The 50,759-nt window shown below is 65.9% G+C and carries 49 protein-coding genes and 1 pseudogene; 35 read left to right on the top strand and 15 right to left on the bottom strand.

The window, feature by feature from the left end; translation table 11 throughout:
- Positions 1-195 precede the first annotated feature (195 nt).
- The 9 genes from KGM94_RS02390 to KGM94_RS02350 all read left to right on the top strand — a co-directional run bounded on the left by KGM94_RS02390 (position 196) and on the right by KGM94_RS02350 (position 10,964).
- Positions 196-1,353, top strand: coding sequence for an ABC transporter substrate-binding protein (locus KGM94_RS02390; protein WP_300254556.1), 1,158 nt, complete (start codon positions 196-198; stop codon positions 1,351-1,353).
- An 86-nt stretch (positions 1,354-1,439) separates the two neighbouring features.
- Positions 1,440-2,312, top strand: coding sequence for a branched-chain amino acid ABC transporter permease (locus tag KGM94_RS02385; protein ID WP_300254553.1), 873 nt, complete (start codon positions 1,440-1,442; stop codon positions 2,310-2,312).
- 28 nt (positions 2,313-2,340) lie between these two features.
- Positions 2,341-3,258 (top strand): branched-chain amino acid ABC transporter permease, encoded by a 918-nt coding sequence (locus KGM94_RS02380; RefSeq protein WP_300254550.1) that lies wholly within the window; start codon positions 2,341-2,343, stop codon positions 3,256-3,258.
- Positions 3,255-4,043: an ABC transporter ATP-binding protein gene (locus tag KGM94_RS02375; RefSeq protein WP_300254548.1), complete on the top strand. Its 789-nt coding sequence runs from the start codon at positions 3,255-3,257 to the stop codon at positions 4,041-4,043. Before KGM94_RS02380 ends, KGM94_RS02375 begins: the two co-directional genes overlap by 4 nt.
- Entirely contained in the window at positions 4,030-4,731 is a 702-nt protein-coding gene (locus KGM94_RS02370) for an ABC transporter ATP-binding protein (protein ID WP_300254546.1), read from the top strand. The genes KGM94_RS02375 and KGM94_RS02370 overlap by 14 nt, the downstream gene beginning before the upstream one ends.
- A 96-nt stretch (positions 4,732-4,827) precedes the next feature.
- On the top strand, positions 4,828-5,241 hold the full coding sequence (locus KGM94_RS02365) for a LysR family transcriptional regulator (protein WP_300254543.1): 414 nt from the start codon (positions 4,828-4,830) through the stop codon (positions 5,239-5,241).
- 5 nt (positions 5,242-5,246) lie between these two features.
- Positions 5,247-8,000 carry a molybdopterin-dependent oxidoreductase gene (locus KGM94_RS02360; RefSeq protein WP_300254540.1) on the top strand — a complete coding sequence of 918 codons (2,754 nt, stop codon included), beginning with the start codon at positions 5,247-5,249 and terminating at the stop codon, positions 7,998-8,000.
- A complete protein-coding gene (locus KGM94_RS02355) occupies positions 7,997-9,595 on the top strand; it encodes a 4Fe-4S dicluster domain-containing protein (protein WP_300254536.1) in 1,599 nt (532 codons plus the stop codon). Before KGM94_RS02360 ends, KGM94_RS02355 begins: the two co-directional genes overlap by 4 nt.
- A 28-nt stretch (positions 9,596-9,623) precedes the next feature.
- Positions 9,624-10,964 carry a phenylacetate--CoA ligase gene (locus tag KGM94_RS02350; protein WP_300254533.1) on the top strand — a complete coding sequence of 447 codons (1,341 nt, stop codon included), beginning with the start codon at positions 9,624-9,626 and terminating at the stop codon, positions 10,962-10,964.
- A gap of 78 nt (positions 10,965-11,042) precedes the next feature.
- Here KGM94_RS02350 and KGM94_RS02345 read toward each other — a convergent pair whose 3' ends face one another.
- From KGM94_RS02345 to KGM94_RS02335, 3 genes are read right to left on the bottom strand one after another with little or no spacing between them, the layout of a single operon-like run.
- Positions 11,043-11,573, bottom strand: coding sequence for a ferritin family protein (locus tag KGM94_RS02345; RefSeq protein ID WP_300254530.1), 531 nt, complete (start codon positions 11,571-11,573; stop codon positions 11,043-11,045).
- Positions 11,570-12,406, bottom strand: coding sequence for a 2-oxoacid:ferredoxin oxidoreductase subunit beta (locus KGM94_RS02340; protein WP_300254527.1), 837 nt, complete (start codon positions 12,404-12,406; stop codon positions 11,570-11,572). The genes KGM94_RS02345 and KGM94_RS02340 overlap by 4 nt, the downstream gene beginning before the upstream one ends.
- Before the next feature lie 2 nt (positions 12,407-12,408).
- Positions 12,409-14,127 (bottom strand): 2-oxoacid:acceptor oxidoreductase subunit alpha, encoded by a 1,719-nt coding sequence (locus KGM94_RS02335; protein WP_300254526.1) that lies wholly within the window; start codon positions 14,125-14,127, stop codon positions 12,409-12,411.
- Positions 14,128-14,305: 178 nt separating this feature from the next.
- On the opposite strand from KGM94_RS02335, the gene had reads away from it, so the two are divergent.
- Genes had through KGM94_RS02290 form a run of 9 tightly spaced genes read left to right on the top strand, consistent with a single transcriptional unit; the run spans position 14,306 to position 21,997 of the window.
- Positions 14,306-15,379 carry a 6-hydroxycyclohex-1-ene-1-carbonyl-CoA dehydrogenase gene (gene had, locus KGM94_RS02330; RefSeq protein ID WP_300254523.1) on the top strand — a complete coding sequence of 358 codons (1,074 nt, stop codon included), beginning with the start codon at positions 14,306-14,308 and terminating at the stop codon, positions 15,377-15,379.
- 57 nt (positions 15,380-15,436) lie between these two features.
- A complete protein-coding gene (gene bcrC / locus KGM94_RS02325; protein ID WP_300254520.1) occupies positions 15,437-16,624 on the top strand; it encodes a benzoyl-CoA reductase subunit C in 1,188 nt (395 codons plus the stop codon).
- Positions 16,621-17,943, top strand: coding sequence for a benzoyl-CoA reductase subunit B (bcrB, locus tag KGM94_RS02320; RefSeq protein ID WP_300254518.1), 1,323 nt, complete (start codon positions 16,621-16,623; stop codon positions 17,941-17,943). Before bcrC ends, bcrB begins: the two co-directional genes overlap by 4 nt.
- A 10-nt stretch (positions 17,944-17,953) precedes the next feature.
- Entirely contained in the window at positions 17,954-19,285 is a 1,332-nt protein-coding gene (gene bcrA / locus KGM94_RS02315; protein WP_300254516.1) for a benzoyl-CoA reductase subunit A, read from the top strand.
- Positions 19,282-20,127, top strand: a complete 846-nt coding sequence (gene bcrD, locus KGM94_RS02310) for a benzoyl-CoA reductase subunit D (protein WP_300254513.1) — start codon at positions 19,282-19,284, stop codon at positions 20,125-20,127. Before bcrA ends, bcrD begins: the two co-directional genes overlap by 4 nt.
- Positions 20,128-20,147: 20 nt before the next feature.
- Entirely contained in the window at positions 20,148-20,393 is a 246-nt protein-coding gene (locus KGM94_RS02305) for a YfhL family 4Fe-4S dicluster ferredoxin (RefSeq protein ID WP_300254510.1), read from the top strand.
- A gap of 37 nt (positions 20,394-20,430) precedes the next feature.
- On the top strand, positions 20,431-20,934 hold the full coding sequence (locus KGM94_RS02300; RefSeq protein WP_300254508.1) for a hemerythrin domain-containing protein: 504 nt from the start codon (positions 20,431-20,433) through the stop codon (positions 20,932-20,934).
- A gap of 9 nt (positions 20,935-20,943) precedes the next feature.
- Entirely contained in the window at positions 20,944-21,435 is a 492-nt protein-coding gene (locus tag KGM94_RS02295) for a GNAT family N-acetyltransferase (RefSeq protein WP_300254505.1), read from the top strand.
- Positions 21,436-21,457: 22 nt separating this feature from the next.
- Positions 21,458-21,997, top strand: coding sequence for a GNAT family N-acetyltransferase (locus tag KGM94_RS02290; protein WP_300254502.1), 540 nt, complete (start codon positions 21,458-21,460; stop codon positions 21,995-21,997).
- Positions 21,998-22,004: 7 nt separating this feature from the next.
- Here the strand turns inward: KGM94_RS02290 and KGM94_RS02285 are convergent, their stop codons facing one another.
- Both KGM94_RS02285 and KGM94_RS02280 read right to left on the bottom strand, forming a co-directional pair.
- Positions 22,005-23,276 (bottom strand): hypothetical protein, encoded by a 1,272-nt coding sequence (locus tag KGM94_RS02285; RefSeq protein WP_300254499.1) that lies wholly within the window; start codon positions 23,274-23,276, stop codon positions 22,005-22,007.
- Entirely contained in the window at positions 23,273-23,560 is a 288-nt protein-coding gene (locus tag KGM94_RS02280) for a DUF2249 domain-containing protein (RefSeq protein ID WP_300254496.1), read from the bottom strand. The genes KGM94_RS02285 and KGM94_RS02280 overlap by 4 nt, the downstream gene beginning before the upstream one ends.
- A 99-nt stretch (positions 23,561-23,659) precedes the next feature.
- On the opposite strand from KGM94_RS02280, the gene KGM94_RS02275 reads away from it, so the two are divergent.
- From KGM94_RS02275 to KGM94_RS02260, 4 genes are all read left to right on the top strand, one after another.
- Complete coding sequence (locus tag KGM94_RS02275; RefSeq protein ID WP_300254494.1) at positions 23,660-24,142, top strand: GNAT family N-acetyltransferase; 483 nt, start codon at positions 23,660-23,662, stop codon at positions 24,140-24,142.
- A gap of 21 nt (positions 24,143-24,163) precedes the next feature.
- A complete protein-coding gene (locus tag KGM94_RS02270) occupies positions 24,164-24,625 on the top strand; it encodes an Rrf2 family transcriptional regulator (RefSeq protein ID WP_300254491.1) in 462 nt (153 codons plus the stop codon).
- A gap of 113 nt (positions 24,626-24,738) precedes the next feature.
- Positions 24,739-25,464: a cyclic nucleotide-binding domain-containing protein gene (locus tag KGM94_RS02265; protein WP_300254489.1), complete on the top strand. Its 726-nt coding sequence runs from the start codon at positions 24,739-24,741 to the stop codon at positions 25,462-25,464.
- Between the two features lie 167 nt (positions 25,465-25,631).
- Positions 25,632-26,357 (top strand): Crp/Fnr family transcriptional regulator, encoded by a 726-nt coding sequence (locus KGM94_RS02260; RefSeq protein WP_300254488.1) that lies wholly within the window; start codon positions 25,632-25,634, stop codon positions 26,355-26,357.
- A 133-nt stretch (positions 26,358-26,490) separates the two neighbouring features.
- Here the strand turns inward: KGM94_RS02260 and hcrB are convergent, their stop codons facing one another.
- From hcrB to hcrC, 3 genes are read right to left on the bottom strand one after another with little or no spacing between them, the layout of a single operon-like run.
- Positions 26,491-27,465: a 4-hydroxybenzoyl-CoA reductase subunit beta gene (gene hcrB / locus KGM94_RS02255; protein WP_300254486.1), complete on the bottom strand. Its 975-nt coding sequence runs from the start codon at positions 27,463-27,465 to the stop codon at positions 26,491-26,493.
- On the bottom strand, positions 27,462-29,792 hold the full coding sequence (gene hcrA, locus KGM94_RS02250) for a 4-hydroxybenzoyl-CoA reductase subunit alpha (protein WP_300254484.1): 2,331 nt from the start codon (positions 29,790-29,792) through the stop codon (positions 27,462-27,464). Before hcrA ends, hcrB begins: the two co-directional genes overlap by 4 nt.
- Positions 29,789-30,280, bottom strand: coding sequence for a 4-hydroxybenzoyl-CoA reductase subunit gamma (gene hcrC, locus KGM94_RS02245; protein WP_300254482.1), 492 nt, complete (start codon positions 30,278-30,280; stop codon positions 29,789-29,791). Before hcrC ends, hcrA begins: the two co-directional genes overlap by 4 nt.
- A 176-nt stretch (positions 30,281-30,456) precedes the next feature.
- Between hcrC and KGM94_RS02240 the strand changes: the two genes are divergently transcribed.
- The 11 genes and pseudogenes from KGM94_RS02240 to KGM94_RS02190 all read left to right on the top strand — a co-directional run bounded on the left by KGM94_RS02240 (position 30,457) and on the right by KGM94_RS02190 (position 41,704).
- Positions 30,457-32,028, top strand: a complete 1,572-nt coding sequence (locus KGM94_RS02240) for a benzoate-CoA ligase family protein (protein WP_300254480.1) — start codon at positions 30,457-30,459, stop codon at positions 32,026-32,028.
- A gap of 122 nt (positions 32,029-32,150) precedes the next feature.
- Positions 32,151-33,764 (top strand): benzoate-CoA ligase family protein, encoded by a 1,614-nt coding sequence (locus tag KGM94_RS02235; RefSeq protein ID WP_300254477.1) that lies wholly within the window; start codon positions 32,151-32,153, stop codon positions 33,762-33,764.
- Between the two features lie 32 nt (positions 33,765-33,796).
- Entirely contained in the window at positions 33,797-35,002 is a 1,206-nt protein-coding gene (locus KGM94_RS02230) for an ABC transporter substrate-binding protein (RefSeq protein WP_300254474.1), read from the top strand.
- 19 nt (positions 35,003-35,021) lie between these two features.
- Complete coding sequence (locus KGM94_RS02225; protein ID WP_300254471.1) at positions 35,022-35,891, top strand: branched-chain amino acid ABC transporter permease; 870 nt, start codon at positions 35,022-35,024, stop codon at positions 35,889-35,891.
- Between the two features lie 4 nt (positions 35,892-35,895).
- A complete protein-coding gene (locus KGM94_RS02220) occupies positions 35,896-37,674 on the top strand; it encodes a branched-chain amino acid ABC transporter ATP-binding protein/permease (protein WP_300254468.1) in 1,779 nt (592 codons plus the stop codon).
- Entirely contained in the window at positions 37,671-38,387 is a 717-nt protein-coding gene (locus KGM94_RS02215) for an ABC transporter ATP-binding protein (RefSeq protein ID WP_300254465.1), read from the top strand. Before KGM94_RS02220 ends, KGM94_RS02215 begins: the two co-directional genes overlap by 4 nt.
- 152 nt (positions 38,388-38,539) lie before the next feature.
- A complete protein-coding gene (locus KGM94_RS02210) occupies positions 38,540-38,944 on the top strand; it encodes a bacteriohemerythrin (protein ID WP_300254463.1) in 405 nt (134 codons plus the stop codon).
- A gap of 23 nt (positions 38,945-38,967) precedes the next feature.
- Positions 38,968-39,249: pseudogene (locus KGM94_RS02205) on the top strand (acyl-CoA dehydrogenase family protein); the annotation flags it as partial.
- Positions 39,250-39,260: 11 nt separating this feature from the next.
- Positions 39,261-40,022, top strand: a complete 762-nt coding sequence (locus tag KGM94_RS02200; RefSeq protein WP_300254460.1) for an enoyl-CoA hydratase/isomerase family protein — start codon at positions 39,261-39,263, stop codon at positions 40,020-40,022.
- Positions 40,023-40,041: 19 nt separating this feature from the next.
- Positions 40,042-40,788 carry an SDR family NAD(P)-dependent oxidoreductase gene (locus KGM94_RS02195; protein WP_300254457.1) on the top strand — a complete coding sequence of 249 codons (747 nt, stop codon included), beginning with the start codon at positions 40,042-40,044 and terminating at the stop codon, positions 40,786-40,788.
- Between the two features lie 58 nt (positions 40,789-40,846).
- Positions 40,847-41,704, top strand: a complete 858-nt coding sequence (locus KGM94_RS02190) for an enoyl-CoA hydratase family protein (RefSeq protein WP_300254455.1) — start codon at positions 40,847-40,849, stop codon at positions 41,702-41,704.
- A gap of 21 nt (positions 41,705-41,725) precedes the next feature.
- Here the strand turns inward: KGM94_RS02190 and KGM94_RS02185 are convergent, their stop codons facing one another.
- The 6 genes from KGM94_RS02185 to KGM94_RS02160 all read right to left on the bottom strand — a co-directional run bounded on the left by KGM94_RS02185 (position 41,726) and on the right by KGM94_RS02160 (position 46,946).
- Entirely contained in the window at positions 41,726-42,373 is a 648-nt protein-coding gene (locus KGM94_RS02185) for a TetR/AcrR family transcriptional regulator (protein ID WP_300254452.1), read from the bottom strand.
- Positions 42,374-42,440: 67 nt separating this feature from the next.
- On the bottom strand, positions 42,441-43,643 hold the full coding sequence (locus KGM94_RS02180) for an ABC transporter substrate-binding protein (RefSeq protein ID WP_300254450.1): 1,203 nt from the start codon (positions 43,641-43,643) through the stop codon (positions 42,441-42,443).
- A 49-nt stretch (positions 43,644-43,692) separates the two neighbouring features.
- Positions 43,693-44,391, bottom strand: coding sequence for an ABC transporter ATP-binding protein (locus KGM94_RS02175; protein WP_300254449.1), 699 nt, complete (start codon positions 44,389-44,391; stop codon positions 43,693-43,695).
- On the bottom strand, positions 44,388-45,098 hold the full coding sequence (locus KGM94_RS02170; protein WP_300254446.1) for an ABC transporter ATP-binding protein: 711 nt from the start codon (positions 45,096-45,098) through the stop codon (positions 44,388-44,390). The genes KGM94_RS02175 and KGM94_RS02170 overlap by 4 nt, the downstream gene beginning before the upstream one ends.
- Complete coding sequence (locus tag KGM94_RS02165; RefSeq protein WP_300254444.1) at positions 45,091-46,095, bottom strand: branched-chain amino acid ABC transporter permease; 1,005 nt, start codon at positions 46,093-46,095, stop codon at positions 45,091-45,093. Before KGM94_RS02165 ends, KGM94_RS02170 begins: the two co-directional genes overlap by 8 nt.
- Before the next feature lie 2 nt (positions 46,096-46,097).
- Positions 46,098-46,946: a branched-chain amino acid ABC transporter permease gene (locus KGM94_RS02160; RefSeq protein WP_300254441.1), complete on the bottom strand. Its 849-nt coding sequence runs from the start codon at positions 46,944-46,946 to the stop codon at positions 46,098-46,100.
- Between the two features lie 261 nt (positions 46,947-47,207).
- Here KGM94_RS02160 and KGM94_RS02155 point away from each other — a divergent pair, with 261 nt between their 5' ends.
- A complete protein-coding gene (locus KGM94_RS02155) occupies positions 47,208-49,178 on the top strand; it encodes an AMP-binding protein (protein WP_300254438.1) in 1,971 nt (656 codons plus the stop codon).
- A gap of 23 nt (positions 49,179-49,201) precedes the next feature.
- On the opposite strand, the gene KGM94_RS02150 is transcribed toward KGM94_RS02155, so the two are convergent.
- The gene (locus KGM94_RS02150; RefSeq protein WP_300254435.1) at positions 49,202-49,684 is read right to left on the bottom strand and encodes a carboxymuconolactone decarboxylase family protein; all 483 of its coding nucleotides are present in this window, start codon (positions 49,682-49,684) and stop codon (positions 49,202-49,204) included.
- Between the two features lie 202 nt (positions 49,685-49,886).
- Between KGM94_RS02150 and KGM94_RS02145 the strand changes: the two genes are divergently transcribed.
- Positions 49,887-50,759 (top strand): MFS transporter (locus KGM94_RS02145; RefSeq protein ID WP_300254432.1); only part of this gene is annotated, 873 nt, incomplete at its 3' end.

The raw sequence follows: 50,759 nt of genomic DNA, 5'->3' as shown, positions 1-50,759 counted from the left end.
CCGCGGAGCCACGCCGATAGAGGCAAGCAGAACGCCCGCACGGATGCCGGCGGCGAACGCGCCGGCGATCGCGGCTGCAGCAGCCGATCATCCAATTTGCCTCGCGCCCAAAACCGCCGCCTTGAATTCGGTCAAGCGTCGGCGTGCGCCGGTCTGATATGCATTCATCCAACAACGAAATCATGAGGAAATCCCATGAGTGCATTGCAACGCCTTGCCGTGGCCACCGCGGCTGTCTGCATCGGACTGCTCGGCATTGGCGACCGGGCCTCCGCCCAGATCAAGATCGGCTCGGTCCTGTCCGTCACCGGGCCGGCCTCCTTTCTCGGCGATCCCGAGAAGCGGACACTGGAAATCTATGTCGACGAGATCAACGCGAAAGGCGGCGTGAACGGCCAGAAGCTGCAGCTCGTCGTCTATGACGACGCCGGCAGCGCCGACAATGCGCGCACCTTTGCGACACGCCTGGTCGAGGAGGACAAGGTGGTCGCGATGGTCGGCGGCAGCACGACCGGCACGACGCTCGCCATGATGCAGATCTTCGAAGATGCCAAGATTCCGTTCATCTCGCTCGCCGGCGCGATCCAGATCGTGGAGCCCGTGCGCAAATGGACCTTCAAGACGCCGCACACCGACAAGATGGCCTGCGAGAAGATCTTTGCGGACCTCAAGAGCCGCAACCTGACCACGATTGCGATGATCTCGGGCACCGACGCGTTCGGCAAGTCGATGCGCGATCAATGTGTCGCGGTGGCGCCGAAGGCGGGAATCAGCATCGCTCTCGAGGAGAACTACGGTCCGCGCGACAGCGACATGACGCCGCAGCTCACCAACATCCGCAACAAGGCGGGCGTGCAGGCGGTGGTCAATCCGGGCTTCGGCCAGGGTCCGGCGATCGTGACGCGCAACTATCGCCAGCTCGGAATCGCGCTGCCGCTGTACCAGAGCCATGGCGTCGCCTCCAAGCAGTTCATCGAACTCGCAGGTGCTGCGGCCGAGGGCGTGCGGCTGCCGGCGGCGGCCCTTCTGGTCGCGGACAAGCTCGCGGGCAGCGATCCCCAGAAATCCGTCGTCGTGAACTATTCGCGCACCTACCAGACCAAGACCGGCCAGCCGGTGTCGACCTTCGGCGGTCATGCCTATGACGGCTTCATGATCCTGGTCGAAGCGATGCAGCGCGCGAAGAGCGCGGACCCTGCAAAAGTTCGCGACGAGATCGAGCGCACCAAGGGCTACGTCGGAACCGGCGGCATCGTGAACATGTCGGCGACCGACCACATGGGGCTCGACCTGTCGGCATTCCGCGTCCTGGAGATCAAGGACGGCGACTGGATGCTGGTCTCGGGGTCGTGACCCGGACGGCGGGCAGGCGGGCGGGGCTGCGCCTGCCCGCCGCTCTTTGTCGGGATTGAACCCAAGTCGCGAGAGGCCCGGACGCGATGGCCGAACTGCTGCAATTCATGTCGTCGGGGTTGACCGTTGGCGCGATCTACGCGCTGGTCGCCCTCGGCTTCACGCTGATCTACAAGGCGTCGGACATCATCAACTTTGCCCAGGGTGAATTCGTCATGCTGGGCGGGATGACGACCGTGTTCGCAGCTCTTGCCGGCGTTCCACTGCCGCTGGCTGCGCTGATCGCCGTGGTCGCGACCACGGCGATCGGGATGGCGCTGCATCGCTTCGCCATCGAGCCCGCGCGCGGCGCGAGCCCGGTTGCCCTGATCATGATCACGATCGGCGCCTCGATCTTCCTGCGCGGCGTGGCGCAGATCGTGTTCGACCGGCGTTTCCACAGCCTGCCGCCGCTGTTGGGCGCGGACCCCATCCAGTTCGCCGGCGCGGCGATCCTGCCGCAAAGCCTCGTCGTGCTGGCGGGCGCGACGGTCATCGTGCTGTTGCTGTGGCTGCTGATCGAGCGGACCCTGCTCGGCAAGGCGGTGGTCGCAACCGCCGCCAATCGCCTCGCCGCGCGGCTCATCGGCATCGATACGCGGCGGATCGTCGATTTCTCGTTCGCGGTATCGGCGGCGATCGGCGCAATTGCCGGCATTCTCATCACCCCCATCGCATTGACGAGCTATGACGCCGGGACGCTGCTCGCGCTGAAGGGATTTGCCGCCGCCATGCTCGGCGGGATCGGCAGCGCGGCGGGAGCCGTGGTCGGCGGTCTCCTGATCGGGATGATGGAGGCCTTTGCGGCGGGCTACGTCTCCTCGAACTACAAGGATGCGGTCGCCTTCCTGATCATCCTCGTGGTGCTGGTTGCGATCCCGCAGGGCCTGTTTGGCCGGGCCAAAGTCGAGCGGGTGTAGATTGCGCGCGCTGCTCCAAACCCGTTTGATGCCGGCGATTGCGATTGCGGCATTGGTCGCGATCCTGCCGCTGTTCTTCCCGTCGGGGTACTACTACCGCATCGGCGTGCTCGTCTTGATCTTCTCGCTCGCGGTCGTCGGCCTCAACCTGCTGATGGGCTTCGCCGGTCAGGTCAGCCTCGGTCACGCCGGATTTCTCGGTATCGGAGCCTATTCGGTCGCGATCGGTCCGGTGCATCTCGGACTGCCGTCGTGGCTCAGCCTGCTCGCCGGTGCGCTGCTGTCGGGGGGAATCGCGTTTCTGGTCGGCCGGCCGATCCTCAGATTGAAGGGGCACTATCTCGCCGTCGCGACCCTCGGCCTGGGCTTGCTGCTCGCGATCGTGCTGACCAACGAGGCGCGATGGACCGGCGGGCCGGACGGCATGAGCGTTCCAAAGCTCGAGCTGTTCGGTTGGAGCGTGCGCGGCGCGACCGCCTGGTACTGGGTCGCCGGCGTGACCTTCGTCTGCGGATTCGTGCTGGCGCTCAACCTGATGGACAGCCCGACCGGCCGCGCGCTGCAGGCCATCCACGACAGCGAGATCGCCGCGCGCGTGCTCGGCATCGACGTGGCGCGCAAGAAGCTCGCGATCTTCGTCATCTCCGCCATGTACGCCTCGGTGGCCGGATCGTTCCTGGCGCTGTTCAACGGCTACATCACGCCGGACGCGGCGGGATTCCTGCGGTCGATCGAGCTCGTCGCCATGGTCGTGCTCGGCGGCATGGGATCGATCGTCGGATCCCTCGTAGGCGCATGCGTGCTGGTGGTGCTGCCGCAGGCGCTGACCGTCTTCCACGACTATGAGCAAGCGCTGCTCGGACTCGTCGTCATGGTCTTCATGATCTTCCTGCGCCAGGGCATCGTGCCGTCGATCGCCGGCGCGCTTGCGGGGCGGCGCAAGTGATGATCCTGGAGGCCGAGCAGCTCTCCGTGAGCTTCGGTGGCGTGCGGGCCATCGATGAGGTCAGCCTCTCGATCGCCGCGGGGCAGGTGTTTTCGATCATCGGGCCGAACGGCTCCGGCAAGACCACGCTGTTCAACCTGATTTCGGGCATCTATACGCCGAGCCACGGATGCGTCCGCTTCGCCGGCGAAACCGTGACGGGGCTCGAGCCGGACCGGCTGGCGCGACGAGGCCTGTCGCGGACCTTCCAGAACCTGCAGATATTCTCGCGGATGTCGGTGCTGGAAAACGTGATGGTCGGTCACCATCGCCATGAAGACACCGGCATCCTGGCCGACCTGCTGCACTGGCCTTCGGTGCGGCGCCAGAATGCCGCGACGCGCGAAGTGGCGCTCGCAGCGCTTGCTCGCGTCGGCCTTGCCGACGACGCGCGGCGCGCGTCCGGCGCACTCGCCTATGGCGCGCTCAAGCGTCTCGAAATCGCGCGCGCCCTTGCCAGCGACCCGAAGCTGCTGCTGCTCGACGAACCCGCCGCCGGCTGCAATCCGGTGGAAACCCAGGAGGTCGATCGCGTCATCCGCTCGCTGGTGAAGGACGGCATCACGGTCATGCTGGTCGAGCACGACATGCGTCTGGTGATGAACATCTCCGACCGCGTTCTCGTTCTGGCGCGAGGCCGCACGCTTGCCGAAGGCACGCCCGAACAGGTGCGTGCCAATCCGGCGGTCATCGAAGCCTATCTGGGGGATCACGGATCCAAGGAGGCGGCTCGTGCTTTCGGTTGAAAACCTCAGGAGCGCCTACGGCCGCATCGAGGTTCTCCACGGCGTCACGCTGCACGTCGACGCCGGCGAGATCGTGACGCTGATCGGCGCCAACGGCGCCGGCAAGACCACGCTGATGCATGCCATTTCCGGCGTGCAGCCGATCACCGCCGGCTCGGTGCGGTTCGAGACCCAGCCGATCGAGCAATGGTCCGCGCATGCGCGGGTGGGGGCGGGCATTTCACAGGTGCCGGAAGGGCGCCAGGTGTTCGATTCCCTGTCGGTGAAGGACAATCTGAGGCTCGGCGCGTGGTCGCGCCGCGGCGGCGATCTCGGGCAGTCTCTCGCGCGCGTCTGCAGGCTGTTCCCGATGCTCGATGCGATCTGGGAAGCGCCCGCCGGAACGCTCTCGGGCGGACAGCAGCAGATGCTGGCGATCGGCCGGGCGCTGATGGCGAGCCCGCGGTTGCTGCTGCTGGACGAACCGTCGATGGGGCTTGCGCCCAATCTGGTCGATCACGTGCTCGCGGTGATCCGATCGCTCAAGGACGAAGGCCTGACCATTCTGCTCGTCGAGCAGAACGCGGGCGCGGCTCTCGCCATTGCGGACCGCGCCTATGTGCTGGAGACCGGCAGGGTGGCGCTGGATGGCAACGCGACCGACATCCAGAACGACCGGCGGGTTCGCGAAGCATATCTGGGAATCTGAGCAAATGCGCGGGGCCGTTGACATCGGTCAAGTAATTGGAAGCGCAAAGTCAATCTAATCGCAACATCTCATGCATCAGTCCAAAGGAGAGTGGCTATGAAGGCGGACCTCCGTCCCGGCGTTTCGCGAACGAGCCAGATCACGGTGGACCGTGACCGCAGCATCGGCTTCATGGGCGAAGACGGCCGCGTTTACGGCACGCCTTACCTGGTGCGCGATATCGAGCAGACCTGCCGCGACCTCCTGCTCGAATATGGCGACGCCGGAGAGGATTCGGTCGGCACCGATATCGCCATCAAGCATGTCGCGCCGACGCTGCTCGGCATGTCGGTCGAGATCAAGGTCACCGTGAGCGCCGTCGACGGGCGCAAGGTTTCGTTCGACGTTTCGGCGAAGGACGAGGTCGAACCGATCTGCAGCGGCACGCACGGCCGGTTCATGGTCGACGTGGGCAAGACGATCGAGCGGCTGAAGGCGAAAGCCGCCAAGCGGACGGCGAGGGCGGGATAGACGTCATGCCGGCCAAGGCTGCACCAGGCAAGGCGGCGCATGAGGAGAGAACCGTCTCGACCTATTGTTACCAGTGCGTGGCCGGCCCCGATCTGCTGAAGGTGCGCATCGAGAACGATGTCGCGACCGAGATCACTCCGAACTTCGACGCGGCGGCCATTCACCCGGCCGGCGGCAAGGTCTGCGTCAAGGCCTTCGGTCTGGTGCAGAAGGCCTATACGCCCAATCGCGTGCTGACCCCGATGAAGCGCACGAACCCCAGGAAGGGGCGGGACGAGGATCCCGGCTTCGTGCCGATCTCGTGGGACGAGGCGCTCGACCTGGTGGCGGACAAGCTCAAGGTTGCGCGCGCGGCCGGCCTGATCGACGAGGCCGGTTATCCCCGTGTGGCGGCGAGTTTCGGCGGCGGCGGCACGCCGACCGCCTATATGGGAACGCTGCCGGCGTTCCTCGGCGCGTGGGGCCCGGTCGACATGAGCTTCGGCTCCGGCCAGGGCGTCAAGTGCACGCATTCGGAGCATCTCTACGGCGAATTGTGGCACCGCGCCTTCACGGTCGCGCCGGATACGCCGCTCTGCGAATACGTGCTTTCGTTCGGCGCCAATGTCGAGGCATCCGGTGGGGTGTGCGGTGTCAAGCGTCATGCCGATGCGCGCAACCGCGGCATGAAGCGCGTGCAGGTCGAACCGCATCTGTCGGTGACCGGCGGGGCGTCGGCCGAATGGATTCCGATCAAGCCCAAGACCGACGTCGCCTTCCTGTTCGCCATGATCCACGTGCTGCTGCACGAGCATCCGCGCGAGCGGCTGGATTTGCCATTCATCAGGAACATGACCTCGTCGCCGTATCTGATCGGGCCGAACGGGTATTTCCTGCGTAATGCCGAGACGCGCAAGCCGCTGATGTTCGACCTCCGGAGCGGCGCCGCGGTGGCATTCGACGCCAAGGACACCGATCCCGCGCTCGAGGGCACGTTCAAGGTCGACGGCGTCGAGATCGGGCCCGACGACGAGGTCATCGACCATCGCGGCGTCGAGGTGCGCCCGGCGTTCGCCCATCTCGTCGACCACGTGAAGGCGTATTCGCCCGAATGGGCGAGCTGGATCTGCGACGTGCCGGCCGCCACCATCCGCCGGATCACGAACGAGTTCCTCGACCACGCCCATGTCGGGGAGACCATCGAGATCGAGGGCGTCACCCTGCCGTTTCGCCCCGTCTCGATTTCCTTCGGCAAGACCGTGAACAATGGCTGGGGCGGTTACGAATGTTGCTGGGCGCGCACCCTGATCCCATGCCTGCTCGGCGCTCTCGAAGTGCCGGGCGGTACGCTCGGCAGCACGGTGCGGCTCAACCGCCCGGCTGACAATCGCTGGTCGAGCGTCAAGCCGGGGCCGGACGGTTTCATGGATTATCCCATGAACCCGACCAGCAAGGAAGGCTGGGTCTCCCGGCCGCCGTCGCGCTCGGGCCATCGCACGCTCGTGCCGCTGGTCGCGAACTCCGCCTGGAGCCAGGCGCTGGGGCCGACCCATCTCGCCTGGATGCAGCAAAGCGAGGATTTTGAGCATTTCCCGCACGCATCGGCACCCGACGTCTGGTTCGTCTACCGCACCAATCCCGTGATCTCGTTCTGGGACACCAAGCGGATCGGCGAGACGGTGGCGAACTTTCCGTTCACGGTCTGCTTCACGCTGACGCGCGACGAGACCAATCACATGGCCGACGTGCTGCTGCCCGATTGCACCGACCTCGAGGGCCTGCAACTGCTGCGCATCGGCGGCACCAAATATATCGAGCAGTTCTGGGACTATCAGGGCTTTGCGCTGCGCGACCCTGCGGTGAAGCCGCAAGGCGAGGCGCGCGACTTCACCTGGATCGCGACCGAGCTGGCGCGCCGTTCGGGCATCCTTGAAGCCTACAACGGCGCGATCAACCGCGGCGGTCACGGCGTCAAGCTGTCGGGCAAGAACTACGATTTCTCGCTCGACCTTGCCGTTCCCCACGGCGTCGAGGAGATATGGGACGCGACCTGCCGGGCTGCTAGCGCGGAGATCACCGACGGCCAGGCGAGCGACGGCCTTGCCTGGTTCCGTGAGCACGGCTTTCGCGTCACGGAGTTTCCACGCCTGATGTGGTATCTCTATCCGCGTCTCGTCGAGCAGGGCCTTCGCTTCGAGCAGCCCTATCAGGAGCGCCTGTTCCGCGTCGGCAAGGAGCTCGGGCGCCGACTGCACGAGCAGGGCATCACCTGGTGGGACCGCCAGCTCGAGGAATACGAGGCGATGCCGCACTGGCGCGATCTCGGCAAGTTGTGGGAGGACGCGCTCGCCAGGCACTTCAAGGTCGACATGTCGGACTATCCGTTCTGGCTCGTGACCTCCCGCAGCATGCAGTATTCGTGGGGCAACAATGTCGGCCTGCAGCTGATCAAGGAGGTTGCCGACAACGTCATCGGCCACGGCGCCGTGGTCATGAACGAGGCCGCGGCCGCGCGATTGAGCATCGCGGACGGCGACCGCATCGAGGTGCGCTCGCCCCTCAACGCCACCGAGGGCCGCGTCGTCCTGCGCGAGGGGATCCGTCCCGACACGCTGCTGATCATCGGGCAGTTCGAACACTGGGCGACGCCCTTCGCCAAGGATTTCGACGCGCCGAGCATGAATCCGCTGGTGCCGATGCTGCTCGATCTCACCGATGCCACGGGCTCGGCGGCCGATCTCGTCAAGGTCAAGGTGACGAAGCTCCGGGGTGCGGCATGACCCGCTGGGCGATGATCGCCGACCTCGAGCGTTGCGTCGGCTGTCAGACCTGCACGGCGGCGTGCAAGCACACCAACGCGACGTCGCCGGCCGTTCAGTGGCGCAAGGTGCTGGATATCGAGGCAGGCTCCTACCCAGCGGTGTCGCGCACCTACGTGCCGGTCGGCTGCCAGCATTGCGAGGACCCGCCCTGCATGCGGGTCTGCCCCTCGACCGCGACGCGCAAGCGCGCGGATGGCATCGTGACGATCGACTACGACATTTGCATCGGCTGCGCCTATTGCGATGTCGCCTGTCCCTACCAGGCGCGCTTCAAGGTCAGCGAAGCCGATTTCGCCTATGGCGCGGACCGGAAGATGAAGCACGAGGCCGTGCGGGAGGATCCGGCGCGGCTCGGCGTCGCGCAGAAGTGCACCTTCTGCTCCGACCGCATCGATTTCGGCCTGGAGCATGGTCTCACCCCCGGGGTCGATCCCCGCGCGACGCCGGCCTGCGCCAATGCCTGCATCGCCACCGCGCTGCATTTCGGCGATCTCGACGATCCCTCCAGCAACGTCTCGAAGTTGTTGGAACGTCACAAGCATTTTCGCATGCACGAGGAGATCGGGACCGGTCCGGGCTTCTACTATCTCTACGAACATGGCAGCGCGTTGCCCGACGATGGATTGCGCGAGGCGCCGCCCGCTCCGACGACGCCGTCGCGTCTGCGCACCCGCGGCGTGGAGCCATGGCACCAGAAGCACTGGGACTGGAAGGCGGCCGGTAATTTCCTCACCGGCGGGGTTGGGCCGGGCCTGTTCGCAGCCGCTGCCGTGGCGGCGGTGACCGTCGGCCCGCAAGTGCTGCTCGGGCTGCTCGCGATGGCTCTGGTCGGTCTCGGCCTTCTGCTGGTCATGATGAAGATCGGCCGCCCGCTGCGGGCGATCTCGGTGCTGCGGCAGCCGCGATGGTCGTGGATGTCGCGCGAGGCGTGGGTTGCGCTCGTCTTCTTTCCGGTGGCGCTCGCCGCGGTCTGGACCGGCATGCCGGCGCTGTGGCTCGCCGCAGCCGCGCTCGCGCTCGTCTTCCTGCTCTGCCAGGGGATGATCTTGCGCGAGGCCAAGGGTATTCCGGTCTGGCGCGAGCCCGGTATCGTGCCGCTCATCGTCGCCACGGGTTTGACCGAGGGGGCCGGCGTGTTTCTCGTCGCCTGCGTGCTGTCGTCGGCGCTCGCGCCATTGATGGTCGGTGCTGCGGTCGCAGCCGTGCTGCTCGCCGCCGCCCGCGCGCTCGCCTGGGTCGCCTATCGCCGCGCGCTTGCGCGCTCGGGCGCGCCGACCAAGGCGCTCATCGTGCTCGACGAGTACCGGCCGTGGCTCTTGATCGGCGGCTCCATCGTACCTGCCGCCGGCGTCGTCGTGGGCCTGCTGATCCGGAGCATGACTGCGCCGGCGTTCGCCGTCGCCGGCATCGCGGCTGCAGCTGCCGGACTTGGCTTCAAATTCCTGCTGATCACGCGCGCCGGCTACAATCAGGGATTTGCCTTGCCGAACACGCCCATGCGCGGCGCCGGCCAGGCCGGCCCCGCAGTGAAGCCGGGCTGGACCCTGCCATGACAGAACGAAGCAAACGGGAGATCACGCCATGAACAGACAGAGCGCATTGCGCAACGCCGAGGTCTTCATGTTCGACCCCGCGGCCGAGAGGATGCCGCGCGAAGCGCTGGCCGGGCTGCAGTTCCAGCGGCTGAAGAACACGCTGGAACACGCCTATGCCAATGTTCCCCACTATCAGCGTGCCTTCGCCGCCGCCGGCGTCAAGCCGGAGAGCCTGTCGTCCCTCGCCGACATCGTGCGCTTTCCCTTCACGCTGAAGACCGACCTGCGCGACAACTATCCGTTCGGCATGTTTGCCCTGCCGCGCCAGCAACTGACCCGGCTGCATGCCTCGTCCGGGACGACGGGACGGCCGACCGTGGTTGGCTACACCAGCGGCGACCTCGATCGCTGGGCGAATCTGATGGCGCGGTCGCTCGGCTGCGCCGGCGCCGTGCCCGGCGACGTCGTCCACAACGCTTACGGCTACGGCCTGTTCACCGGCGGACTCGGCGCGCATTACGGCGCGGAGCGGCTGGGCTGTACGGTGGTTCCGATGTCGGGCGGCGGCACCGAGCGGCAGGTCTCGCTGCTCAACGATTTCGGCGCCAACGTCCTGTGTGCGACGCCGTCCTACGCGCTCAATATCGCCGAGGTCGCGGAATCGGCGGGTGTCGATTTGCGACGGTCGCCGCTGCGGTACGGCGTGTTCGGTGCGGAGCCGTGGAGCGAGGCGCTGCGCCAGGACCTCGAGGCGCGGCTCGGCATCAAGGCCGTCGACATCTACGGCCTATCGGAGATCATGGGGCCGGGCGTCGCCTGCGAATGCCACGTCGCGCAGTCGGGCCTGCACGGCTGGGAAGACCATTTCCTGTTCGAGATCATCGATCCCGAGACGCTGGCGCCCAAGCGGTTCGGCGAAGCGGGCGAGCTCGTCATCACGACGCTGACCAAGGAAGCGTTGCCGATGATCCGCTACCGCACGCGCGACATCACGCGGCTGGACGATACGCCGTGTCGTTGCGGCCGGACCCACCTGCGCATCATGCGGGTGACCGGGCGCGACGACGACATGCTCATCATCCGCGGGGTCAACGTCTACCCGTCGCAGGTCGAGGCCGTGCTCGTCGGCTTTCCCGGGCTTTCGCCGCACTACCAGATCGTGCTGACGCGGGCCGGCGCGCTCGATGCCATGACGGTGGAGGTGGAGCTGGCGCCGGGGGCGCCGGATGACGAGCAGTCGCGCGCCCGCAAGGGCACCGAGGTTCGCCATCACATCAAGTCGTTGATCGGCGTGACCTGCGACATCGACGTGAAGCGGCAGGGCGAGGTGCCGCGCTCGCAGGGCAAGGCGGTACGGGTGAAGGACGAACGGAAGGCGCGCAGCTGAGCGCGCCGGTCCGCCCGGCCGGGCGGCACTACATCGTTGGCATGATCGTGGTCGAAGCAGTCGGGCGCGTGGCGTCCTTCATTCCGGGGACGCGGGCGGATCCGGATCGTCGGCCCAGGAATCGTCGGGCTGCGGATAGCGGTGCAGGAGGCGGTTGACGAGGTTGACGTGCTCGACCTCTTCCTCCATGAGCTCCATCGCCATGGCCTTGACCTTCGGATCCGTCGCGGTCTCCGCGATGTGCGTGAAATAGGCCAGCGCGCGCTTCTCGCCGGCGAGCGACATCTGCAGGGCGTGCCACGGCGTCATCAAGTAGTGGGCCGAGTCGATCTCGACCTCGGCCGGAAGCCCGATGTTTTCGATTCGCGCGGTCTGGCGAGCATAGCCGACCACGTCGAAATCGCCGGCGAGACGACGGATCTCCTCGCCGTGGATGCCCTCGGCGCGGGCGAGATCGCGGAACACCTTCACCAGTTCCGGGTTGTTGTGGGTCTCCATCTGGTCGGCCAGCAAATTGTAGCGGTCGACCGCATCGCTCTCGATCAGCCAGGCGGCGGCGAGCAGGTCGTTCAGGCTCGACACTTTCGGCGCGGTGGGCGGCTTGCTCATAGCTCGAAGTCCTTCTCAAGCTCCGACAGATCGATGCTGCTGACGCCGATTGCAGGCTGAAACGGCGCGCGGTTGCCGCGGTAGAGGATCCCGAGGTTGAAACCGTCGTCGGTCATGAGCCGGCGTGCCGCCTTGCCCTGGTCGTTCGTTGCTGCGACCGGCGCCGGGCGGACCTGCTCCTTCCAGTCCTGCTCGTCGGGACGAAAGGTCACGCAGGGGCTGAGGATCTCGACGAAGGAGAAACCGGGATGCTTGATGGCTTCGACCAGCACGTCGGCGGTTTCGTTCGGCTGTCCGGAGAAGCAGCGGGCGATGAAGTTGGCGCCGGAGGCGAGGGCGACCACGAGCGGGTGGAATGGCGCGACGCCGGTACCGCCCGGCGTCAACGCCGTGTCGAACTCGGGCTCGGTGGTCGGCGAGGGCTGGCCCTTGGTCATGCCGTAGATGCGGTTGTCCATCACGACATAGGTCATGTCGATGTTCCTGCGGCAAGCATGCAGGAAATGGTTGCCGCCGATCGAGTATCCGTCGCCGTCGCCGCTGGCGACCACGACGGTGAGGTCGGGTCGCGTCACCTTCAGCCCGGCGGCAAGCGCGAGCGAGCGGCCGTGCACGCCGTGGAAACCGTAGCAGCTCGTGTAGGCCGGTATCCGCGACGAGCAGCCGATGCCGGATACCACCGTGATCTGCTCCGGCGGCAGGCCCAATTTCGCGAAGGCGCGCGTGAACGACATGAGCACGTGATAGTCGCCGCAGCCGGGACACCAGATCGGCTTCAGGTCCGATTTGTAGTCGCCCGGCTTGCAGGCGAGGCGCGTGGTGACGCTCGACATCGTCATCTCCAATCCATGATTGCGCGATGAATCTCGCCGGCCGTGATCGGCAGCGGGCCGGGCCGGTGGAAAGCACGAACCGGCGCCGGAAGGTCGTAATGCGCCCGCAGGTAGCGATGGAACTGGCCGCTATGCGTCTGCTCGACGACCAGGATGCGCTTGACGCCGTCGAGGGCGGCCGCCAGCCGCTCCGGCTGCACCGGCGCCAGCAGGCGAGGCGCGATCACGCGGACGTCCACGCCATCGGCGGCGGCGCGGCCGACCGCCTCGCGCGCGGCGCCGGTCAGCGACCCCCAGGTGATGAGCGCGAGCTCACCGCTTCCCTCGATGCTCGCCCAGTGGTCGCCGTAGTTGAAGCGCTCGAGCTTGTCGCGCCGCTTGTCGAGCTGCGCCAGATGGTCGGCGGCGCTGCTGGTCGGGATGCCGAACTCGGAGTGGGTCAATCCATCGGCAGTGTATTGCCCGCCCGGCGTGCCCGGGATCGCCATGGCCGAGACGCCGCCGGGCGCCAGCGCATAGCGCTTGTAGGCGCTGCTCATGTCGGTTGCGACGGCGCGGGCGCCGATGAAGGCGACGTCGGCCGGGCGCTCGATGGCGGCCCGTGCCTGTCCCATGAACTGGTCCGACAGGACGATCGCCGGCGTCTGCAGCGCTTCGGCGAGATATGTCGCCCATTGTGTCGTAAAGAGGCAGTCGGCAACCGATTGGGGCGCCAGCACGAGGTGCGGCGCATCGCCGTGCAGGCCGTAGATCGCGATGTTGAGGTCGGTCTGCTCGGATTTCGTCGGAATGCCCGTCGAGGGCCCGCCGCGCATCACGTCGACGACCACGATCGGGATTTCGGATGCCGTGGCGAGCCCGATGGCCTCGATCATCAGCGAGAGTCCCGGTCCGGACGTCGCCGTCAGCGCCGGCGTGCCGCCGTAGGATGAGCCGATGATCATGTTGATGGCGGCCAGCTCGTCCTCGGCCTGCAGCAGGATGCCGCCCACTTTGGCGAGGCTCGGCGAAAGCCATTCGAGGATTTCGGTTGCCGGTGTAATCGGGTAGGCGGCCGCAAAACGCACGCCGCCGCGAATGGCGCCGAGCGCCGTCGCCTCGTTGCCCGACAACAGCCATCGTCGGGCGTCGCTCGGGCTCGGCGCGGCGAGCTTCACGTCGAGCTTGATCCCTGCCGCCGCCGCGAAGCCGGCCTTGATTCCGGCGCGGCTCGCCTCGATGGCGGCCGCTCCCTTGCCGCTGAGCTGCTTGGCAATCGGTGCCAGCATCTGCTCGACGGTGAAGCCGAGCAGCCGGCTGGCGATGCCGAGCGCGATCATGTTGGGCCGGCCGCCCGAAATCGACTTGGCCATCTCCTTCATCGGGATCTCGACGACGTGCGCTCCGGACTGGGTCACCATCGGCGGCGGTTCGCCGCCGCGCGGATCGCTGATCACGAGGGTCTTGGGACCGGCCTTGATCTCCGCTCCGAAGCGGTGCGCGTTCAGCCAATCGATGCCGATGATGAGATCGAACTGGTCGGGCGGGCAATCGACGGGATGCACGGCTAGGCGGAGCAGCCCCGCCGCTTCGCCGCCGCGAATCTGAGGGCCGAGCGTGCGCGTGAACAATCCGTGCCAACCCGCCGAGCTCGCCACTTCGAGCAGAAAATTCACCGTCGTCAGGGCGCCGGAGCCGCCGCTGCCAATGATCGCGATCGAGATGCTCGGCGAAGCCGTCATGGCGATTGCCTCCTCATCGAAGCCTTCCCCGCTCCAATATGTAATTAAGTACTAGAATGCGTTTTTTCACCGTTCCTTGACGTTGGTCAAGGCAGCCCGAAGGTTGCTGATCAAAGAATGGCGGCGATGGCAGCGGGTTTCGGATGATGGCTTCACAGCCGGACCGGAGGACAGACGAATGAGCGCCAAGCCGATTCGGTGGGTGATGACGGGGGCCGGCATGCCCTTGGTCCCGACTGAGTTCGATACCGCCGCTCTCGCGCCCAACGAAGTCGTGGTCGAGATCGCCGGCTGCGGCGTCTGCCAATCCGACCTTGATCATTATTACGACGGCGTATGCACCAAGCACGAACTGCCGTTGGCGCTCGGGCACGAGATCAGCGGTCACGTCGTCGACGCAGGCGCGGACGCTCTCTGGTACACCGACCGTGCGGTCGTCATCCCGGCCTTGATTCCATGCGGTCGCTGCGAAGCCTGCCTGCGCGGCCGGGCGGAAATCTGCCAGGACCGCAAGATGCCGGGCAACGACATGCATGGCGGCTTCGCCACCCACATCACCGTGCCCGTGCACGGGCTTTGCGTGGTCGACGAGCGCCGCATGGCGGCGCTCGGAATCGACCTGGCCGATCTCTCCGTGATCGCCGACGGGGTGACCAGAGCCTACCACGCGGTGGTCCGGGCCGGCGTTCGGAAGAAGGACCTCGTCGTCGTCCACGGGCTGGACGACGTCGGCGGCTATGCGGCCCAGATCGCGACGGCGCTCGGGGGCATCGTCGTCGCGCTCGACGAGGACGATGATCGACTTGCCGCGATCCGCAGCGCAGGCGTCGCATTGGCGCTGAATTCGGCGCAGATGGCGCCGCACGACGTCAAGTCGGAGATCGAGGCGTTCGCCGCGCGCCGCTCCCTGCCTCGGAGCGGATGGATCGTCCTGGAATGCTCGGGCACGCGCGCTGGCCATGAGACCGCGTACGGCCTGATCGATCACGGCGCGACCCTGGTCATCGTCGGCTCCGCCGCCGACAAGGTCGACATCCGGCTCTCGGACGCCACGGCGTACGACGCGCGCGTGATCGGAAGCTGGGGCTGTCCGCCGGAGCTTTATCCGGCAGCGCTCGAACTCGTCATGAACGGCCGCGTCAGGATTTGCCAGTTCGCCGAGAAGCATCCGCTCAGGGAGATCAACCGGGTCTTCGAAGCCGCACATGCCGCCGCGCTCAAGCGCCATGCCGTACTCGTTCCCGAACTGTGAGGACCATTCGATGACCGCCCACGGTCTTAAGTCATTCGTCGCAAAGAGGCCGCCGCAATGGCAACATCGCTGAATCCCTCGACTACCGCCGACATCGTCGCACGCGCCAACGCGCTGTTCGAGGATCTCTCGTTTTCCGCCGCGCGCGCCTGGAAGGACGCGGAGCCCGGCCGCAAGGTGGTCGGCTACATGCCGATCTACGTGCCGCGCGAGCTCATTCATGCCGCCGGCATGCTGCCGCTCGGCGTCGTCGGCGGCGGCGACCAGCTCGAGGTGATCCACGGCGACGCCTATTATCAGAGCTACATCTGCCGCATTCCGCGCTCGACCATCGAGCTCGGCGTGTCCGGCCGGCTGGATTTCGTCGACGGCATGCTGTTCCCGTCGATCTGCGACGTCATCCGAAACCTGTCCGGCATGTGGAAACTGATGTTTCCAAAGGTCTATTCGCGCTATTTCGACGTGCCGCAGAACTACCGGGACGAGATCGGCGGAAACTTCTACGTCAACGAGCTCGCCGAGCTCAGGCACGATCTCGGGGAGCTTCGCGGCAAGCCGATCACGGACGAGGAGCTGCACAGCTCGATCGCGCTCTACAACGAGAACCGCAGGCTGATCCGCGAGCTCTACGCCTTCCGGGCCGAGCGGCCGTGGCAGGCACCGGCCACCGAGGTCTACCTGATGGTGCGCGCCGGCCTGTTGCTGCCGGTCGAGGAGCACAGCGCCATGCTGCGCGATTATCTGGCCGCGACGCGGGCGGACGAGCGGCCGATGCGCGACAACTGCCGCGTCGTGCTGACCGGCATGTTCTGCGAACAGCCGCCCCTCAATCTCATCAAGTCGCTGGAACTGTCCGGCTGCTACGTGGTCGACGACGACCTGCTGCTGGTGACGCGGTGGCTGACCGGAGAGGTCGCGACCGAGGGTGATCCCCTGCGCAACCTTGCCTCGGCGTTCCTGCACCACTCCGAATCGACGGCTGCGAAATACGAGCCGAACCAGAAGGAGAAGGGCCAGCATCTCGTCCGCGCGGTCAAGCGCACCGCGGCCGAAGGCGTGATCTTCGCCGCGCCGAGCTTCTGCGATCCCGCGCTGCTCGAGCGACCGATGCTGCAGCACGTGCTCAAGGAAGCCGGCATCCCCTTCATTGCATTCAAATACGCCGAAAACTCCGGCCAGATGCAACCGATCAGGGAGCAGGCGGGCACCTTTGCCGACTCAATCAAACTATGGAGCGGAGCATGACGACGCCGAATACCAAGATCGTGACCTCCAAGGCGCCGGCGAAGGAGGTCATCAAGGATGCCTCCATGCTGAAGCAGAAGGAGATGATGGCGGCGCACTACGATCGCCTGACGGCTGCGCCCCAGACCGGCGCGAAGGTGGCCGCCACCTTCGTCCCCGGCAATCTCAACGAGCTCGTGATGTGTTTCGATCTCGTGAACAACCTTCCCGAGGTCAACGCCATCCAGAGCGGGCTGCGCCGCGTCAGCGGCAGCTACGTGCTCGAAGCCGAGAAGATCGGCCATTCCGAGGACGTGTGTACCTACGTCAAGTCCGACATCGGCATGATGGCCAAGGGCAACATCGCGCCGAACGGCAAGAAGTTTCCCAATCCCGACGTCCTGCTGCTCTCCTACACCGGCTGCTTCACCTTCATGAAGTGGTTCGAATTGCTGCGTGAGCAGTACAAGTGCGAGACGATCATGCTGCACACGCCCTACATGGGCGACGGCAAGATCACCAAGGGCATGATCGACTACATGGTGAAGCAGCTCCGCGAGGAGGTGATTCCGACCCTCGAGCGGGTCTCCGGCGTCAAGTTCGACATCGACCGGCTGCGCGAAAACCTGAAGAGGTCGAGCCGGGCCGAGGACGACCTCGTTCGCGTGCTGCAGAGCGCCAAGGCCAAACCGTCGCCGATCGACGCCTATTTCGGCGGCATCTACTACATCGGGCCGATCTTCGGCGCATTCCGCGGCACCCAGGATGCGATCGACTATTATCGCTTCCTGCGCGAGGAAGTCGAGGAACGCCTCGCCAACGGACAGGGCCCGGTCACGCCCGACGGCGACATGGGCAAGGAGAAGTACCGGCTGGTGGTGGAAGGACCGCCCAACTACACGAACTTCCGCCAGTTCTGGAAGATGTTCTACGACGAGGGCGCGGTCATCGTCGCCTCCAGCTACACCAAGGTCGGCGGCGTCTACGATTTCGGCTTCAGGCACGATCCGAGCAAGCCGCTCGAGACCCTGGCCGAGTACTGCCTCGGCGTCTACACCAACCGCAGTTTGCCGATGCGGATCGACATGCTCGTGAACTACATCAACGAGTACGAGGCGGACGGCCTGCTGATCAACTCGATCAAGAGCTGCAACAGCTTCTCGGCGGGGCAGCTCCTGATGATGCGGGAGGTCGAGAAGCGCACCGGCAAGCCGGCCGCCTTCGTCGAATCCGACCTGGTGGACCCGCGCTACTTCTCCGCGGCGAACATCAAGAACCGCCTCGAAAGCTATTTCCAGATGATCGACCAGAAGCGCTCAGGCGCCCACGCCGCGGCCTGAGGAGGAGAGCATGAAGACATTCGTCGGCATCGATCTCGGCTCGACCACGACCAAGGCCGTCCTTCTCGACGAGGACCGTAACGTCATCGGTCACGGCATCACCAATTCGCGCTCCAACTACGCGACCGCGGCGCGGGTGGCGAGCCAGGAGGCCCGCGTCGACGGACAGTTCACGCTGTTCCGGCGGGCGTTCACCAGCGCCAACGGCCTGGTGGAGCTCGACGCGTTCCTTGCGGCGCTGGAGCGGGCGTTTCGCCTGGAGCAGTTCCTCGAGCAGCTCGACGATCTCGAGCAGACCTGCATCGGCCAGATCCAGGGCGAGCGCTTCGCCAAGGTCGGATCGGGCGTGAAGAGCTCGCTCGGCGAGGTGTTCCGGCGGTTGCGCGAGGAGGCGCCGGAACTGTACGCCCCCGGCGCCAAGCGCAAGTCGGACTTCTTCCGGGACATCGCCGGATCGCGCTACCACAATCACGCCGAGGAGGTTGCCCGCGATGCGGGGCTGCCTTACGACCTGCTTCTCAACGTCTATGACAAGTCGATCATCGAGGTCGAGAACCGGCCGCCGGCGGGCGAGCTCAGCGAGAAATTCCGCCGTGCGCTCGGGCGCGTGCTGGCCTCGGAACCCTCGGTCAAGTCGGCGGCCTCCGACATCCAGGCCATGATCGAGAAAGCGCTCGCGGTCGAACTGGAGGAGACCTACCTGGTCGGCACCGGCTACGGCCGGGTGACGCTGCCGTTCTCCAAGGAGCACATCCGCTCCGAGATCCTCTGCCATGGTCTCGGCGCTCACCTGATGTATCCGCAGACGCGAACCGTGCTCGACATCGGCGGGCAGGATACCAAAGGCATCCAGATCGATCCCAACGGCATCGTCGAAAACTTCCAGATGAACGACCGCTGCGCGGCGGGCTGCGGCCGCTATCTCGGCTACATCGCCGACGAGATGAACATGGGCCTGCACGAGCTGGGACCGCTGGCGATGCAGTCGGATCGGCCGGCGCGCATCAACTCGACCTGCACAGTGTTCGCGGGCGCCGAGTTGCGCGACCGCTTGTCGCTCGGCGAGAAGCGCGAGGACATCCTGGCTGGCCTGCATCGCGCGATCATCCTGCGCGCGATCTCGATCATCTCGCGCTCGGGCGGCATCACCAACGAGTTCACGTTCACCGGCGGCGTCGCCAAGAACGAGGCCGCCGTGCGCGAGCTGCGCAAGGTGATCCAGGAGAACTACGGCGACGTCGTCATCAACATCAATCCGGACTCGATCTATACCGGCGCGCTCGGCGCGGCCGAGTTCGCGCGCCGGGCACATTTCGGGCAGGTCGACGGGAGCGAGCAATGACGATCGCGGCGGGAATTGACATCGGCACCAGCACCATCAAGGCGACGCTGTTCAAGGTCGAGAACGGCGAGGAGACCTGGCTCGCGCGATACATGATGCGGATCCGCCAGCGCGATCCGCTGGAGCTCGCACGCGTGGTCTACGATGCCGTGCTGGAGGACGCCAAGATGCGCGCCGAGGACGTCGACTACGTCGCGACCACGGGCGAGGGCGAGAGCGTGCCGTTCCACACCGGCCACTTCTACTCCATGACGACCCACGCTCGCGGCGCGATTTATCTCAATCCCGAGTCTCGCGCGGTGCTCGACATCGGCGCCCTGCACGGCCGCGCGATCCAGATCGACGACCGCGGCAAGGTCCTGAGCTACAAGATGACGAGCCAGTGCGCGTCGGGTTCCGGGCAGTTCCTCGAGAACATCGCCCGCTATCTCGGCATCGCGCAGGAGGAGATCGGGACGTTGTCCTGCGAGGGCAAGACGCCCGAAGCGGTCAGCAGCATCTGTGCGGTGCTCGCGGAGACCGACGTCATCAACATGGTCTCGCGCGGCATCTCGACGCCGAACATCCTCAAGGGCATCCATCTGTCGATGGCGGCGCGACTGTCGAAGCTCTTGAAATCGATCGGCGCGCGCAACGGCGCGGTGATGGTCACCGGCGGTCTGGCGCTCGACACCGGGCTGATCGCCGCCCTCGAGGAGGACATCTCCCACATCAAGGACATGACGATCGCGGTCCGCAGCCATGAGGACTCGATCTATGCCGGTGCTATCGGTGCCGCGCTGTGGGGAGCGTTCCGTTTTGACAAGCTGGCGGCGGCCAACCGGGTTTCCAGGGCCGCCTGACATCGTAAGGAGACAACGCCATGGCACTCATGATCAACGAGGCCTGCACGGCCTGCGACGCCTGCGAGCCGGTATGCCCGAACAAGGCGATCACCGCGGGCGATCCGATCTACGTGATCGACCCGATGAAGTGCACCGAATGCGTCGGTGCGGAGGACGAGCCGCAGTGCAAGCTGGTCTGCCCGGCCGATTGCATCCTGCCCAATCCGGACTGGGTCGAAAGTCCGGACGACCTGCTCGTCAAGTACGAGCAACTGCACAGCTGATGGCCGTCGACCCCGGTCGTCCAGTCGAGGATCTCCGATGAGCTTTGCGAACCGGATCAGCCAGACGCTTCATGACGAGCACGGCGCGACCGTCGCCCTGATGGAACGGCTGGAGCAGATGCTGGCGCGCTGGCGCCGCGGCGGCCCGCCCGACAAGGCCGAGGCGGGCGTGACGCGTATGCTGGCCGATCTCTCGACGGGCGTGGAGGCCGAGGTCGAGCGGCACTTCGCGTTCGAGGAGGATCACATCTTCACCTATCTGGCGGCCATCGGCGACGCCGACATCGGCGAGCATCTCGCCAGCGAGCACGCGGCGATCCGGCCGATCGGGATGCGCGTCGCGGCCCTGGCGCGCGGGGCCGCAGTCAACGGGTTCAAGCCCGAAGAATGGGCGGAGTTCATGCGGCTGGGCCAGGAGCTCAGCGATCGCATGCTCGCCCACGTCCAGAAGGAGGAGATGGCACTCCTGCCGGTGCTCGAAGAGAACATGGATGCCGAGACCGAGGCCGAGCTCTATCAGCAATATGTCGAACATGGGTGAGGCGCGAACATGAACGATGCCGCTACCAACAGCCAGAGCGAGACCCGCCGGCTGCGTCCGGCCGATCTGGAACAGGTCATTGCCATCGACTCGCACCATTTTGGCCAGCCCCGCCGCGGGTTCTTCGAAAAGCGGCTGGCGCAGGCGAAACAGCATCCGGAGGACTACGTCCAGGTCGGCATCGACCGCAACGGGGTCCTGGTCGGCTTCGCTTTCGCCTGCATCTTGCGCGGCGAGTTCGGCCGGGAACAGACTACGGCAACGCTCGATGCGGTCGGAGTGGTGGTCAGCAACCGGGAGCAGGGCGTCGGTCATGCCCTGATGGACGGGCTCGCTGGGGCGCTGCGCCGCCAGGGCGTCAAGTCGCTGCAGTCCCAGGCGGGCTGGGCCAACCATGGCTTGCTGCGCTTCTTCGATGCGTCCGGATTCGGACTCGCGCCGCGCCTGGTGCTGGAGCGGACGACCCTCACTCCGCTGCCGGAAGCCGTCGATGCCGAGTAGAACCAACACTGGAGCGACGATCATGGCCAAGGACGCCAACATGGTCATCCCGCAGCGCGTCGGCGAGGCCGCCGAGATCAGCTACGGCGCCCCGCCTGCACCGGATTTCGGGCCGCTCGCGCGCGACCGGATACCGGTGCGTTCGATGGCCGCCGGCGATCTTGCCGCTTTGGTGGAGATCGACAGCCGGATCACTGGCCGCGAGCGGACCGGCTATTTCGAGCGCAAGCTGGTGGACGCGCTGACCGACTCGGGCGTCCGCGTGTCGCTCGTCGCGGAGCTCGACGGCGTGGCGGTCGGCTTCATCATGGCCCGCGTCGACCTCGGCGAATTCGGCCGGGTCGAGACCACCGCGGTGCTGGATACGATCGGCGTCCACCCCGACTATCAGAGCAGGGGCGTCGGGCATGCCTTGCTCTCGCAATTGCTGATGAATCTCGGCACGCTGCGCGTCGAGAACTTGCGCACCGAGGTGGACTGGAGAGACCGCGACCTCTTGGCCTATCTGGACAGCTGCGGGTTCCGCCCTTCACAGCAATTGTGCTTCGACCGGGCCTTGTAGCGAGCGGCTAGCTGGTCGGCCAGATTCGACGGATCGCGTCGGCGGTGAACCAGGCGAAGGCGATGGCGCCGATGAGGCCGACGGCGCTGCCGAGACGCGCCAGCGTGGCATTTTCGAGCAGGATGGCGACCACGAGCACCGCGCAGGCAACGCCGTGGCAGACGGCATGGATCCTGAGCGAGCGGGCATTGGCGAGTTCGGACACGATCGGCGAGCCTCCCATGGCCTGCGGCGCCACGAACATCGAGGCGAGGAAGGGCATGATCCGCTGGAGGATCGCGACCAGGAACGTCAGGAGCCAGCCGAACAGCAGCAGGAATCCGAACAGGGTGCCGCCATTGTCGCCCGCGAGGCCGTAGAGCGCGACAAGGCCGGTGACGAGCGTCACCGGGAGCATGATCCAGGCCGCCCGTATCAGGACGAAGGACAGTCCAAGCCGCTTGCGCATGCCGGTCTTGAGCACGCGATGCATCAGCCAGAGATGCAGCGCGGCAGCGCCGAGGCCGACAAGGGCGGCAACGGTCAGGAGACTGCGGCTCCCCGCCAGCGCTCCGAGCGTGCCGAGGACGAGCGCGGTCGACGCGGCGACGAAGCTTGCGAGGCTCGGCCGTTTTGCGGGCGCCGACGCGAGCGCAAACATCGGAATCAGCACGTGGCTGAAGCCGAGAGCCAGCATTCCCATGAAGCCAAATCCGCCGAGGATCAGGTGCGCCAGCGCGCCGGCACCATGATCGGGCAGGAAGCCGCGCTCCTCGTCGAGCGACAGCGCGACCCCGAATGCGATCACCAGGACCAGCATCACCAGCGCGGCCCAGCCATAGGCGCCGACGACGGGGAGGCTGCCCGCGCGACGCAAATTGTCGGCCAGCAGTCCGCAGAACAGGAGCAGTCCGCCCGCCGTTGCGGCGGACGCCGGAACGAGAATGCCGGTCTTCGCCTCGTACATGCCAACCACCAGCGCCATCAGTCCGGGCACCGTCAGCCAGAAGATCAATTTGATCGGCCAGACCGCGTGCATCGTGCGCCGCGTCGCCACGGGCAGCAGCTGGACGGAGGCGCCGATTGCGGTCGTAACCAGCACTCCCAGCGTCAGCAGGTGAACGGCAGCCAGCGCCGGCCCGAGGCCGCCCCGGAAGCGCGTTGCCTCGCCGGCGCTGACGAGCAGGACCAGCCACGCCAGGACGTGAAAGCTGGCCGCCGCCGCGAAGAACCGGAACGGAATCGATCGCGGCAGCAATCTGCTCTTCGCGCCGCCGAGAAAGGAGGCCGCGAGGGTCATGAGCCCCAGCGGACCATGCGCAGCATGACTCCGTCCTCGCAATCCGAGCTCCCGCAGGAGGAATCCAGCAGCTCGTAGGCCCAGCCGCGGTCGTCCAGCTCGGGGTAGAGGAAGATCGGCTCGCGATCGAGATGGGCGATCAGGGCGGTGTCGACCTCGCCGGCGTCGATCGCCCGTAGAATCGCGATCATCGGCTCCGGCGCCTCCAGGCCGCGAACGTCGATATGGACGGCGTCGGCCGTCCGCCAGGTCCGTGAATCGTCCTCCGGTCGTGCGCAGGTCACCACGGCATCTCGCGGTTCATCATTTATCGATAAATAAGTACCACAATGCGTGATTATGCGCTATGGATTCATAGTTCATGAAGCGGCGGCGCCTCCGATATGAAGGAAACGAAGACGACGGCGAGCTCTGCGGTGCGGGTCCGGCGCGTCCGGGCCGCCGACATCCCGCAGGTGATCGCGCTCGACGCCCGCGTCACCAAGCTCGCCAAGGCCGGCTACTGGAACGACATCTTCCGCCGCTACGGCCGGCAGCGAAGCGAGGAGCGTTTCTTCCTGGTGGCCGAAAGCCGGGTGGATCGTTCGGCGGCAGCCTTGCTCGGCTTCATCATCGGCGAAGTGCGCGCCTGGGAGTTCGGGTCCACGCCCTGCGGCTGGGTGTTCGCGCTGTCGGTCGAACCGAAGATGCGCCTGCACGGCGTCGGCAGCGCCCTGTTCGAGGCGATCTCGGACGAGTTCAGGAAGGCCGGCGTCGACAAGATGCGGACGATGGTCGCACGGGATGGTCACCTTCCCATGCTGTTCTTCCGCGGCGAAGGCATGATCGCGGGGCCCTACATTCAGCTCGAGAAGGATCTCGATTGAGCGCTCGACCGTGAGGATGGCATGAGATTGCAGATTTCCACCCGGCTGGCCATCTTCGCGGTGCTGGAACTGACCGCGCGCGAAGGCCTGCAGCTCTCGGTCGCCGAGATCGGCAGGAAGTACGGCGTGTCGAGCCATCACCTCGCGAAAGTGATGCACGTCTTGGGGCGCGCGGGCCTCGTCCGCTCTGTTCGCGGCGTGGGCGGCGGCTATCAGTTCATCGGCAATCCGCGCCGCACGACCCTGCTGGACGTCGCCCAGCTGTTCGAGGATCTGAGCTCGGTCGAGCCGGCAAACGGGGATGGGCCGAGCGAGGAGCAAACCCTGAGCGAGGTTCTCGGCGAGATCGACGACGTCGCGCACGCGACTCTGGGATCGATCACCATCGCGACGATGCGCAAGCTGGTGGAGCGTCGCCGCGTCGGCGAGGGCCGTCGTCCCAAGCCCGCTTCGCGCCGCCCGCAATCGATTGCGGAAATTTGATGCAGGGCTGCGACACCCTGTGCGTTGCAGCGAAAACACCCACTTGACCACCGTCAAGGACGACAAGCGCGCCAGTCGCATGAATTGCGGGCGGCTCGCTTGGGATCTCCCTCATGTCCTCGAAACTCACGGCCGGCGATCTCCAGGTGATTACCCGCACCGCGATCTTTCGCGGACTGAAAGCGGAAACCGTGGAGCACATCATCGCGCCCGCAAATGCCGTGATGCTGCGGCCTCACGAATGGCTGTTTCGCCAGGGTGAGCCGGCGACCGCGTTCTTCATCGTGATCGATGGGTTGGTGAAGCTGTTCCGCATCTCTCCGTCCGGCGACGAAACGGTGATTCACGTCTTGCAGAAGGGCGAGGGGTTCGCCGAGGCGGTCGCGTTCACGGGAAACCGATATCCGGCGACCGCCGAGGCGGTCAGCGGGAGCCGGGTCGCGCGAATCCCGGCGGATCACATCATCCGGTGCATCCGCGAGAATCCCGACATCGCCTTGGCGATGGTGGCGTCGACGTCGCAGCATCTGCATCATCTCGTTCAGCAGGTCGAACAGCTCAAGGCGCAGAGCGGGGTCCAGCGCGTCGCCGAGTTTCTCGCGTCGCTGTCGCACGCCCGGCACGGCAGATGCGAGATATCGCTTCCTTACGACAAGATGCTGATCGCGGCCCGGCTCGGTCTCACGCCGGAATCACTGTCGCGGGCCTTCGCCAAATTGCGCGAGATCGGCGTGACCATTCACGCCTCGCAAGTCACGATCGACGACATCGCCAGGCTTCGCCGGATCGCGGCCAACGACCGCAGCACCGTGCGCGGCACCCTGCGGCCGATCCGCTGACGCGACGTCGGCGGCTCGTGTGCGCTGCGCAAGCGCAGCAAGCTGCATTGCAGCGAAGACGGGCGCGTGCGGCGCAGCATGAATTCACCCGAGCGATTTGATGCGGATCAAAGCCACGCGGCGGGTCAATCGCCCCATATGGCGCACATATGGTTGGAGACCCTGGAATGTCTTCAAAGCTGACAGCCGGCGACCTGCAAGTCATCACCCGCGTTGCGGTGTTCAGAGGACTGAAGCCGGAGACCGTGCAGCACATCATCGCGCCGGCGACCGCAACGATATTGCGGCCGCACGACTTGATCATGAGGCAGGACGATCCGGCGACGGCGTTCTTCATCGTGGTCGACGGCTGGGTCAAGATCTCCCGCGGCACGCAGTCCGGCGAGGAGACCGTCATCGACATGATGACGAAGGGCGACAGCTTCGCCGAGGCGATTGCGTTCTCCGGCGGCCGATACATTGCCACCGCGGAAGCGGTCAACGTGGCGCGGGTCGCCCGCATCCCCGCCGACCACCTGATCCGCTGCATCCGCGCGAGTCCGGACATCGCGCTTGCGATGATCGCGTCGGTCTCGCAGCGCATGCACTACCTGGTGCAGCAGGTCGAGCAGCTCAAGGCGCAGAGCGGCGTGCAGCGGGTCGCGGAATTCCTGGCCTCGCTGTCCCTGGCGGAGCGCGGTCACTGCGCGCTCGCGCTGCCCTATGACAAGATCCTGATTGCCGGCCGGCTCGGCCTGACGCCCGAATCGCTGTCGCGCGCCTTTGCCAAGCTGAGGGGCGTGGGCGTCACCATCAACGCGTCGAAGGTCAATGTGGCCGACATCGTCGCGTTGCGCCGGATCGCCGCAGACGACCGCAACGCGGTACGAGGCACGCTGCGGCCGGTGCGCTGATCTACGACAAGGTTTGATTCGGACGGAATGTGAGGGGCGACCGACAAGGCGCGCGCCACCCGCAAAAGATCGAGATCGAGGCGACGGCGGTCATTCCGGCGACGCAGAGCGCTCGGTTCAAGCCGGATGGAGGTCAGGCCGGGCGGAGATCTGCGATCAGGCGCCGTGCCAGCGCGGCGGCCGCCACGCGGCGATAGTTGGCCGACGTCAGCGTGGTGCGCATCGGTTGCACCTGTTTTTGCACCAGCCGATCGACCTCGGCCAGCAGCTTGTCGTCGATGGCGCGCCCCGCCAGCGCATCCGTGCCGGCGAGCAGGAACGGACGCGAGTTCGTGCCGGTCAGCGCCACGTCGAGCGAGGCGATCGCCGGTCCCGACGTCGCGAGCGCGACCGCGACTCCGGCCAGCGGAAAATCGATCGCGGCGCGCGTGCGGATCTTGGCGTAGGCGGAGGCCGGCGGGGCGGGCGGCAGACGCACGGCCGTGATCAACTCGCCGTCGGCCAGCGCGAGATGGGCCTTGCCGTCCTCGATGTAGAGCTGGCTCAGGGGGAGGCGGCGCAAGCCCTGCTCGCCGAGAACGTCGATTTCGGCGCCGAGGACCAGCAACGCGGGCGCGAGATCGCCGCTGAACGCGGCGTGGCAGCGTTGTCCCTGCGGGGCGACGTGGCAGGTGTCGCCGCGGTTCTTGAGACAATAGGCGTTCGCGTGCCGCCACCATTCGCTCTGATTGTAGTAGATGCAGCGGGTGTCGAGGCACAGATTGCCGCCGACCGTGCCCATGGCGCGATGGCCGGGGCCGGCGATGGACGCGGCGGCCTGCGCCAGCGCGCGATAGCGGGCGGCGATCACCTCGTGGCGGGCGAGGGCTGCGATCGTCACGCCGGCACCGATCGTGACGCCATTGTCGTCGATCCGGAATTCGGTGAGCGCGTCGATCCCGGACAGGTCGATCAGCACGTCCGGACTGCTGATGCCGCGCCGCATGTTGACCAGCAGGTCGGTGCCGCCGGCGACGAAGCGGGCGGCGGGGTGATCGCGGCGCGCCGCGATCGCCTCCGCGACGGTCCGGGGCGCGGCGAGACGGAACGTCGGCAACAGCGTGCTCATGATGCGGCCTTCAGCGCACGGGACAGCCGTGCTTTCCGCCGGCGTTCGATCAGCGCGTCCATGATCCGGTCAGGGGTCGCCGGCAGTTCGTTGAGGTCGATGCCGATCGCATTGGCGATGGCGTTCACCAGGGCCGGCGGAAAGCCGGCCAATGCGCCTTCGCTGGCTTCCTTGGCCCCCATCGGTCCATTGGGGTCGTAGCTTTCGACGATGTGGGTTTCGATCGGCGGGGAGTCCATGATGGTCGGCATGCGGTATTCGAGCATGCTGGCGTGGGCCGGCAATCCGTCGAGATAGCGGGTTTCCTCGGACAGCGCCTGGCCCATGCCCATCCAGACCGATCCCTGCATCTGCCCTTCGACCGCCAAGGGGTTGATGGCGCGGCCGCAGTCGAGCGCGACCCAGACCTTGTCGACCGAGACCTGTCCGGTTGCGTCGTCGACGCTGACCTCGACGACCTGGGCGGCGTAGCTGAAGCCCATCGTCGAGCCGACCGCGCCGCCGCGGTGCTTGCCGCCTTGCGCGTCGGGCGGACAGGTGAAGGCGCCCTTGACGGTGATGGCGCCCTCATTGACCAGCGCTGCCGCCACGACGTCGGCGAACCGCAGCGCGGACTGCTCGCCGTGCCCGACGCGGAACGTCTCGTTCTCGCATTCCACGTCTTCGGGACGAGCCTCGAGCTTGCGTGCGGCGGTGGCGATGAGCAGCTCCTTCAGCTTCCTCGCGGCGTCGATCGCCGCGTTGCCGACCATGAAGGTGATGCGGGACGAGTAGGCGCCGTTGTCCTTCGGCGTGACGGCGGTATCGGCCGAGACGACCCGCACCCGGTCGAGCGAGACGTCGAGCGTCTCGGCCACCGCGATCGCGACCATCGTCGAGGACCCTTGGCCGATGTCGGCGGCGCCCGTGAGCGCCGTGACGCCGCCGTCGAAGTCGAGCTTGAGATGAACCACCGCGTGCGGCTCGCCGGTGAAATGGATCGGCTTGGCCGCGCCGCTGACGTAGTGGGAACAGGCCATGCCGAGACCCTTGCCGGGCGGCAGGCGGCCGATGCGCTCCTTCCAGCCGCTTGCACGCTCGACCCGGTCGAGACATTCCGGCAGCCCGTAGCTGTTGACCACGAGGTCGTTCACGGTGCGGGTCGGCGCGTGCAGCAGGTTGGCGCGCCGAACCGCGAACGGATCGAGGCCGAGCTCACGCGCCATGCGGTCTACCAGGGTCTCGAAGGCATGGCGGGTGTCGACCGAGCCGTGCCCGCGCATCGCCCCGCAGGGCGGCAGGTTGGCGTAGACCCGGTAACCGTCGTATTTCGCGGCCGGAATGTCGTAGATGCCGTGCAGCAGCGAGCCGGCATAGAGGATGGTGATGATGCCATAACCGGCATAGGCGCCGCCGCGCTGCACCACCTGCAATTCGCATGCGGTCATCCGCCCGGTCTTGCTCATCCCGAGCTTGAGCCGGATGTCGGTATGGGGACGGGCGCGGTGGGTGATGAAGGTCTCCTCGCGGCTGAGCTCCATCAGCACCTTGCCGTTGGCGGCGCGGGCGAGCAGCGCGGTCACGATCTCGAAATTGAGCGCCTCCACGCGCGCGCCAAATCCGCCGCCGATGAAGGGCTTGATCACCCGGATCCGCGACGTATCCATGTCGAGGCATCGCGCCAGCATCAGGTGCAGGTAGTAGCCGACCTGGGAGACGGTCTGCACGGTGAGGCGGCCGGTCAGCGGATCGAACTCGGACAGGCTCGCATGCGGCTCGATCTGGGCGTGGTTGATCTCGGCGCAGGAGAACGTCTCCTCGCGCACCAAGTCCGCCGCGGCGAAACCGACGTCGATGTCGCCGAACTGGTGATGAACCTCGCGCTCGACGTTGCCGGGTTTGTTGTCGTGCAGCAGGATGGCATCCGGCGCGCGAGCCTCGGCCGGCGTATAGTAGGCGGGCAGCTCCCTGATCTTCAGCTCGATCAACTCGAGAGCGCGTTGCGCCGTCTCCGCGTCGACGGCGGCGACCGCCGCGATGGGTTCGCCGCGATAGCGCACGCGTCCGCGGGCCAGCGGATATTCGTTCATCGCGATCGGGAGCACGCCGTAGGTGTAGGGACAGTCGTCGCCGGTGACGACCGCCGCGACGCCCTCGAGATTGCGCGCGGCGGATACGTCGAGGCCGACGATCTCGCCATGGCTGACCGGGCTGCGCAGAATGCGCCCGACCAGGGCGCCGGCGTGGTCGAGGTCGGCGGTGTAACGCGCGCGTCCGGTGACCTTCTCGACGCCGTCGATCAGGGGAACGCCGCGGCGAGGGGGCCTTGTGCCCGCGTCAACGCTCATGACCCGGCCTCCACGGCCGTCCGCACGGCCTCGATGATCTTCACGTAGCCCGTACACCGGCACAGATTGCCCGCGAGCGCCGTACGGATCTCGTCCTCGGTGGGGGCCGGATTGTCGCGCAGCAGCGCCTCGGCCGCCATGATCATGCCCGGGGTACAGAAGCCGCATTGCGCGCCGAGCTTCTCGTGAAAGGCGCGTTGCAGGGCGCTGAGACGTCCCTGCGTCGCCAGCGCCTCGATCGTCTCGACGCTCCGCCCCTCGCAGCGCGCTACCAGCGTGATGCAGGACGGCACGGCCTCGCCGTCGACCAGGACGGTGCATGCCCCGCATTCGCCGCCGTCGCAGCCGGTCTTCGTGCCAGTGAGGTGCGCGACCTCGCGCAGATAGTCGACCAGCAATTGCGTTTCGCCCACGGCGTCTTCGCGCCAGCGCCCGTTCAGTCTCAATCTCAACAGGCGCTTTTTCGGCTCCGAGGCGGGTGCGTGCATCGTAGGACCCCTGATCTCGATCGTCAGGCTGCGCCGTCCGACGCCGTCGTTCCATGACAAAAATCAAGCCGTGCGTCACGAACCATATGATGTCGAACGGTCGACCTGACGGAAGTCAAGGAAAGGCCGTCGGTCCGCCGTCTAGTGTGAGGAACGATCAACGTTGGGCGACGCTCATGACAGCGCTTCGCGATTACAATGCAGCGGTCGACTTCGTGGACCGTCACGTTGCCGAGGGTCGCGGCAACAAGATCGCCTTTATCGATCCTTCACGAAACCTGACCTACGGCGAATTGCGGGATTCGGCGGCACGCATCGGTCCGATGCTGGCGCGCATGGGAATCGAGCCCGAGAACAGGATTGCGCTGGTTCTGCTCGACACCGTCGACTTCCCCATCCTGTTCTGGGGAGCGATCCGCGCGGGCGTCATTCCCGTTCTGGTCAATACGCGGCTGACGGTCGATCAGTATCGCTATCTGTTCGAGGACTCGCGCGCCAAGGCCGTCTTCGTCTCGACGGCCTTGCTGGCTGACGTCCAGGAAGCCGCCAAGGATCTGCCGAACCTGAAGGGCATCGTCGTCGTCGGCGGTGGTCCGGAATCGGTGCCGCGGCTGGATTCGCTTCTCGCAGCCGAGAACGAAGGCTCGGCGCCGGCCAGGACCGTCGCCGACGAGGTCGCCTACTGGCTCTATTCGTCCGGCACGACCGGGAATCCGAAGGGCGTCATGCATGTGCATTCGAGTCCGCGGATCATGGCGCAGAGCGCCGGCCAGCAGCGCATCGGCTATCGCGAAGACGACGTGGTCTTCTCCGCCGCCAAGCTGTTCTTCGCCTACGGCCTCGGCAACGCCATGATCTGTCCGATGTGGGTCGGGGCCACCTCGGTGTTCTATCCGGAGCGCCCGACGCCGCAGACCGTGTTCGAGATGCTGCGCGGCTATCAGCCGACGATGTTCTTTGCGGTGCCGACGCTGTATGCGGCGATCCTGGCCGATCCCGAATGCAGGCCGGAGAACATGTCGAAGCGTCTGCGGCTCTGCTTCTCGGCCGGCGAGGCGCTGCCCTCCCACGTCGGTAAGGCGTGGAAGGCGCGATTTGGTCTCGACATCGTCAATGGCGTCGGCTCGACCGAATTGGGCCACCTGTTCCTGACGAACCTGCCCGACGCCGTCGAGTATGGCACGTCGGGCGTGCCGGTCGACGGCTTCAAGCTCAGGCTGGTCGACGAAAACGCGCAGGACGTCGGCGACAACGAGATGGGCGAGCTTCTGGTCAAGGCGGAGTCGGCGGCGGCGGGCTACTGGAATCAGCGCGAGCGATCGCGCCGCACCTTCCTCGGCGAGTGGACCCGCACCGGCGACAAGTACATGCGGCGACCGGACGGGGTCTATACCTACTGCGGACGCACCGACGACATGTTCAAGGTCAGCGGGATCTGGGTGTCGCCGTTCGAGATCGAGGAGGCCCTGGTCAGCCACCCCGCGGTCCTCGAAGCCGCCGTCGTGCCGGCCTCCGACGACAACGGCCTGATCAAGCCGAAGGCCTTTGTCGTGCTGCGGAACCGTCCGGACGATCTCGGCCGCGCGCTCTACGAAGAGCTCAAGGTGCACGTGAAGCACGCCATCGGTCCCTGGAAGTATCCGAGATGGGTCGAGTTCGTCGACAGCCTGCCGAAGACCGCGACCGGCAAGATCCAGCGATTCATGCTGCGCGACCGTCACGGGATCGCGAACGGTGGAGACCTCTAGGACGCCTCGACCCGCATGACCGAAGTCAAGGGTTAATCGCGCCGCAACTGATATGAGCCGGCGAAGATCGATCGGCGGAAATTGTCAAACCGGGTTTGTCGGAGCGAGGACGGGTCGAGGCGATGCAGAGTCATACGGTCGAGATCGACGCGTCCGAGCACCCGCCGCGCCTGCGATTTTCGGCGGACTTCAACGTCGCCGTTCCCTTCATCGACCGGCACATCGCCGAAGGCCGCAGCGCGAAGATCGCGATCCGCTCGGTCGATGGCGACGTGACCTACGCCGATCTCGCCGCCAACGTCAATCGATGCGCGCGGCTTCTCCTGCGCCTCGGCCTGAAGCGCGGGGACCGCATGCTGATGGTCGTGAAGGATTGCCCGGCCTTCTTCTATCTGTTCTGGGGGGCGATCAAGGCGGGCATCATTCCGGTTCCGCTCAATACGCTGCTGCGTGCGACCAGCTACACCTACATGATCGAGGATTCCGGCGCCGCCGCGCTGGTCTATTCGCCCGAATTCGCCGAGGAGGTGCGGCCTGCCATTGCTGGTGCCGCCCGTGCGCCGCAAATCGTTCTCTGCACGGAGGGCGAGGCAAACTCTTTCGCAAGCCTGATTGCCGACGCCGGCGCGCAATTCGAAACCGTGGCGACGGCGGCCGACGACGACTGCTTCTGGCTCTACTCGTCCGGCTCGACCGGATCGCCGAAGGCGGCGGTTCATCGTCATCGCGACATGGTCGTTACCAGCCAGCGATTTGGCGTCGAGACCCTGGGCATCCGCGAGGATGACGTCTTTTACTCCGAGGCCAAATTGTTCTTTGCCTACGGGCTCGGCAACAATCTGACCTTTCCGCTCTGGGTCGGCGCTACGGCGGTCCTGAACGGCGCACGGCCCGGACCGGCGACGAGCTTTCCGCTGATCGCGCAATTCCGGCCGACGCTCTATTTCGGCGTACCGACGCTTTATGCGGCGTACTTGCAGCACTTCGCGACCGAGAAGCCCGATCTCTCCTCGGTCCGGCATTGCGTCTCGGCCGGCGAGGCGCTGCCTGCGGAAATCCTGCGGCGGTGGCACGAGGAAACCGGCCTTTGGATCCTGGACGGCATCGGCTCGACGGAGGCACTGCATATCTTCATCTCGAATGCCCCTGGCGACATCAGGCCGGGATCCAGCGGCCGTGTCGTGCCGGGCTACACGGCGCGTATCCTCGACGAGCGCGGCGCCGAGGTCGCCGACGGCGACAGCGGCCAGTTGCTGATCTCGGGCGACTCGACCGCACGCTGCTACTGGAACAATGCCGAGCGCACGGCGCGAACCATGGTCGATGGCTGGCTCAACACCGGCGACACCTATCGACGCGACGCCGAAGGCTATTACTACTACTGCGGCCGAAGCGACGACATGATGAAGGTCGGTGGCATCTGGTGCTCGCCGTTCGAGATCGAGTCGCGCCTCGTCGAGCATCCCGCGGTGGTCGAGGCGGCGGTGGTGGGTCGCGCCGATCGCGAGGATCTGGTCAAGCCGGAGGCCTTCGTCGTTCTCAGGCAAGGGCAGGCGGGAAGCGCCGGGCTCGCGGCCGAACTGGTCGACTTCTGCAGGAAGGGCCTCGCTCCCTACAAATATCCGCGACAGATCAATTTCGTGGCGGAATTGCCGAAGACGGCGACCGGAAAGATCCAGCGCTTCGTGCTGCGTTCCGCGTGCAAGGACGAACCATCGACATTCGGCGCGCCCTGATCGGCCGCCGCAAGGGAGAAGACGGAGGAGCCATGAGGAGTTTGCTGCGGACCATTTCACGCCGGGACCTTCTCAGGCAGACCGCGGTTGCGGGGCTGGCGTCGGCGGCGAATTTCATTCCGGCCGTTCCGGCGATTGCGCAAAAGGCCAAGGTCAAGGTCGGCTTGCTGCTGCCCTATAGCGGCACCTATGCAGCGCTCGGCCACAACATCACAGATGCCATGAAGCTCGGCTTGGCCGAGGCCGGCAACAAGCTGGGCGGTCGGGACTTCGAACTCGTCCAGCTCGACAGCGAGGCCGATCCGGCCAAGGCTGCCGCGAACACCAACAAGCTGATCGTCGGCGAGAAGGTCGATTTCCTGTCCGGCCCGGTGCATTCGGGCGTGGCGATGGCCATGGCCAAGATCGCGCGCGAGGAAGGCACGCTGACGATCGTGTCGAATGCCGGCGCCAACGCCGTCACGCGCGAGATGTGCGGAGCGAACATCTTCCGGACCTCGTTCAGCAACTGGCAGGTCTGCTTTCCGATGGGCACCGAGATGGCGCGGCGCGGCCTCAAGCGGGTCGTGTCGGTGACGTGGAACTATGCCGCGGGCAAGGAGATGATCGGCGCGTTCCGCGAAGGATTCGAAAAGGCCGGCGGCTCCGTCGTGAAGGAAATCCTCATTCCGTTTCCGAATGTGGAGTTCCAGGCCAACCTGACCGAGATCGCAGCCCTCAAACCCGATGCGGTGTTCGCGTTCTTTGCCGGCGCGGGCGCGGTGAAGTTCGTCAAGGACTACGCCGAGTCCGGCGTGAAGGCGAAGATTCCGCTCTACGGCGCGGGCTTTCTCACCGACGGCACGCTTCCCGCGCAGGGCGCGGCGGCGGAAGGCGTTTTCACGACGCTGCACTACGCCGACAGCCTGCAATTGCCGGCCAATCTTCGCTTCCGCGACGCCTTCAAGAAGGCGACCGGCCGCGACGCCGACGTCTATGCGGTGCAGGGCTACGACACGGCGCAGCTGCTGATCCGCGCAATGGAGAAGGTCAAGGGCGACACCGGCGCGACCAAAGAGTTGATCCGCGCCATGGAAGAGGCGAAGTTCGATAGCCCGCGTGGGGCCTGGCGTTACTCCAAATCGCACAACCCGGTGCAGGACGTCTATCTGCGCGAGGTCAGGAACGGCGACAACGCCGTCGTCGGTGTCGCGGAAAAGGAGGTCAGCGATCCCGGGACCGGGTGCGGGATGGCCTGACGGCCGCCACGGCAGATCCATGGATATCGGAACCATCGCGATCCAGCTTCTGAATGGGCTGCAGTACGGCCTGCTCCTGTTTCTGATCGCGGCGGGATTGACGTTGATCTTCGGGATACTGGGCGTCATCAATCTGGCGCACGGTTCCTTCTACATGATCGGCGCCTATCTCGCGTACTGGCTTTCGGAGAAGACCGGGAGCTTTGCGCTCGCCATCGCGCTGGCGCTTCCGGCAGCCCTGCTGCTCGGTCTGGTCGTCGAACGTCTCGCGATCTCGTTTCTCTATCAGCGCGATCATCTCTACCAGGTGCTGCTGACCTACGGCCTCATTCTCATCTTCAACGAGCTGCAGCGGATCGTCTGGGGCAACGACGTCCACGGCGTCGCGGTGCCGGCCATTCTGGCCGGGGTCGTCGAAATCACCGAGTCGCAATCCTATCCGGTCTACCGCCTGTTCATTTCGGCGATCTGCCTGCTGGTCGCCGCGGCCATGTACGTCGCGATCCATTCCACCCGGATCGGCATGATGATACGCGCGGGCTCGAGCAGCCGCGAAATGGTGCAGATACTCGGCATCGACGTCGGCCGGCTGTTCGCGATCGTGTTCAGCGTCGGGGCGGCGCTGACGGCGGTCGCCGGCATGCTGGCGGCCCCGATCAACTCCGTCTATCCGGGGATGGGCGAGAACGTCCTCATCATTTCCTTCGTGGTGGTCGTGATCGGAGGCATCGGCTCCATCAAGGGCGCGTTCATCGGCTCGATGATGATCGGGCTGGCCGACACGTTCGGCCGGGTGATGGTCCCGGAACTCTCCAGCATGGTGGTCTACGCGCTGATGGCCGCGGTCCTGCTCTGGCGGCCGAGCGGTCTCTACGGCGTGAAGGCTTGATGACATGCCGCCGCTGCCGCGATCGATCGCCATCCTGCTGCTGATCGCGGTGGCCGGCCTCGCGACCGTGCCGCTGGTCGGCGGCCGCTTCCACGTGCAGCTCGTCACCCAGATCTTCGTGCTCGCGGTCTTTGCGATGAGCCTCGACCTGCTGGTCGGGTTCACGGGTCTCGTCAGCTTCGGACATGCGGCATTCTATGGCCTTGGCGGTTACAGTCTTGCGATCCTGACGCGCGATTTCGGCCTGGTCTCGATGGGTGCGACACTGCCGGCGACGCTCGTCGTGTGCGGCCTCGTGTCCGCTGCGATCGGCTGGCTGTCGATCCGCACCTCCGGCGTCTATTTCATCATGATCACCCTGGCGTTCGCCCAGATGATCTACTATTTCTTCAACGACGCGCGCGGTTACGGCGGCTCCGACGGATTCTACATCCTGACCAAGCCCCGCCTCGCCATCGGGGACGTCACGCTGCTCACCCTGCAGGACCGCGCGACCCTTTATTATATGGCGCTCGTCGTCCTGCTCCTGACGGCGGCGTTTCTATGGACGCTGCTGCGCTCGCCGTTCGGGCAGGTCATCACCGCGCTGCAGGTCAATGAGGCGCGTACGCGCGCGCTGGGGTTTCCGATCGACCGCTACAAGCTGGTCAGCTTCTGCATCGCCGGCATCCTGGCCGGGCTTGCGGGCTATCTCAGCGCCGTCCAGTTCGGGTACGTCAACCCGGCCCATATGGGGTGGCGCGAGTCGGGCCGCGTCCTGATGGTCGTGATTCTCGGAGGCTCCGGGACCCTGTTCGGGCCGGTGTTGGGGGCCTTCGTCTTCGTACTGCTGGAGGATCTGCTGTCGGGCCTGACCGAGCACTGGCTGCTGCTCATGGGCGGGTTCGTCGTCGCCGTGGTCCTGCTGTTGCCGAAGGGTATCGCCGGTCTGCTGCTGAGCGCGGCCGGCAGGGCGGCGAAGTCCGGACGGTCCGCCGAGACGCATCCCGACGAGCAGCCATCCGTCCACGCGATCCCGAGGGGTGGGGTCGATCCCATCCTGGAAACCGTCGACCTCGTCAGGCAGTTCGCCGGGCTGATCGCCGTGAACCGGGTCTCGGTGAAATTCAGCGCAGGCAAGGTGCACGCCGTGATCGGGCCGAACGGTGCGGGCAAGACGACGTTGATCAACATGCTGTCCGGCGAACTGGCGCCGACCGGAGGCCACATCCGCTACAAGGGGCGCGACATCGCCGGCTGGTCGCCTGACGCCATCTCGCGCCTCGGGATCGGCCGCAGCTTCCAGGTCACCAATCTCTATCCCTCGCTCAGCGCTTTCGAGAATTGCCGGATCGCCGCGCAATCCCGGCTGCGGTCGTCGATGCGGTTTTTCCGCCCCGCTTCGCGGCTTGGCGCGGTGGCGGACCGGGCGCATCGCGCGCTTGCGCGCTGCGGCCTCGGGCCGCGGAGTCAGGACGCCGCATCGGCGCTCAGCCATGGCGACCGCCGCAAGCTCGAGATTGCGATGGTGCTCGCGACCGAGCCGGAGCTGTTTCTGCTCGATGAGCCGCTGGCGGGAATGGGCGCGCAGGAGAGCCGGGAGATCCTGGACTTGCTGCGGGCGGTTGCGCGCGATCACACGCTGATCCTCATCGAGCATGACATGGACGCGGTGTTCGCGATCGCCGACACGCTGACGGTCATGGTGAACGGCCATGTGATCGCCACCGGCCCGGTGGACCAGGTGCGCGCCGATCGGGCCGTGCAGGATGCCTATCTCGGACATCGGGATGCCGCCGAATGAGCGCCGCCGCAGCGATAGAGGCGCGGGGGATCCACGCCTATTACGACACGAGCCACGTCCTGCACGGCGTGGACATGGCCGTCGGCCGCGGCGAGATCGTCAGCCTGATGGGCCGCAATGGAATGGGCAAGACCACGACGCTGCGAACGCTGCTTGGCCTGATCCGGCCGCGGCAGGGACAGGTGCTCGTTCACGGCAGGGACATGACCGGCGCGCCCGCACACCGGGTGGCGCAGGCCGGCATCGCCATGGTGCCGGAAGGCGGCGGCATCTTTCCCAAATTGACCGTCCACGAAAACCTGATCATGGCGGCGCGGCCCGGCCGCGACGGCGGCCCCGGCTGGACGTTTGCGCACATCGTCGAATTGTTTCCGTGGCTGCACGAGCGGCTCCGTCACATGGGCGGAAACCTGTCGGGTGGCGAGCGCCAGATGCTGGCCATTGGCCGCGCCCTCATGACCAACCCCGACCTGCTCATGCTCGACGAGGCCACGGAAGGGCTCGCGCCGCTGATCCGGCAGGAGATCTGGGCCACCGTCCGGCGGCTCAAGGCGCGCGGCGTCGCGGTACTGGTGGTCGACAAGGACATCGAAACGCTCAAGACGATCGCCGATCGCTGCGTCGTCATCGTCAAGGGACGGATCGTTCACGACGGCACGCCGGCGACGCTCGCCGCCGATCATCAGATGACGATGCGCCATCTGGGCATCTGAGTTCTTGCCGCCACGGCATGGACGCGGCGCGCGCGACGACCCGTTGACTTTGGTCAAGGCACCTCCGCAGTTTCCCGAGCATTCTTTCTTCATCATCGCCGCGCTGCTTGTCGCTGTTCGATATCGGTGAATCCGTGGTGAGGTGAACGGTCATGGCCCTGGTGTATTGGAAGGATGACTACAGCGTCGGGACCGAGCCGGTCGATGACGAACACAAGGCGCTGATCGAGCGGATCAACCGGCTCTACGATCAGCTCATGGTCGAGGATGAGCCGTCCGCGGTCGCGGCCTTCTTCGAGGCCCTGGTCAACGCGATCACCATGCATTTTGCTCTGGAAGAGCGGTTCCTGCGCGAGCATGGCTACGAACAGTTGCCGCAGCAAAGAGAAGATTTCGAGCGCTTGCTCGACGAGATCGTCGGTCTGGTCGACGAATTCGACCGCGACGAGGAGACCGGTCGCGACGATCTCGCGGCAAGGCTCGACGGTTGGTTATCGAGTCATTCCGAGACGCATGACGCTCGCATCGAGGATGTCTTTGGCCGGCGTCCGAATTAGCGCCCGCTCCGTGACGCCGGCATGAGATGGCGACCAGAATCGAAGCCTCGCACCAGCTCGTGCTCCACGCAGCCGCGCTGCGCAGCGCCGGCCGCTCCTGCGTGGTCGAAGCCTCGATGGCAAAGCTGTTCGCCCCCGAGATGGCCGAGCAGGTCTGCTCCGACGCGATCCAGACCTTTGGCGGCAACGGCTACATCGAAGACTGCGGCGTCGAGCGCATCTTTCGCGCCGTGCGCGTCGCCAAGATCTACGAGGGCAGCAACGACATCCAGCGGCTGGTGACCAGCCGCTCGTTCGCAAATTGACGGAGAAGAGCATGTTCCAGACGTCCATCGCCGGCCAGATCGCGACACTGACCATGAGTTCGCCTCCGGTCAACGCGCTCAGCGAAGCCTGGATCGCGGGACTTGCGCGCGCAATCTCCGGGCTCGAGGCGCGCGACGACTGGAAGGTGCTGCATCTGCGCTCCGACCAGAAGGTGTTTTGCGCCGGTGCGGAGCTCAAGGAGATGAGCGCCCGCTTCGATGCGGCCGACGGCCCCGACCGCACCTACGCCTATGTCGCCGCGATCCAGCGGCTCTATGCGCGCATCGAATCCCTGCCGCGGGTGACGCTCGCCGAGATCGGCGGCGCCGCGCTCGGCGGCGGCTTCGAGCTCGCGCTGGTCTGCGACCTCCGTATTGCCGCCACCGAGGCCAAGCTCGGCCTGCCGGAGGTGAAGCTCGGCCTCATTCCCGGCGCCGGCGGCACGCAGCGGCTGACGCGGCTCGTCGGCCGCGGTCTCGCCAGCCGGCTCATCCTCGGCGCCGAAGCCGTCGATGGCGCAACCGCCGAGCGGCTCGGTCTCGTGCAATGGGCCTGTCCGCGCGCGGAGCTCGCAGCTCGCGCCGCCGAGATCGCGGCGCGAATCGCCGCGCTGCCCGCCGCCGCGCTTGCGGAGGCCAAGCGGTGCATCGCGGCCGCGGCGACGCCCGGGCGCGGCGGCTACGGCGACGAACTGGAATCGACACGCAACCTTCAGACCGACGCCGAGACGCGGGAACGCATCAGCGCTTTCATCGCCGGAGCGCGGAGCTGACCAACACCAGGAGGACGGCATGGAATTCGAGGGCAAGACCGCATTGGTGACCGGCGGGGCCTCCGGCATCGGCAAGGCGACGGTGATGGAGCTCGCGCGCAACGGCGCGCGGGTGATCTGCGCCGACATCAACGAGGCCGCGGGCAAGGCGCTGGCCGACGAGGCGCGCCGCAACGATCTCGACGTTGAGTACGAGCCGATCGACCTCACCGACAGCGCCTCGGTGCGCCGCTGCGCCGCGGCCGTGACCGCGCGCCATCCGAGGCTCGACATTCTGGTCAACGCCGCAGGCTTCAGCGCCATTCATCCCTTCGCCGAGACGCCGCCCGACTATCTCGACAAGGTCATCGCCGGCAACCTGACCGGCTCGCTGCATCTCACCCAGGCGCTGCTGCCGTCGATATTCGCCGCCGGCAACGCCCACATCGTCAACGTGGCGAGCGACGCCGGCCGGGTCGGCTCGACCGGCGAGACGGCTTATGCGGCCGCCAAGGGCGGCATGATCGCCTTCACCAAGTCGCTCGCCCGCGAGGTCGCGCGGCAGGGCGTCTGCGTCAACTGCGTGTGCCCGGGGCCGACCGAGACGCCGCTGCTCGACACCCGGTCCGACAAGCTGAAGGACGCCTTCGTCCGGGCGATCGCCTTCCGGCGGCTCGGCAAGCCGCAGGAGATCGCCGACGCGATCCTGTTCTTCGCCGGATCGAAATCGAGCTATGTGACCGCCCAGATCATGAGCGTCAGCGGCGGCCTCACTTTCGCCGGCTGAGCGGCGCGGGCATGATCCGCCCGCACGGCCCCATTCGTCTCAACCAAGGATGCCTCGCATGACAGCAACAGCCGCCCGCTTCAACCCGCCGCGGGTCGATTTCTCGAACTTCGCTCCGCGGCACTTCCAGTGGCAGCGCGACGGCAAGGTCGCCACCATCACCCTGAACCGGCCGGAGCGGAAGAACCCGCTGACGCTCGAATCCTACGCCGAGCTGCGCGATACCTTCCGCGATCTCCTCTACTGCAACGACATCGCCAACGTCGTCATCACCGGCGCCGGCGGCAACTTCTGCTCCGGCGGCGACGTGCACGAGATCATCGGTCCGCTGGTCGAGATGCAGCGCAAGGACGACATGGCGGGGCTGCTGGCCTTCACCCGCATGACCGGCGATCTCGTCAAGGCGATGCGGGCCTGTCCGCAGCCGATCGTCGCCGCGATCGACGGCATCTGCGCCGGCGCCGGCGCGATCCTGGCGATGGCCTCGGACCTGCGCGTCGGCACGGCGCGGAGCAAGGTGGCGTTCCTGTTCGTGCGCGTCGGACTTGCCGGCGCCGACATGGGCGCCTGCAACATGCTCCCCCGCATCATCGGCGCGGGCCGTGCGGCGGAGCTGCTCTACACCGGCCGGGCGATGGACGGCACCGAGGCCGAGCGCTGGGGCTTCTACAACAAGCTCAGCGAACCCGACGCCGTCTTGGCCGACGCGCAGGCGATGGCCAGGATGCTCGCCGATGGTCCGACCTTCGCGAACGCCATGACCAAGAAGTGCATCCACCAGGAGTGGAACATGGGCGTCGACGAGTCGATCGAGGCCGAGGCCCAGGCGCAGGCGATCTGCATGCAGACCAAGGACTACGAACGTGCCTACGAGGCGTTCGTCGCGAAGAAGAAGCCCGTGTTCGAGGGCAATTGAGCCGGCGCGCGGCGCGGCAGACTAGACGTTCAGTTTGGTGAAGGCCTTCCTGCCGCGCGGCGTGAGCTTCGGGTTGAGCATCAGTCGGATGCCGCGCGCGAGGTACTCGTCGAGCGTCATCATCGGACGGAAGCGCCACGCCTTCAGCGCCCAGGCGTGCGCGAACATCACGATCTGATAGGCAAACAGCTCGACGTCGACCTCCTCGAACAGGCCGGCGGCGATGCAGTCGTTGATGCAGGCGGCGATCAGGCGGTTAGTGGCGAGCTCTTTTTCCTGGATCAGCTTGCGCCGCATCTTGGGCAGCGACTTGGTCTCGCGGTAGGCGAGCACGGTAGCGCCTATCTTGGCGTCGTTGACGGTGCAATAGGCTTTGATCGCGGCATGAAAGCGCGCCAGCGGCTCGCTGATGCCCTCGATGGCGGCCGGCACGTGGCGCTGGTAGGCGTCGAGCACCTCGATCAGTGTCAGGAAGAGCACGTCCTCCTTGTCCGAAACGTACTGGTAGATGGTGCCGATGCTGACGTCGGCCCGCTTGGCGATGTCGCGTATCGTGGTCACGTGGTAGCCGTTCTTGGCGAACAGCTCGATTGCTGCCGCAATGATCTGTCCGCGTCGCTTCTCAATGAGCTCGGGCACCTCCACCTTGCTCTTGACCGTGAGGCTCATGGTCACCTTTCCGCCGCTTCATCATGACCGGCGGCTGCAGGATGCAGCCGCCAGCCCGCGGTCTTGCTCACAATTCGCCCATTTTGCAAGTGCCTGTCGGCGGCGTAGTGGCTACGTTCGCCGGGATGGTCTCCGTGATGATCGGTCGCAGCTTGCCGCCACGCTCGCCGATGTAGCCGAAGTAGTTGGGCAGGACCATCTGGTGGTCCTCGGCGCGTAAAGTCACCTTGCCGAGGACGGTGTCGAACGTGCCCCCGCGCATCGCCTTGGCCACATCCACGGGCTTCACGCTCTTCGCCTTCTCGACCGCCTGGAAGATTACTTGCATGCCGAGATAGGTTTCGCCCTCGAAGCTCGCCGGCTCATCGCCGTTGTATTTCGTCTTCCACGCCTCGACGAACGCCTTGTTGGCCGGCGTGTCGAGCGTCGAGGAGTAGTTGATGATGCCCCAGATGCCCTTGGAGGTCGCCCCGAGCGTCTTGACATTGTTGTCGGTGACGAAGCTGACGCCAGCGACGAATACCTTGTCGAGAAGGCCGAACTCTTTCGCCTGGGTGGCGAAGTTGATGGCGTCGCGGCCGGCGAGGGCAACCCACAGACCCTCGGCGCCGGACGACTTGATCTGCTGGATGAACGGCGCGTAGTCGTTGGAACCGAATGGCGAGTAGATCTCGGCGACGATGTCCTTCTTGTTGACCTTGGCAGCCTCGACGAAGCTCTTGCCGGAGTCGCGCCCCCAGGCGATGTCCGCGGCGAGGATCGCCCATTTGCCTTCCTTGCGGCTGCCAAGCCACGGCCGGACGACGGCCGCATCCTGGGCGTCCTGATGATTTGTGCGGAACATCCGCGGTACGCAGGAGTCGCCGGTCAACTTGTCGCTCTTGTTGATGGTGGAGACGTAGATCGCGTCCCAGCGCGCCAGCAGCGGACCCATGGCGAGACCTTCGCCCGACGCAATGGTGCCGGTCAGGATCTTGTAACCTTCCAGCGCCAGCTTCTCGGCTTGCTTGCGCGCGACCTCGGGTTTGGCTTCCGTGTCGAGCGTCTTGATCTCGACCTTGTGGCCGGCGACGCCGCCTTTTGCATTGGCCTCCGCGACGGCGAACTCGATGGCCCGGACCGCCTCGGCGCCGAGACCAGCATAGGTGCCGGTCAGCGCAGTCGGTACGCCAATTTTCAGTGTCTCCTGGGCGGTCGCTGGGCCGGCGGGCGCGACCAGCGCGGCCGCCGAGCCGAGCAGGCCGAACGCGAGCAAGTGCGATCTACGCATGTGTCCTCCGTTTTGCATGTTTCCTTCCTTCTTTCGTTGGGAGTTGATCTCAGACTGCAACGTGCTTCTTCAGACTCTCCATCGAGATCCCCGCGAGATGGCCTTGCTCCACGATCGTGCCTTTCGAGAGCACGTAGTATCGCTCCGCCACCCGGTGAACGAGACCGAAGTGCTGTTCGATCAGCAGCAGCGCGGTGCCCGCGTCCGCGAGTTGGCGCAGCACGACTGCGAGTTCGTCGATGATTACTGGCGCAAGGCCCTCGCTCGGCTCGTCGAGCACGAGCAGCGAGGGGTTCGACATCAGGGCGCGGCCGATCGCCAGCATCTGCTGTTGGCCGCCCGACAGTGCGGTGCCCGGCGTGTTGGCGCGTTCGCGCAGGATCGGAAACAGGTCGAACACGCGATCGAGGGTCCACGGCTTGTTGCGGCCGGGGGCGCCGCCGATCGCTAGATTTTCCCGCACGGTCAGAGTCGGGATGATCCGGCGGCCCTGCGGCACCAGCGCGATGCCGCGCCGCGCCGCGATGAAGTGGCGGATCGGCGAATGGCGTTCGCCTGCAAGGCGGACTTCGCCGGACGACAATCGGGCAACGCCGAGGAAGGTGTTGACGATCGTCGTTTTTCCGACGCCGTTGCGGCCAAGGACGGCGACGCGCTCGCCGTCGCCGATGGTCAGGTCGACGTCGTGCAGGATGCGGGCATCGCCATACCCGGACACGACGTTGCTGAAGGCGAGCAGTTCGCTCATACGGAACTTCCGAGATAGGCGGTGACAACCTCCGGAACGCCACGGATCTGGTCCGGCGTGCCTTCGGCCAGGATGGCGCCGAGGTGAAGTACGGTGATGCGATCGCAGATCGAGAAAACGACTTCCATGTCATGCTCGACCAGCAGAACGGTGACGCCCCAGCGGGCTGCGAGATCCTTGAGGATGTGAGCCAGTTCGAGCGATTCCCCGATCGACAGGCCGGCCGCCGGCTCGTCGAGCAGCAATATCTTCGGCCGGCCAATCAGAGCGAGCGCGAGGTCAAGCCGGCGCTGGTCTCCATATGAGATGTTGGCGGCGCGCCTGAAGGCGAGTGCCGTCAGGTTCAACTCGGCCATGATCTCGTCGATGTTGGGCATCTCGGCTGCCCGCGACGCGATATCGAGCTGGTCGATCACGGTCAGATCCGGGAAGATGTTGGTGCGCTGGAACGACCGTGCCAGACCCGCGTGGCGACGCTGCTGCGCCGTCATGGCGCTGATGTCGGTGCCGAACATTCTGACGGTGCCGGACCGATGTTCCGCGCGGCCCGACAGCACGTCGATCAAGGTCGACTTGCCGGCACCGTTGGGGCCGATCAGGCCGCGGATCTCTCCTCTCTTGACGGCAAGGTCGACGCCCTTGAGGGCGAAGAATCCGCCGAACTGCCGCGTCAATTTGGAGCCTTCGATCGCGTGGCTCTCAGCCATGGCCGAACCTCCGCTGCCACAGCGCTGCGAGCGTGCCGCCGAGGCCACTTGGGATCACCAGCATGACGACGATCAGGATGACGCCGATGATGCCTTGCCAGTGTTCGGTAACGTCGCCGGCGATATCCTTGGTGAAGAAGAAGATGATGGCGCCCAGGGCGGGGCCCCAGATCAGACGCGGCCCGCCGATGATCGCCATGATCAGGGCCGATCCCGACAGCGTCCAGTGCAGCACGTCGGGCGACACGAACGTGTTGTAGAGCGTGAACAACACGCCCGCGATGGCGGTGACGAAGGCCGACAGCGTCAGCACCAGCACCCGTGGCAGGGTCGTCCGATAGCCGATGAAGCGCGCCCGCTCCTCATTCTCTCGGATCGCAACGGTCAGGCGGCCGAATGGACTTGCCGCTATCAGGGCGAGGCCGAATATGATCAGCACGAGCACGCTCCAGCTCACCACGAACATGCTGTGCGGATTCTGGAACCATGCCGTCGGGATGCCGAGGATGGCCGGCGGCAGGCTGACCGAGAAGCCATCCTCGCCGCCGGTGACGTGCCTTGCCTTCATGGCGAATTCATAGAACGCCTGGCCGACGGCGAGGGTCAGCATCGAGAAGGCGACGCCGGGAATCCGGATGATCACGAGACCGAGCAGGAACGCCAGCGCCGTCGGCAGTGCAAGCGCCAGCAGGATCGCGAATTCCACCCGCATGACGCCCAGCTTCAGGGCCAGCGCGATCGTGTAGCAGGCGATGCCGTAGAACGCCGCGTGACCGAACGAGACGACGCCGTTCTGGCGGATCAGAAATCCGACGCCGGTAGCGAGTATGGCGGTGATGATCGCCTGGGTGACCAGCGTCATCATGAGGCTGGACTGGATCGTGGCCGCAAGCAGCGCGCCGCAGGCAATCGCGCCGATTGCAGAGGCCAGCGCGAGTGCATGACGCGGCGGGGGAGCGCGGCTGACGATGGGGTCGGTGGTTACGATGCCGGTCATTGTCAGACATGACTCCCGGCGATGCCGGTCGGGCGCCAGATCAGCACGCCGACCATCAGCAGAAACGGAATCATTGTCGCTGCCCACGGCACATAGACCAGGCCGAGATTGTGTACCTGGCCGATCACGATCGCGGCGATGAAGGCGCCGGCGAAGCTGCCGAGGCCACCGACCACGACGACAATGAAGGATTCGATCAGAATGTAGCTGCCCATCGACGGTGATAGCGCCAGCAGCGGAGCCGAAATGGTGCCGGAAATGCCGGCCAGCGCCGCTCCGAGCGCCACCACGATCACGCTGACACGGTCGGTGTTGACGCCCTGCATCGCTGTGGTGAGCGGATCGGCGCTGGAGGCGCGGACGTAGAGGCCGATCTTGCTCAAGCGCAGCCACACCGACAGGCCAAGCGCGACCAGCGCCGCGACCGCGATCACCACCAACCGATAGACCGGGAAGCTCTCGCCGAAGATCAGCACCGAGCCGGAAAACATCGTGGGCACCGGGCTTTTCAGGAAGTCCTTGCCCCAGACGAACTGGGCGAAATCCTCGAGGATCAGCAGCAGGCCGAAGGTTACCAGCACCGTGACGATCGGATCCTCTCGCTGCAGCGGCTGCAGGATCGCGATGTCGAGCAGTGCGCCGACCAGCGCCAGCACGATGGCCGCGGCCAGCAGGGCACCCCAGAAGCCGCCCATCGCGGCGACGCTGAAGCCTACGTAGGCGCCGAGCATGAACAGACTGCCGTGCGCGAAGTTGACGATCCGGCGCAGCCCGAAGATCAGCACCAGCCCGACCGATACGATGTAGAGAAGCCCACCATAGACCAGGCCATTGAGGATCTGCACCAGCATCGGTGATCCTCATCCGGCCCTGGCTGACGCCGGCACCCCCGCCTGCGTCGATCGCAATCGCGATCCGGACCCCGTTCGCGTCTTCTGCCTCGCTGCCACCTGGCCCGCTCCCTTCACAAGACGATTGCGGTTCTCTTCGTCTTTTGATTGAATGATGGTTCATTCAGTCTGGAGTGTCAATATCGGGCGAGGGGCGCCTGTGTGGCCCGGCTGATCTGCGAGCGCGACGCCGGACGGGGTCCGCGACGGGGGACCGTTGAAATGGCACGGACCGACGACAAGACTGGCGACTTCGTCTGGTATCCGGACGATGCCTTCAAGCGGCAGAGCAACTGGGCAGCCCTCATCGCAGCCGAGAACCTGGCCGACTATCCGATGCTGGAGCGCAAGGCGGCGCAGGACCCGGAATGGTTCTGGGATGCCCTGATCCGCTTCCTCGGCGTGCAGTTCGTGAAGCCTTACTCCCGCGTGCTGGACCAGTCGAAGGGGATCGAATGGCCGCAATGGTGCATCGGTGCGACCGGCAACATGACCCTGTCGCTGCTCGACCGTCATCTCGCCGCAGGACGCGGCGGTCACGATGCGATTGTTTGGGAAGGCGAGGACAGGAGCCGCAGCAGCCTCAGTTACTGCCAACTCGCCCGCGAGGTAAACCGCTTCGCCTCCGGCCTTGCGGCGCTCGGGCTCAGGAGCGGCGACTCCGTCGGCATCTATTTGCCGATGGTGCCGGAGGTCGCCGTCGCCTATCTCGCGCTCGCCCGTCTGGGCTGCATTATCTTGCCGCTGTTTTCTGGATTTGGCGCAGCCGCCATCGCGGCGCGGCTCAACGACGCGGAAGCGGTTGCGGTGATCACGGCCGACGGTTCGTTGCGCCGCGGCAAGACGGTCGAGATGAAGGGCGTGCTCGATGAGGCGATCAAGGACGTGCCGACCGTGCGCCATGTGGTCGTCGCCCGGCGGCGGGGCCATGACGTGCCAATGCGGACCGGCCGCGATGTGTGGTGGAGCGACGTCACCGCGCGAGGCTGCGACGATTTTGCGGCGATCGAACTGCCCGCCGAGCATCCCTTGATGATCGTCTACACATCCGGCACCACGGGGCGCCCGAAAGGTACGGTGCACACCCATTGCGGCGTCACCGTCAAGACCGGCGAAGATTTCATCCTCTGCTTCGATCTGAAGCCAAACGACAGGTTGATGTGGATGACCGACTTCGGCTGGCTGGTCGGCCCACTCCAGGTGACGGCTGCGCTGCTCGCCGGCGCAACCTGCGTGCTGGCCGAGGGCACGCCGGACTACCCGGAGACTGGCCGCCTGTGGCAACTGGTGCAGGGTCACAAGGTGAGCTTCCTCGGCTGCGGTCCGACGCTCGCGCGCATGATGATGCGCTACGGAACGGCCGACATTTCAAAATACGACCTGTCCTCGTTGCGCGTCGCTGCCTCGACTGGCGAGCCGTGGGACCGGGATTCCTGGATTTGGATCTACGAGAATGCACTGCGCCGCCGCGGTCCCCTCATGAACTATTCCGGGGGCACCGAGCTCGGCGGCCTGCTCGCCACCAACGTGCTCTATCCGATCAAGCCGGCGAGTTTCTCCGGCCCGATACCGGGCACGGGCGCTGACATTGTCGACCAGGACGGTCGCAGCGTGGGCCCCGGCGAGGTCGGGGAACTCGTGATGCGCCAGGCTTGTATCGGCACGACCCGCGGATTGTGGCGCGACCCGGCGCGCTACATCGAAAATTACTGGAGTCGGATTCCGGGCCTTTGGGTCCACGGCGACTGGGCCTCGCGAGATGCCGACGGCTCATGGTTCATCCATGGACGCTCCGACGACACGATCAAGATCGCCGGCAAGCGGACCGGCCCGGCCGAAATCGAGGCACTGTTGCTGGCCACTCACCGCATCAGCGATGCGGCCGCAGTAGCGGTGTCCGACCCCGTGAAAGGCTCGGCGGTGGTCTGCGCTGTCGTGGCCGGACCGAACGAGAAGCCCGGTCCGGAGCTCGCATCGGCTCTATCTGACGCCGTCGTCACAGGCCTCGGTGCCTCGTTTCGGCCGAAACAGTTGCTGTTCGTGCGCGATCTGCCGCGCACCCGCAACCTCAAGACCATGCGCCGCGTCATCCGCGCCGTTCTGCTAGCGGAGGAACCAGGCGATCTCTCGGCGCTGGTCAATCCCGAGGCGGTCGACGAACTGCGCAAGATCGTGGAGGCGCCCCGAAACTGAGGCGACGTGGTGCCGTGAACCCGTTACCGCGTCCTGACACCTTGTCTTGTAGCGTCGCTCCTTCGATGACTTCCAACCTCACTCCCAAAAGAGATCGCCAACCTGTTCCAGCCGTTGATCGTAATCACCGCCAGCGTCAGGTCGACGGCCTCTTTCTCGGAGAAATGCTGTCGCAGCTCCACATAGAGCTCATCGTCGACGGCGTACTCGGAAATGCGGGTGACCACCTCGGTCCAGGCCAACGCCGCGCGCTCGCGCGGACTGAAGAACGGCGTCTCGCGCCAAGCCGACAGCATGTATAGGCGCTGTTCAGTTTCGCCCGCAGCGCGCGCATCCCTGGTATGCATGTCCAGACAATAGGCGCAGCCGTTGATCTGCGATGCCCGCGTCTTCACCAGTTCGAGCAGCGAATGCTCAATACCGCAGCTCTCGACGTAGGAGTTGAGTTGCCGCATCGCCGCAAATCCTTCCGGTGACGATTCCCGGTATTCCAATCTTGACTGCATTGCGTTTCTCCCGCCTGATTTAGTCGCCGCTGCGACTCAACAAATGTCGTTATGGTTCCGTTGCGACCGATCCTAGCTCCGCGGGTACACATATCCAGAACATATATTTGTCGCGGATGTTTTGCCAGAACGGCACTGCGTATGTCGCGACTTCGGTTGCCCGTCTCGAAACAGTCAAGCTGGATAGCTGCAGCCCCGAAGCATGAAAGCAAACGAACCCGATTCCGGCGCGGGCTGGCTCGTCGTCCTGTCCGCCTTCATTGCCGGATTTGTCGTCTTCGGGGTGATGTACAGCTTCGGTGTGTTCTTCACTCCGATGGAGGCGGAGTTTGACGCCAGCCGCACCGAAACCTCGGTCTTTTTCGCGATCACCGGCGCGCTCTTCTACTTTTTTGGCTCGATTACCGGCCGGCTGAGCGATCGCTTTGGCCCGCAGCGCATCATCGCGGCGGGCGCTGTCATCATGGGAGCCGGGCTGATGCTGACCGCGGCCGCGCCTCGGATGTGGATCGGCTACTTGGCCTATGGTGCTGGCGCCGGTATTGGAGCTTCCTGCGCCTACGTCCCGACCCTTGCACTTGTTGGCGGATGGTTCACCCGCCATCGCACAACGGCGCTGGGCCTGGCTGCGGCCGGCACCGGATGCGGGACCTTGCTGATGCCGCCCGTGGCAGCGTTGCTGATCCAGACGCATGGCTGGCGGACGGCCTATGCACTATTCGGCGTCGGCTCGTTCGTGCTGCTTCTGCTCTGCGCCAGGTTCGCCCGCCCGCCGCCGCTTGCCCAGGCCGGCGAGACGGCGGACCTGCGGTGCGTCGTGCGGTCGCGCCCGTTCGTGCTCCTCTACGCATCCTGGGTATTGGCCACGACGGGTCTCGTCACGTCGATGGTGTTTCTGTCGCCATTCGCGCTCGCCAACGGCGCTAGTCCGGTCGCCGCGTCTGCGCTCATTTCCATCATCGGCGGCATGAGCGTTCTGGGACGCGGTGGAATCGGCTTCATCAGCCGCAAGGTGGGCTCGGTGCGGCTATACCAACTCTCGGTGCTGGTGATGGCGGCAAGCTATCTGCTATGG

Origin of the sequence: Bradyrhizobium sp. (genome assembly GCF_028868675.1) — a bacterium.
Taxonomy (GTDB): domain Bacteria; phylum Pseudomonadota; class Alphaproteobacteria; order Rhizobiales; family Xanthobacteraceae; genus Bradyrhizobium.
Note: the sequence above shows the minus strand (reverse complement) of the source record. Positions and strands in the feature narration are given on the sequence as shown.

Excerpts from the sequence above, each read along its gene's own strand:
- bcrB (WP_300254518.1), top strand. The coding sequence starts at position 16,621 with ATGACGACGCCGAATACCAAGATCGTGACCTCCAAGGCGCCGGCGAAG.
- KGM94_RS02285 (WP_300254499.1), bottom strand. The coding sequence starts at position 23,276 with ATGACCCTCGCGGCCTCCTTTCTCGGCGGCGCGAAGAGCAGATTGCTG.
- KGM94_RS02390 (WP_300254556.1), top strand. The coding sequence starts at position 196 with ATGAGTGCATTGCAACGCCTTGCCGTGGCCACCGCGGCTGTCTGCATC.
- hcrC (WP_300254482.1), bottom strand. The coding sequence starts at position 30,280 with ATGCACGCACCCGCCTCGGAGCCGAAAAAGCGCCTGTTGAGATTGAGA.
- KGM94_RS02180 (WP_300254450.1), bottom strand. The coding sequence starts at position 43,643 with ATGCGTAGATCGCACTTGCTCGCGTTCGGCCTGCTCGGCTCGGCGGCC.
- KGM94_RS02345 (WP_300254530.1), bottom strand. The coding sequence starts at position 11,573 with ATGAGCAAGCCGCCCACCGCGCCGAAAGTGTCGAGCCTGAACGACCTG.
- KGM94_RS02190 (WP_300254455.1), top strand. The coding sequence starts at position 40,847 with ATGACAGCAACAGCCGCCCGCTTCAACCCGCCGCGGGTCGATTTCTCG.
- KGM94_RS02385 (WP_300254553.1), top strand. The coding sequence starts at position 1,440 with ATGGCCGAACTGCTGCAATTCATGTCGTCGGGGTTGACCGTTGGCGCG.
- KGM94_RS02155 (WP_300254438.1), top strand. The coding sequence starts at position 47,208 with ATGGCACGGACCGACGACAAGACTGGCGACTTCGTCTGGTATCCGGAC.
- bcrD (WP_300254513.1), top strand. The coding sequence starts at position 19,282 with ATGACGATCGCGGCGGGAATTGACATCGGCACCAGCACCATCAAGGCG.
- KGM94_RS02170 (WP_300254446.1), bottom strand. The coding sequence starts at position 45,098 with ATGGCTGAGAGCCACGCGATCGAAGGCTCCAAATTGACGCGGCAGTTC.
- KGM94_RS02340 (WP_300254527.1), bottom strand. The coding sequence starts at position 12,406 with ATGTCGAGCGTCACCACGCGCCTCGCCTGCAAGCCGGGCGACTACAAA.
- KGM94_RS02240 (WP_300254480.1), top strand. The coding sequence starts at position 30,457 with ATGACAGCGCTTCGCGATTACAATGCAGCGGTCGACTTCGTGGACCGT.
- KGM94_RS02350 (WP_300254533.1), top strand. The coding sequence starts at position 9,624 with ATGAACAGACAGAGCGCATTGCGCAACGCCGAGGTCTTCATGTTCGAC.
- KGM94_RS02365 (WP_300254543.1), top strand. The coding sequence starts at position 4,828 with ATGAAGGCGGACCTCCGTCCCGGCGTTTCGCGAACGAGCCAGATCACG.
- hcrA (WP_300254484.1), bottom strand. The coding sequence starts at position 29,792 with ATGAGCGTTGACGCGGGCACAAGGCCCCCTCGCCGCGGCGTTCCCCTG.
- KGM94_RS02225 (WP_300254471.1), top strand. The coding sequence starts at position 35,022 with ATGGATATCGGAACCATCGCGATCCAGCTTCTGAATGGGCTGCAGTAC.
- KGM94_RS02185 (WP_300254452.1), bottom strand. The coding sequence starts at position 42,373 with ATGAGCCTCACGGTCAAGAGCAAGGTGGAGGTGCCCGAGCTCATTGAG.
- KGM94_RS02355 (WP_300254536.1), top strand. The coding sequence starts at position 7,997 with ATGACCCGCTGGGCGATGATCGCCGACCTCGAGCGTTGCGTCGGCTGT.
- KGM94_RS02290 (WP_300254502.1), top strand. The coding sequence starts at position 21,458 with ATGGCCAAGGACGCCAACATGGTCATCCCGCAGCGCGTCGGCGAGGCC.
- KGM94_RS02275 (WP_300254494.1), top strand. The coding sequence starts at position 23,660 with ATGAAGGAAACGAAGACGACGGCGAGCTCTGCGGTGCGGGTCCGGCGC.
- bcrA (WP_300254516.1), top strand. The coding sequence starts at position 17,954 with ATGAAGACATTCGTCGGCATCGATCTCGGCTCGACCACGACCAAGGCC.
- KGM94_RS02150 (WP_300254435.1), bottom strand. The coding sequence starts at position 49,684 with ATGCAGTCAAGATTGGAATACCGGGAATCGTCACCGGAAGGATTTGCG.
- KGM94_RS02220 (WP_300254468.1), top strand. The coding sequence starts at position 35,896 with ATGCCGCCGCTGCCGCGATCGATCGCCATCCTGCTGCTGATCGCGGTG.
- KGM94_RS02175 (WP_300254449.1), bottom strand. The coding sequence starts at position 44,391 with ATGAGCGAACTGCTCGCCTTCAGCAACGTCGTGTCCGGGTATGGCGAT.
- KGM94_RS02195 (WP_300254457.1), top strand. The coding sequence starts at position 40,042 with ATGGAATTCGAGGGCAAGACCGCATTGGTGACCGGCGGGGCCTCCGGC.
- KGM94_RS02260 (WP_300254488.1), top strand. The coding sequence starts at position 25,632 with ATGTCTTCAAAGCTGACAGCCGGCGACCTGCAAGTCATCACCCGCGTT.
- KGM94_RS02295 (WP_300254505.1), top strand. The coding sequence starts at position 20,944 with ATGAACGATGCCGCTACCAACAGCCAGAGCGAGACCCGCCGGCTGCGT.
- KGM94_RS02160 (WP_300254441.1), bottom strand. The coding sequence starts at position 46,946 with ATGCTGGTGCAGATCCTCAATGGCCTGGTCTATGGTGGGCTTCTCTAC.
- bcrC (WP_300254520.1), top strand. The coding sequence starts at position 15,437 with ATGGCAACATCGCTGAATCCCTCGACTACCGCCGACATCGTCGCACGC.
- KGM94_RS02235 (WP_300254477.1), top strand. The coding sequence starts at position 32,151 with ATGCAGAGTCATACGGTCGAGATCGACGCGTCCGAGCACCCGCCGCGC.
- hcrB (WP_300254486.1), bottom strand. The coding sequence starts at position 27,465 with ATGAGCACGCTGTTGCCGACGTTCCGTCTCGCCGCGCCCCGGACCGTC.
- KGM94_RS02265 (WP_300254489.1), top strand. The coding sequence starts at position 24,739 with ATGTCCTCGAAACTCACGGCCGGCGATCTCCAGGTGATTACCCGCACC.
- KGM94_RS02215 (WP_300254465.1), top strand. The coding sequence starts at position 37,671 with ATGAGCGCCGCCGCAGCGATAGAGGCGCGGGGGATCCACGCCTATTAC.
- had (WP_300254523.1), top strand. The coding sequence starts at position 14,306 with ATGAGCGCCAAGCCGATTCGGTGGGTGATGACGGGGGCCGGCATGCCC.
- KGM94_RS02380 (WP_300254550.1), top strand. The coding sequence starts at position 2,341 with ATGCCGGCGATTGCGATTGCGGCATTGGTCGCGATCCTGCCGCTGTTC.
- KGM94_RS02165 (WP_300254444.1), bottom strand. The coding sequence starts at position 46,095 with ATGACCGGCATCGTAACCACCGACCCCATCGTCAGCCGCGCTCCCCCG.
- KGM94_RS02305 (WP_300254510.1), top strand. The coding sequence starts at position 20,148 with ATGGCACTCATGATCAACGAGGCCTGCACGGCCTGCGACGCCTGCGAG.
- KGM94_RS02200 (WP_300254460.1), top strand. The coding sequence starts at position 39,261 with ATGTTCCAGACGTCCATCGCCGGCCAGATCGCGACACTGACCATGAGT.
- KGM94_RS02230 (WP_300254474.1), top strand. The coding sequence starts at position 33,797 with ATGAGGAGTTTGCTGCGGACCATTTCACGCCGGGACCTTCTCAGGCAG.
- KGM94_RS02210 (WP_300254463.1), top strand. The coding sequence starts at position 38,540 with ATGGCCCTGGTGTATTGGAAGGATGACTACAGCGTCGGGACCGAGCCG.
- KGM94_RS02335 (WP_300254526.1), bottom strand. The coding sequence starts at position 14,127 with ATGACGGCTTCGCCGAGCATCTCGATCGCGATCATTGGCAGCGGCGGC.
- KGM94_RS02300 (WP_300254508.1), top strand. The coding sequence starts at position 20,431 with ATGAGCTTTGCGAACCGGATCAGCCAGACGCTTCATGACGAGCACGGC.
- KGM94_RS02270 (WP_300254491.1), top strand. The coding sequence starts at position 24,164 with ATGAGATTGCAGATTTCCACCCGGCTGGCCATCTTCGCGGTGCTGGAA.
- KGM94_RS02360 (WP_300254540.1), top strand. The coding sequence starts at position 5,247 with ATGCCGGCCAAGGCTGCACCAGGCAAGGCGGCGCATGAGGAGAGAACC.